47 protein-coding genes (1 of these 47 cut by a window edge) are annotated in these 56,585 nt (G+C 71.7%); 27 read left to right on the forward strand and 20 right to left on the reverse strand.

The annotated features are described in order from the left end of the window. Window positions 1-8 precede the first annotated feature (8 nt). Window positions 9-683: a class I SAM-dependent methyltransferase gene (locus tag LXM90_RS18700; RefSeq protein ID WP_020095312.1), complete on the forward strand. Its 675-nt coding sequence runs from the start codon at window positions 9-11 to the stop codon at window positions 681-683. Window positions 684-688: 5 nt separating this feature from the next. Here LXM90_RS18700 and kdsA read toward each other — a convergent pair whose 3' ends face one another. After that, window positions 689-1,543 (reverse strand): 3-deoxy-8-phosphooctulonate synthase, encoded by an 855-nt coding sequence (gene kdsA, locus LXM90_RS18705; protein ID WP_020095311.1) that lies wholly within the window; start codon window positions 1,541-1,543, stop codon window positions 689-691. Window positions 1,544-1,553: 10 nt separating this feature from the next. Further along, on the reverse strand, window positions 1,554-2,042 hold the full coding sequence (locus LXM90_RS18710) for a hypothetical protein (RefSeq protein ID WP_020095310.1): 489 nt from the start codon (window positions 2,040-2,042) through the stop codon (window positions 1,554-1,556). Between the two features lie 181 nt (window positions 2,043-2,223). On the opposite strand from LXM90_RS18710, the gene LXM90_RS18715 reads away from it, so the two are divergent. After that, window positions 2,224-3,234 carry an alpha/beta fold hydrolase gene (locus LXM90_RS18715; protein ID WP_020095309.1) on the forward strand — a complete coding sequence of 337 codons (1,011 nt, stop codon included), beginning with the start codon at window positions 2,224-2,226 and terminating at the stop codon, window positions 3,232-3,234. Window positions 3,235-3,309: 75 nt separating this feature from the next. Here LXM90_RS18715 and LXM90_RS18720 read toward each other — a convergent pair whose 3' ends face one another. After that, complete coding sequence (locus tag LXM90_RS18720) at window positions 3,310-4,485, reverse strand: amidinotransferase (RefSeq protein ID WP_205833398.1); 1,176 nt, start codon at window positions 4,483-4,485, stop codon at window positions 3,310-3,312. A 210-nt stretch (window positions 4,486-4,695) separates the two neighbouring features. Here LXM90_RS18720 and LXM90_RS18725 point away from each other — a divergent pair, with 210 nt between their 5' ends. The 6 genes from LXM90_RS18725 to LXM90_RS18750 all read left to right on the forward strand — a co-directional run bounded on the left by LXM90_RS18725 (window position 4,696) and on the right by LXM90_RS18750 (window position 11,080). Further along, complete coding sequence (locus LXM90_RS18725; protein ID WP_042669470.1) at window positions 4,696-5,808, forward strand: flippase-like domain-containing protein; 1,113 nt, start codon at window positions 4,696-4,698, stop codon at window positions 5,806-5,808. Further along, window positions 5,799-6,422 (forward strand): MlaC/ttg2D family ABC transporter substrate-binding protein, encoded by a 624-nt coding sequence (locus LXM90_RS18730; protein ID WP_020095306.1) that lies wholly within the window; start codon window positions 5,799-5,801, stop codon window positions 6,420-6,422. Before LXM90_RS18725 ends, LXM90_RS18730 begins: the two co-directional genes overlap by 10 nt. 86 nt (window positions 6,423-6,508) lie before the next feature. Beyond that, entirely contained in the window at window positions 6,509-7,717 is a 1,209-nt protein-coding gene (hpnI, locus tag LXM90_RS18735) for a bacteriohopanetetrol glucosamine biosynthesis glycosyltransferase HpnI (RefSeq protein WP_020095305.1), read from the forward strand. Window positions 7,718-7,774: 57 nt separating this feature from the next. Then, entirely contained in the window at window positions 7,775-9,208 is a 1,434-nt protein-coding gene (hpnJ, locus tag LXM90_RS18740) for a hopanoid biosynthesis associated radical SAM protein HpnJ (protein ID WP_020095304.1), read from the forward strand. Between the two features lie 121 nt (window positions 9,209-9,329). After that, on the forward strand, window positions 9,330-10,172 hold the full coding sequence (hpnK, locus tag LXM90_RS18745; RefSeq protein WP_020095303.1) for a hopanoid biosynthesis-associated protein HpnK: 843 nt from the start codon (window positions 9,330-9,332) through the stop codon (window positions 10,170-10,172). Window positions 10,173-10,204: 32 nt separating this feature from the next. Next, the gene (locus LXM90_RS18750; protein ID WP_042669471.1) at window positions 10,205-11,080 is read left to right on the forward strand and encodes a bifunctional helix-turn-helix transcriptional regulator/GNAT family N-acetyltransferase; all 876 of its coding nucleotides are present in this window, start codon (window positions 10,205-10,207) and stop codon (window positions 11,078-11,080) included. Window positions 11,081-11,125: 45 nt separating this feature from the next. Here LXM90_RS18750 and LXM90_RS18755 read toward each other — a convergent pair whose 3' ends face one another. Continuing rightward, window positions 11,126-13,792: an MMPL family transporter gene (locus LXM90_RS18755; RefSeq protein WP_026605271.1), complete on the reverse strand. Its 2,667-nt coding sequence runs from the start codon at window positions 13,790-13,792 to the stop codon at window positions 11,126-11,128. Window positions 13,793-14,412: 620 nt separating this feature from the next. On the opposite strand from LXM90_RS18755, the gene hpnH reads away from it, so the two are divergent. Further along, complete coding sequence (gene hpnH / locus LXM90_RS18760) at window positions 14,413-15,576, forward strand: adenosyl-hopene transferase HpnH (RefSeq protein ID WP_020095300.1); 1,164 nt, start codon at window positions 14,413-14,415, stop codon at window positions 15,574-15,576. An 81-nt stretch (window positions 15,577-15,657) separates the two neighbouring features. Here hpnH and LXM90_RS18765 read toward each other — a convergent pair whose 3' ends face one another. From LXM90_RS18765 to LXM90_RS18780, 4 genes are read right to left on the reverse strand one after another with little or no spacing between them, the layout of a single operon-like run. Beyond that, window positions 15,658-16,278, reverse strand: coding sequence for a GNAT family N-acetyltransferase (locus LXM90_RS18765; RefSeq protein ID WP_020095299.1), 621 nt, complete (start codon window positions 16,276-16,278; stop codon window positions 15,658-15,660). 29 nt (window positions 16,279-16,307) lie between these two features. After that, entirely contained in the window at window positions 16,308-17,090 is a 783-nt protein-coding gene (locus tag LXM90_RS18770; protein WP_103986056.1) for a hypothetical protein, read from the reverse strand. 23 nt (window positions 17,091-17,113) lie between these two features. Next, entirely contained in the window at window positions 17,114-17,314 is a 201-nt protein-coding gene (locus LXM90_RS18775; protein ID WP_012317969.1) for a hypothetical protein, read from the reverse strand. Beyond that, a complete protein-coding gene (locus LXM90_RS18780; protein WP_205833397.1) occupies window positions 17,311-18,360 on the reverse strand; it encodes a hydantoinase/oxoprolinase family protein in 1,050 nt (349 codons plus the stop codon). Before LXM90_RS18780 ends, LXM90_RS18775 begins: the two co-directional genes overlap by 4 nt. Window positions 18,361-18,369: 9 nt before the next feature. Between LXM90_RS18780 and LXM90_RS18785 the strand changes: the two genes are divergently transcribed. Both LXM90_RS18785 and leuD read left to right on the forward strand, forming a co-directional pair. Then, window positions 18,370-19,101 (forward strand): HisA/HisF-related TIM barrel protein, encoded by a 732-nt coding sequence (locus LXM90_RS18785; protein ID WP_020095296.1) that lies wholly within the window; start codon window positions 18,370-18,372, stop codon window positions 19,099-19,101. Window positions 19,102-19,170: 69 nt separating this feature from the next. Beyond that, window positions 19,171-19,773 (forward strand): 3-isopropylmalate dehydratase small subunit, encoded by a 603-nt coding sequence (gene leuD, locus LXM90_RS18790; RefSeq protein ID WP_020095295.1) that lies wholly within the window; start codon window positions 19,171-19,173, stop codon window positions 19,771-19,773. A 72-nt stretch (window positions 19,774-19,845) separates the two neighbouring features. Here the strand turns inward: leuD and LXM90_RS18795 are convergent, their stop codons facing one another. Further along, the gene (locus LXM90_RS18795; protein ID WP_026605268.1) at window positions 19,846-20,517 is read right to left on the reverse strand and encodes an O-methyltransferase; all 672 of its coding nucleotides are present in this window, start codon (window positions 20,515-20,517) and stop codon (window positions 19,846-19,848) included. A 94-nt stretch (window positions 20,518-20,611) separates the two neighbouring features. Between LXM90_RS18795 and LXM90_RS18800 the strand changes: the two genes are divergently transcribed. Next, the gene (locus tag LXM90_RS18800; protein WP_020095293.1) at window positions 20,612-21,265 is read left to right on the forward strand and encodes a TetR family transcriptional regulator; all 654 of its coding nucleotides are present in this window, start codon (window positions 20,612-20,614) and stop codon (window positions 21,263-21,265) included. Between the two features lie 49 nt (window positions 21,266-21,314). Here the strand turns inward: LXM90_RS18800 and LXM90_RS18805 are convergent, their stop codons facing one another. After that, window positions 21,315-21,656, reverse strand: a complete 342-nt coding sequence (locus LXM90_RS18805; protein WP_020095292.1) for a carboxymuconolactone decarboxylase family protein — start codon at window positions 21,654-21,656, stop codon at window positions 21,315-21,317. Between the two features lie 171 nt (window positions 21,657-21,827). Between LXM90_RS18805 and LXM90_RS18810 the strand changes: the two genes are divergently transcribed. The 3 genes from LXM90_RS18810 to LXM90_RS18820 all read left to right on the forward strand — a co-directional run bounded on the left by LXM90_RS18810 (window position 21,828) and on the right by LXM90_RS18820 (window position 25,491). Next, entirely contained in the window at window positions 21,828-23,042 is a 1,215-nt protein-coding gene (locus tag LXM90_RS18810; protein WP_020095291.1) for a lytic murein transglycosylase, read from the forward strand. After that, window positions 23,039-23,422 (forward strand): RidA family protein, encoded by a 384-nt coding sequence (locus LXM90_RS18815; protein ID WP_020095290.1) that lies wholly within the window; start codon window positions 23,039-23,041, stop codon window positions 23,420-23,422. Before LXM90_RS18810 ends, LXM90_RS18815 begins: the two co-directional genes overlap by 4 nt. A gap of 482 nt (window positions 23,423-23,904) precedes the next feature. Continuing rightward, complete coding sequence (locus tag LXM90_RS18820) at window positions 23,905-25,491, forward strand: methyl-accepting chemotaxis protein (protein ID WP_020095289.1); 1,587 nt, start codon at window positions 23,905-23,907, stop codon at window positions 25,489-25,491. A 114-nt stretch (window positions 25,492-25,605) separates the two neighbouring features. Here the strand turns inward: LXM90_RS18820 and rplS are convergent, their stop codons facing one another. The 3 genes from rplS to argB all read right to left on the reverse strand — a co-directional run bounded on the left by rplS (window position 25,606) and on the right by argB (window position 28,075). After that, on the reverse strand, window positions 25,606-26,007 hold the full coding sequence (gene rplS / locus LXM90_RS18825) for a 50S ribosomal protein L19 (RefSeq protein ID WP_020095288.1): 402 nt from the start codon (window positions 26,005-26,007) through the stop codon (window positions 25,606-25,608). 222 nt (window positions 26,008-26,229) lie between these two features. Beyond that, window positions 26,230-26,979: a pyrimidine 5'-nucleotidase gene (locus LXM90_RS18830; protein WP_020095287.1), complete on the reverse strand. Its 750-nt coding sequence runs from the start codon at window positions 26,977-26,979 to the stop codon at window positions 26,230-26,232. Between the two features lie 202 nt (window positions 26,980-27,181). Continuing rightward, entirely contained in the window at window positions 27,182-28,075 is an 894-nt protein-coding gene (gene argB / locus LXM90_RS18835; protein ID WP_020095286.1) for an acetylglutamate kinase, read from the reverse strand. A gap of 312 nt (window positions 28,076-28,387) precedes the next feature. Here argB and LXM90_RS18840 point away from each other — a divergent pair, with 312 nt between their 5' ends. The 3 genes from LXM90_RS18840 (at window position 28,388) to LXM90_RS18850 (ending at window position 38,906) form a co-directional block, all read left to right on the forward strand. Continuing rightward, complete coding sequence (locus tag LXM90_RS18840) at window positions 28,388-29,731, forward strand: UDP-glucose dehydrogenase family protein (protein WP_026605265.1); 1,344 nt, start codon at window positions 28,388-28,390, stop codon at window positions 29,729-29,731. A gap of 368 nt (window positions 29,732-30,099) precedes the next feature. Then, on the forward strand, window positions 30,100-37,542 hold the full coding sequence (locus tag LXM90_RS18845) for a type I polyketide synthase (protein ID WP_026605264.1): 7,443 nt from the start codon (window positions 30,100-30,102) through the stop codon (window positions 37,540-37,542). Next, on the forward strand, window positions 37,539-38,906 hold the full coding sequence (locus tag LXM90_RS18850) for an aminotransferase class I/II-fold pyridoxal phosphate-dependent enzyme (protein WP_012317954.1): 1,368 nt from the start codon (window positions 37,539-37,541) through the stop codon (window positions 38,904-38,906). The genes LXM90_RS18845 and LXM90_RS18850 overlap by 4 nt, the downstream gene beginning before the upstream one ends. 198 nt (window positions 38,907-39,104) lie before the next feature. Here LXM90_RS18850 and LXM90_RS18855 read toward each other — a convergent pair whose 3' ends face one another. The 3 genes from LXM90_RS18855 to LXM90_RS18865 form a co-directional block, all read right to left on the reverse strand. Continuing rightward, a complete protein-coding gene (locus LXM90_RS18855; protein WP_234081000.1) occupies window positions 39,105-40,289 on the reverse strand; it encodes a polysaccharide biosynthesis/export family protein in 1,185 nt (394 codons plus the stop codon). Window positions 40,290-40,482: 193 nt separating this feature from the next. Beyond that, on the reverse strand, window positions 40,483-41,973 hold the full coding sequence (locus tag LXM90_RS18860; protein WP_234081001.1) for an LTA synthase family protein: 1,491 nt from the start codon (window positions 41,971-41,973) through the stop codon (window positions 40,483-40,485). Window positions 41,974-42,191: 218 nt separating this feature from the next. Continuing rightward, window positions 42,192-43,694 (reverse strand): capsular polysaccharide biosynthesis protein, encoded by a 1,503-nt coding sequence (locus LXM90_RS18865; protein WP_020093751.1) that lies wholly within the window; start codon window positions 43,692-43,694, stop codon window positions 42,192-42,194. Between the two features lie 336 nt (window positions 43,695-44,030). On the opposite strand from LXM90_RS18865, the gene LXM90_RS18870 reads away from it, so the two are divergent. The 4 genes from LXM90_RS18870 to LXM90_RS18885 all read left to right on the forward strand — a co-directional run bounded on the left by LXM90_RS18870 (window position 44,031) and on the right by LXM90_RS18885 (window position 47,554). Continuing rightward, window positions 44,031-45,338 (forward strand): capsule biosynthesis protein, encoded by a 1,308-nt coding sequence (locus LXM90_RS18870; protein ID WP_020093750.1) that lies wholly within the window; start codon window positions 44,031-44,033, stop codon window positions 45,336-45,338. Window positions 45,339-45,453: 115 nt separating this feature from the next. Beyond that, window positions 45,454-46,221, forward strand: a complete 768-nt coding sequence (locus LXM90_RS18875; protein WP_020093749.1) for an SDR family NAD(P)-dependent oxidoreductase — start codon at window positions 45,454-45,456, stop codon at window positions 46,219-46,221. Further along, window positions 46,221-47,081: a formyltransferase family protein gene (locus LXM90_RS18880; protein WP_020093748.1), complete on the forward strand. Its 861-nt coding sequence runs from the start codon at window positions 46,221-46,223 to the stop codon at window positions 47,079-47,081. The genes LXM90_RS18875 and LXM90_RS18880 overlap by 1 nt, the downstream gene beginning before the upstream one ends. 62 nt (window positions 47,082-47,143) lie before the next feature. After that, window positions 47,144-47,554: a flagellar basal body rod protein FlgC gene (locus LXM90_RS18885; RefSeq protein ID WP_020093747.1), complete on the forward strand. Its 411-nt coding sequence runs from the start codon at window positions 47,144-47,146 to the stop codon at window positions 47,552-47,554. Here the strand turns inward: LXM90_RS18885 and LXM90_RS18890 are convergent. The 3 genes from LXM90_RS18890 to LXM90_RS18900 form a co-directional block, all read right to left on the reverse strand. Then, a complete protein-coding gene (locus LXM90_RS18890) occupies window positions 47,547-48,935 on the reverse strand; it encodes an amino acid permease (RefSeq protein WP_020093746.1) in 1,389 nt (462 codons plus the stop codon). The genes LXM90_RS18885 and LXM90_RS18890 overlap by 8 nt on opposite strands. 115 nt (window positions 48,936-49,050) lie before the next feature. Continuing rightward, window positions 49,051-49,737, reverse strand: coding sequence for a hypothetical protein (locus tag LXM90_RS18895; RefSeq protein WP_020093745.1), 687 nt, complete (start codon window positions 49,735-49,737; stop codon window positions 49,051-49,053). Next, window positions 49,734-51,743: a hypothetical protein gene (locus tag LXM90_RS18900; protein ID WP_234081002.1), complete on the reverse strand. Its 2,010-nt coding sequence runs from the start codon at window positions 51,741-51,743 to the stop codon at window positions 49,734-49,736. The genes LXM90_RS18895 and LXM90_RS18900 overlap by 4 nt, the downstream gene beginning before the upstream one ends. Window positions 51,744-52,034: 291 nt before the next feature. On the opposite strand from LXM90_RS18900, the gene rpsO reads away from it, so the two are divergent. From rpsO to LXM90_RS18915, 3 genes are all read left to right on the forward strand, one after another. Next, complete coding sequence (gene rpsO / locus LXM90_RS18905; protein ID WP_012317943.1) at window positions 52,035-52,304, forward strand: 30S ribosomal protein S15; 270 nt, start codon at window positions 52,035-52,037, stop codon at window positions 52,302-52,304. Between the two features lie 221 nt (window positions 52,305-52,525). Continuing rightward, window positions 52,526-54,745: a polyribonucleotide nucleotidyltransferase gene (pnp, locus tag LXM90_RS18910; protein ID WP_020093743.1), complete on the forward strand. Its 2,220-nt coding sequence runs from the start codon at window positions 52,526-52,528 to the stop codon at window positions 54,743-54,745. Window positions 54,746-54,917: 172 nt separating this feature from the next. Further along, entirely contained in the window at window positions 54,918-55,139 is a 222-nt protein-coding gene (locus LXM90_RS18915) for a YgaP-like transmembrane domain (RefSeq protein WP_020093742.1), read from the forward strand. Window positions 55,140-55,358: 219 nt separating this feature from the next. Here the strand turns inward: LXM90_RS18915 and LXM90_RS18920 are convergent, their stop codons facing one another. Beyond that, complete coding sequence (locus LXM90_RS18920; RefSeq protein ID WP_012317940.1) at window positions 55,359-55,622, reverse strand: GlsB/YeaQ/YmgE family stress response membrane protein; 264 nt, start codon at window positions 55,620-55,622, stop codon at window positions 55,359-55,361. Window positions 55,623-55,804: 182 nt separating this feature from the next. On the opposite strand from LXM90_RS18920, the gene LXM90_RS18925 reads away from it, so the two are divergent. Both LXM90_RS18925 and LXM90_RS18930 read left to right on the forward strand, forming a co-directional pair. Then, entirely contained in the window at window positions 55,805-56,161 is a 357-nt protein-coding gene (locus LXM90_RS18925; protein ID WP_020093741.1) for a RidA family protein, read from the forward strand. Then, window positions 56,158-56,585: the start of a polyamine ABC transporter substrate-binding protein gene (locus LXM90_RS18930; RefSeq protein ID WP_020093740.1), read on the forward strand. Its footprint extends 700 nt past the window's final position; the window shows 428 of its 1,128 coding nt (coding positions 1-428); its start codon is at window positions 56,158-56,160; its stop codon lies off the right edge, out of view. The genes LXM90_RS18925 and LXM90_RS18930 overlap by 4 nt, the downstream gene beginning before the upstream one ends.

Genomic DNA, 56,585 nt, shown 5'->3' on the forward strand with positions numbered 1-56,585 from the left:
GACCGACGATGGATGCCCTGACCCTGATCCGCGAGAGCCTCGCGCCGCTGGCCGGCAAGCGGGTCGTCGATATCGGGTGCGGCGCCGGGACGCTCGCGCGGCGGCTGGTCGACGCGGGCGCGCGGGTCACCGGGATCGATCCCGGCGCCGCGGCGCTCGCCCGGGCGCGGGCCGCCGTGCCGGAGGCGCGCTTCGAGGCCGCGACCGGCGAGGCCCTGCCCTTCCCGGACGCCAGCTTCGACGGCGCCGTGATGCTGAATTCCCTCCACCACGTCCCGGACCCGGCGGCGGCCCTCGCCGAGGCGGCCCGCGTCCTGGCCCCGGGCGGGCTGCTCGTCGTGGTGGAGCCCCTGGCGGAGGGCAGCTTCTTCGACGCGCTGCGGCCGATCGAGGACGAGACCGCGATCCGCGCCGCCGCCCAGAACGCCATCGCGGCCGCCCTCGCCCGCGGCGCCTACACGTGCCGCCGCGACGCGACGATCGCGCGGCGCGAGCGCTTCGACTCGCTCGACGCCTTCCTCGCCCGCGTCAGCGCCGTGGACCCGGCCCGCGAGGCGACCATCCGGGACCGGCGCTCCGTTGTCGAGGAGGCCTTCCTGAAGGCCGCCGCGCGCGAGGCCGACGGGCAGTTCGGCCTCGTCCAGCCCCTGCGGATCCACGTCCTGGAGCCGGCGGCCGCCTGAGCCGGTCAGGCGGCCCGGCGCTTGGCGAGGCGGTCGAAGGCGAGGAGTTCCTCGAGCAGGGCCGGCATGTCCTTCAGCGCCACCATGTTGGGGCCGTCGGAGGGCGCCCGGTCGGGGTCGGGATGGGTCTCGATGAACACCCCCGCCACGCCCACCGCCACGGCGGCGCGGGCGAGGACGGCGACGAATTCCCGCTGTCCGCCGGAACTCGCCCCCTGCCCGCCGGGCTGCTGCACCGAGTGGGTGGCGTCGAACACCACCGGCGCGCCCTGCGTGACCTGCGCCATGATCGGCAGGCTGCGCATGTCCGACACCAGCGTGTTGTAGCCGAACGAGGCGCCGCGCTCGGTGACGATGACGTTGGGGTTGCCCGCCTCCGTCACCTTGGCGGCGACGTGCTTCATGTCCCAGGGCGCCAGGAACTGGCCCTTCTTGATGTTGACCGCCCGGCCGGTCGCGGCGGCGGCCAGCAGCAGGTCGGTCTGGCGGCACAGGAAGGCGGGGATCTGGAGCACGTCCACCGCCTCGGCGGCGGGGGCGCACTGCTCGGCGGCGTGCACGTCGGTCAGCACCGGCAGCCCGAGGGTCTCGCGGATCTCGGCGAAGACCGGGAGCGCCCCGTCGAGGCCGATGCCCCGGGCGGCGCTGCCCGAGGTGCGGTTGGCCTTGTCGAAGGAGGTCTTGAACACGAGGCCGACGCCCAGACCCGCGGCCATCTCCTTGAGGGCGGCGGCGATCTCCAGGGCGTGCTGGCGCCCCTCGAGCTGGCACGGGCCGGCGATCAGCGTCAGCGGCAGATGGTTGGCGAAGCGCGCGTCGCCGACTTGGACGACGGGGCCGGGTGTCTCGATCTTCGACATGCCGGCCGGTCTAGCCCGCGCGGCGGATCCGCGAAAGCCCGGGCCGGGGCGCGACCCGACAGACCGTGCGGTCGTCTCGGAGGGCGTCCGCGCGCGGGCCGGTCTCGCACAGCATCAGGATCCGGCCGGCGCCACCCCGGCGCGGGGCATCGGCCAGCAGGCTGGCCTGGTGGAGGTTGAGCGCCAGCACCTCGACCGCGGCGGCGTCCGCCCCGGCGAGCGCCTGCGCGGCGCGGCCGATCAGGACGAAGTAGGCCGGCGCCGGCTCGCGCTCGCGGGAGGCCACGGTGATCCGAGCGGGGGCGCGACAATCGAGGCTCAGCCGCTCGGCATCCTGCGCCCGGAACACCGCGACGGGGCCGGCCCGGCCGGCCAGGGAGGCGCCGGTGGTGCGGATCACCCGCGCGGCGAGGACGTCGCAGGCATCCGCCGCCCGGGCCGGGGCCGGCCCGAGGAGGAGCGCGCCGGCGAGGGCGGTCAGGGTGGTGAGGCGCAGCATCGGGACATCCGCGGCGGGAGACGGTCGCGCCCGGCATATAGCGCGCCCGGGAGATAGCGCGCCCTGCGGCGGGCGCGAAGCCGCGCCGCTCCGCGGGACGTGGACAGGGACACCCGGATGACCGATCTGAGCGGGCGGCGCGGCGCCGCACGCCGCTCGCAGATCAGGCTCCGACGCGGCCATGCTCCGAACCCTCCTCGCTTCCGTCCTGCTGGCCCTGGTGCCGGCCGGGCACGCTTCCGCAGAGCCGCCCCAGCAGCCGACCTACGGGCCCGAACTCGAGGGCTTCGCCTACCCGTTCCCGGTGGAGCGGTTCCCGTTCACGTCGCAGCGCCAGCCGCTGCAGATGGCCTATCTCGACGTCCGCCCGGCGACGCCGAACGGCCGGACCGCCGTGCTCCTGCACGGCAAGAATTTCTGCGCCGCCACCTGGGAGAGCCAGATCCGGGCACTCAGCGCCGCGGGGTACCGGGTCATCGCGCCGGACCAGATCGGCTTCTGCAAGTCGAGCAAGCCGGCGGCCTACCAGTTCACCTTCCGGCAGCTCGCCGAGAACACCCGCGCGCTCCTGGAAAAGCTCGGGATCGAGCGGCCGATCCTGGTCGGCCACTCGACGGGCGGCATGCTGGCGGCTCACTACGCCCTGCTCTACCCCAAGGCGGTGGAGCAACTCGTGCTGGTCAACCCGATCGGCCTGGAGGACTGGGCCGCCAAGGGCGTGCCGCCGACCTCGGTGGAGCAGTGGTACCAGCGCGAGCTGAAGGTGACGGCGGCCTCGATCCGGGCCTACGAGACGGCGACCTACTATGCCGGCGCCTGGGAGCCCCGCTACGAGCCCTGGGTCACGATGCTCGCGGGCCTCAACAACGGCCCCGGCAAGGAGGCGGTCGCCTGGGACTCGGCCCTGCTCTACGACATGATCCTCACCCAGCCGGTGGTCTACCGGTTCCCGCAGATCGCGGTGCCGACGCTGCTCCTGATCGGTCAGAAGGACAACACGGCGATCGGCAAGGACCTCGCGCCGCCGGAGGTGCGGGCGAGCCTCGGCAACTATCCCGAGCTCGGCAAGGCGGCCGCCAGGGCCATCCCGGGCGCGCGGCTCGTGGAGTTCCCGGATCTCGGTCACGCGCCGCAGATGTCGGACCCGGAGGGGTTCAATGCGGCGCTGATCGCCGGGATCGCGGCGCGCTAGGCGCCGCGCGCCGTCCTCCGTCGTCCCGGGGCGCTCGCAGCGCCCCGGGACGACGGCGTGCCCGGCGCCTTGATCCTAGAAGTAGGACTTCAGCACGCCCCGGCGGCGGACGTCGAGGGTCGCGCAGTGGAACGAGCCGCCGAACGGGCCGTAGCTGAGGAACGGCGCCGGGATCGGGTCGAAGCCCCAGTCCTTCAGGGCCTTGATCAGCGTCGGCTGGCTCTGGTCGACGACGATCTTCTTCTCGGTGATCGCCAGGACGTTGATCGAGGTCCAGGGCGAGCACATCGAGATCTTGCTCATGAAGCCCTCGACCGGGTCGGGGCGCGGGGCGACCAGCACGTCCCACTTCTTGAGCACGGCCGGGAGCTTCTCGACGTCGACGTAGTCCGGGTTCACCAGAACCTTGCCGGGGGCGAGCGGCATGAACGACGAGTCGATGTGCATCGGCTGCGGGCAGCGGCTCTCGATCTCGTGGATGCGGAAGCCCGGGCCGAGGTGGCGGCGCAGCCACTCGATGCCCATCAGGTTGGTCACGTTCGAACGGGTCACGAACAGGTCGCGGCCGCAGCGGACGAAGTCGGCGGCGTCGAAGACCGGCTCGAACTCGTTGACCGTGAACTGCATGGGCTCGCCGGCCTTCAGGTTCGGCACCCGGTAATCGTAGTTGTAGAGGTCGTCGGTCAGCTGCGGGCGCGGCGCGGAGGTCCAGCGGGCGCCGGCGCGGAAGTACTCCTTGAACAGCGACCGGTAAGCGTCGCCCTCGAAGTAGCGCGAGCGCCAGCACATCGGGCTCTCGATGATCTCGTCGCCGATGACGAGGTACGGATCGCGCGGGCAGGCGACGCAGAAGCCGCGGGAGGACCAGCGCGGCGCCTTGAACTTCTTCGAGAAGTCCACCGCGTCGGGACGGCGGACCTTCACGCCCTCGCCGGCCAGGATGGTGATGAAGTTGTCGAGCTCGGCCTGGGCGAGCTTCTTCATGAACTTCGGATATTTCCAGCCGCTCGCCAGCCGGTAGAACGGCTGCGCGGCGCGCGGCAGGTTGAAGATCACCGTCAGGTGGTGAGTCGGGATCGTGGCGCCGTCGAGCGAGCCGACGATGACCTCCTCCAGCGGATCCCACTCGTTCCAGGCCATCACCGGCGACTGGGGAGCCGGCACGCCCGGTCCGGTTCCGTCCGGAAAGCCGCCCGCATGCGTGTCGTCGGTCACGGCCTCCAGGGCCGTGATCGGTGATTCGCGCTCCATGACGTGTGCCCCTTCTGCGACGTGCCGCGGCCTTCTGCGCGGGCTTCTCCGCCCCGCCGCCGCTTTGGCCCTCGGTGTGTCAAACGGGTGATAGACACCGCTAATCCGTGCTGCAACGTGACAGAAACGTTCCCGGGCCGATGGACCTATTTCTGCCGCGACCGTGACCGATTTCCCGCATCAAGCCTTACGCGAGCTTGAAAGACGACAATGAAGCGCCTGACGACCTTGGCCTCGATCGCCGGTCTGTGCACGGTCGTCGGCCTGTTCATGTCCTCCGGCCTGGAGGATGTGTCGGCCGCCGTCGTGAGCGCCGGCTGGGGCGCCGCCCTGGTGGTGCTCGCGCGCTTCGTGGCCGTCGCCTGGGCGGGGCTCGGCTGGTACGTCGTGTTCCCCGCCGGCGCGACCAAGCTCGCCGACTGCATCTCGCTCCGCTTCGTCCGCGAGGGCATCAACACGCTGCTGCCCGTCGCCACCGTCGGCGGTGACTTCGTCGGCGCCCGCCTCCTGTCGAAGCGCAACGTTCCGGGCGCGCTCGCGGGCGCCAGCATGTTCGTCGACCTGATGACCCAGGCGCTGACGCAGCTCCTGTTCACGGTGGCCGGCCTCGCCCTGCTGGTCCTGATCGCCGGCGACGGACCGATCGCCCACACGGTCGAGGGCGGGCTGGCCCTGGCGGTCCCGGCGCTCGGCGCCTTCTACCTGATCCAGCGCAAGGCCGGTCACCGCCTGATCCAGGCGCTGCTCAGCCGCTTCGCCTCCGGGCGCGAGTGGCGGGCCTTCGGCGCCATCGACCAGCTCTACGACAGCCTGCGCCGGCTCTACGGCAACCACGGTCGCTTCGCGTTGGCCCTGGTGGTCCACCTCGCCGGCTGGGTGATCGGCACGCTCGAGGTCTATGTCTGCCTGCGGTTCATGGGCTACCCGATCGACTTCGCGCAGGCGCTCATGATCGAGAGCCTCGCCCAGGCGGTGCGCGGCGCGGCCTTCGCGGTGCCCGGCGCCCTGGGCGCGCAGGAGGGCGGACTGATCGCCCTGTGCGGCCTGTTCAATATCCCGGCCGAGGCGGCGCTCGCCCTGTCGCTGGTCAAGCGCTTCGCCGATCTCGGCGTCGGGCTCCCGAGCCTCCTGCTCTGGCACCGGATCGAGTCCAGGCTCCGGTCCGAGACGCCGGAGGAAGAGGAGCGCGAGCCTGCGCCGGAGGCCGGGCGCAAGGCCAAGAGGGTCGCGCAGCCCGCCACCCTCGGCCCGTTCTACAGCTACGCTCCGCCGCGCATGGGGGCGCGGCTCGGCGACGGCGAGGAGTTGAAGAAGTGCGCCTGACCCGCCGGCTCGCGGCCGCCCTCATCGCCGCTCCCTTGGCCCTGACCCTGCTCGTCCCGGCCCCGTCACGGGCCGCGGACGATCCGGCCGTTCAGACCGTGCGCGACCTCTACGCCGCCTTCTCGGCCGCGCTGAAGGACGGGCCCGGCCCGCTGCCGGCCCGGGTCGAGGCCGTCGGCCCCGCGCTCGACAAGGCGTTCGACTTTCCCGCCATGACCCGCATCGCGGTGGGCTCGAAATGGTCGAGCTTCACCCCGGAGCAGCAGGCGGCGGTCATCGACGCCTTCAAGCGCAGCCTGACCGTCACCTACGCGAACCGGCTGGCACGCGCCGCCGGCGGCAAGTTCGACGTGACCCCGAAGGTCGAGGAGCGGGGCGCCCAGCGCGTGGTGCCGACCCGCGTCACCGCCGCGGACGGCGACGATTCCGCCGTGGACTTCGTCGTCAACGCCGACAACCGCATCCAGGACGTCCTGCTCAACGGCGACGTCAGCGAGATCGCTGCGCAGCGGAACGCCCTGTCGGCGCCGCTGAAGTCCGGGGGCGCCGACGGCGTCGTGAAGTTCCTCCGGGCGCGGGCCGACGGCATGCTCGCGGCCAAGCCGACGCCCTGAGCGGCGCCGGCGCCTGCGCCGACCTGAACCGGCCGTTCGCGGCCATCGCCGCCTCGGCGGCCGGACGATCGCACGGATCCGACCGGATGGATGTCTCCTCCCTGGCGCTGCTCGGCCTCTCGTGGCTCTCGCTGCTCTGCCTGATCCTGGCGGCGGCGGGCTGCGTCTACGGGCTGGCCGCCGCCATGTGCGCGGGCCGCTACGCGGGCCGCCGCCCGCCGGTGCTGCCCGCCGGCGCGACGCGGCCCTCCGTGACCGTGCTGAAGCCGCTCTGCGGCCTCGAGCCCAATCTCTACGCGAATCTCGAGACCGTGCTGCGCCAGGACTACGCCGGGCCGGTCCAGGTCCTGTTCGGCGTCCAGAAGCCCACCGATCCCGCGATCGGCGTGGTCGAGCGCCTGCAGCAGGCCTATCCCGAGGCCCGCATCGACCTCGTGATCGACGGCCGGCAGCACGGATCGAACCGCAAGGTCTCGAACCTGATCAACATGGCCGAGGCCATCGCCCACGACGTGGTGGTGCTGGCCGACAGCGACATGGTGGTGGGGCCCGACTACCTCGAGCGCCTCGTCGCGGAGCTGTCCCAGGACGGCGTCACCGGCGTCACCTGCCTGTACCACGGGGTCCCGGCCTTCCGGGGCCTGTACGACCAGCTCTCGACGCTCGCGATCGACACCCACTTCCTGCCCAACGTCGTGATGGGCCTGAGCCTCGGTCTGGCGAAGCCCTGCTTCGGCTCTACCGTGGCCTTCACCCGGGCGAGCCTGGAGGCGGTCGGCGGCTTCCGCACCTTCCGCAACGATCTGGCGGACGATTACGCCATCGGCGCCGCCCTGCGCGGCCTCGGCGGCCGGGTGGTGATCCCGAGCTTCACGATCGGCCACACCAGCGTCGACACCGATCTCTCCGGCCTGTGGCGGCACGAGCTGCGCTGGAACCGGACGATCCGCACCGTCGACCCGGCGGGCTACGCCGGCTCGATCGTCACCCACGCCTTCCCGCTCGCGCTGCTGGGCGCGCTCCTGCCCGGCGCCGGCACCGGCGCCCTCTGGGTCGCCGCCGCGGCGCTGGCGAGCCGCGTGCTGCTCTGCCGGCAGCTGGAGCGGGCCTTCGGCCTCGCCCCGCACCCCTACGGACTGTTGCCGATCCGCGACATCCTCTCCTTCCTGAACTTCTCCTGGGCCTTCGTGTCGGGGGCGGTGACATGGAAAGGTCACGATTATCACGTGGTTGCGGATGGCACCCTGATCCCGGACGCCGAACTCGGCCGCGATGCCGGCGCGCCGCTCCGCTGAACCCGGCTCCCTCGTCCTCCGCCCCTCCCCCGGCATTGCCCTGAGGCCTTGAACCCCATGCGCACGCTCTTCCTCCAGGCCCCCACCTTCGACGGTTTCGACGGCGGTGCCGGCTCCCGTTACCAGGCCAAGCGCGAGATCAAGTCGTTCTGGTACCCGACCTGGCTGGCCCAGCCGGCCGCCCTGGTGCCGAACTCGAAGCTGATCGACGCGCCACCGCACAACATCAAGCTCGCCGAGATCGTGGCCCAGGCCAACGACTTCGACCTCGTCGTGCTCCACACCTCGGTGCCGTCGTTCAAGTCCGACGTGAAGACGATCGAGGCGCTCAAGGCCGCCAACCCGAAGCTCATCGCCGGCCTGATCGGCGCCAAGGTCGCGGTCGACGCCGCCGGCGCGATGGCCCAGGCCCCGGTGGTCGATTTCTGCGCCCGCAACGAGTTCGACTTCACCGTCAAGGAGGTCGCCGACGGCGTCCCGATGTCGGAGATCAAGGGGCTGTCCTATCGCGACGCCAACGGTGTCGTGGTCCACAACGAGGACCGCGAGATCATGACCGACATGGATCAGCTGCCCTTCGTCACCAGCGTCTACAAGCGCGACCTGGAGATGGAGAAGTACTTCATCGGGTACCTGAAGCACCCCTACATCTCGTTCTACTCGGGCCGGGGCTGCAAGAGCCGCTGCACCTTCTGCCTCTGGCCGCAGACGGTCGGCGGCCACACCTACCGCACCCGCTCGGTCGCCCACGTGATCGAGGAGATCAAGTACTGCCTGAAGGAGTTCCCGCAGACCAAGGAGTTCTTCTTCGACGACGACACCTTCACCGACAACCTGCCGCGCGCGGAGGAGATCGCCCGCGAACTCGGCAAGCTCGGCGTCACGTGGTCGTGCAACGCCAAGGCGAACGTGCCGCGCGAGACCCTGAAGGTGCTCAAAGAGAACGGCCTGCGCCTGCTGCTGGTCGGCTACGAGTCCGGCAACCAGCAGATCCTGCACAACATCAAGAAGGGCATGCGGGTCGAGGTCGCCGAGAAGTTCACCAAGGATTGCCACGACCTGGGCATCGCCATCCACGGCACCTTCATCCTCGGCCTGCCGGGCGAGACGAAGGAGACGATCCAGGAGACGATCAACTTCGCCAAGCGGATCAACCCGCACACGATCCAGGTCTCGCTGGCGGCGCCCTACCCGGGCACCTTCCTGTACAAGCAGGCGGTGGAGAACGGCTGGCTCGACATCGAGAACGCTGAGCTCGTCGACGAGAACGGCGTGCAGGTCGCGCCGCTGCACTACCCGCACCTCTCGCACACCGAGATCTTCACCTCGGTCGAGGAGTTCTACAAGAAGTTCTACTTCCGGGCGCCGAAGATCGCCTCGATCGTCAGCGAGATGGTGCGCTCGCCCGACATGATGAAGCGCCGCCTGCGCGAGGGCGTCGAGTTCTACCGCTTCCTCAAGGAGCGTCAGGGCACCGCCAAGGCGGCCTGAAGTCAGAGGTCCGGGGACTGCGGTCCCGGCGGGGAGCGGGGCAGAGCCCCGCCCCTCTTCCAGGGCTCCGCCCTGGACCCGCGAGAGGGCGAGCCCTCTCGACACCCGTTACGAGGTTACCGTGAAGCGTCTGGTCGTCACCGCGGATGATTTCGGGCTGAGCCCCGAGGTCAACGAGGCCGTCGAGCAGGCCCATCGCGACGGGATCCTCACGGCGGCGAGCCTGATGGTCTCGGCGCCGGCCGCCGCCGACGCCGCGGCGCGGGCCCGGCGGATGCCGTCCCTGCGGGTCGGGCTGCACCTCGTCCTCGTGGAGGCGTGGCCGACCCTGCCGGCGGAACAGCTTCCCGACCTGACGGACGAGGCCGGCCTGATGCGGGCCGACATGGCCCGCCTCGGCCTCGACTTCGCCCGCAGGCCCGCGGCCCGGCGCCAGCTCGCCGCCGAGATCCGGGCTCAGTTCGAGGCCTACCGGGCCACCGGCCTGCCGCTGGACCACGTCAACGCCCACAAGCACTTCCACGTCCACCCGCTGATCGCCGGGGCAGTGCTGCGCGTCGGCCGCGACTTCGGGATGCGCGCCCTGCGGGTGCCGCGGGAGCCGCGCGAGATCCTGCGCCGCGCCGAGCTCGGCGCGCGGCCGCGAGCCGCCCTCGACATCGCGCCCTGGGCGGCGCTGCTCGCCGTCCGCGCCCGGCAGGCCGGGCTGCTGATCCCCGACCGCACCCTCGGCCTCGCGTGGTCCGGCGCCATGACGCCCGCCCGTGTCGCGGCCCTGCTGGCCGAACTTCCGGACGGCCTGACCGAGCTCTACACCCATCCGGCCACCGCCGGCGGCTTCCCTGGCGAGGCGCCGGGCTACCGCTACGCCGACGAGCGCGACGCCCTGACCGCCCCCGCATCCCGGTCGGCCGCTGACGCGTCGGGCGCCGTCCGCGGCGGGTTCTCCGACTTCCTCGGTTGACCCAGGTCGTTATCTGACTTTAGTCAGATAACATGGAGCCTGCCGAGATCGCCCGCGTCCGCCGCTTCGCCCGCGCGGTCACCGCCGAGGTCGGCGCGCTCGATTCCTCGTTCCTCGGTCGCGGCCGTCCCCTGGGCGCGGCGCGGGTCCTGAACGCCATCGGCGCGGGCCGCGCGGAGATCGGCGAGATCCGCGCCTATCTCGGTCTCGATTCCGGCCTGATGAGCCGTCTCCTGCGGAGCCTGGAGGAGGAGGGGCTGGTGGCAACCGCGCCGCATCCCGCGGATGCCCGCCGCCGGCTCGCCTCCCTGACCGAGGCCGGGCGGCGCGAGTTCGCGGCCTACGAGGCGCTGTCGGATGCCCGCGCCGTCGCCCTGCTGGAGCGCGCACCGCAGGTGGACGCGCTGCTGCACGCCATGGACCGGGTCGCCCTGGCCCTCGGCCGCGACGCCATCGCGATCCGGGAGGCCGACCCGACCGACGCGGGCGCCCGCGCCTGCCTCGCCGCCTACTACGCCGAGCTCGCGACCCGGTTTGCCGGCGGGTTCGACGTCGCCCTGTCGTGCGACCCGGAGGCCGCCGCCATGGTGCGGCCGCGCGGCGTGTTCCTGCTCGCGTGCGCCGACGGGCTGCCGGTCGGATGCGTCGGGCTCAAGGGAGGCGGCGGCGCGGTCGCGGAGATCAAGCGGCTCTGGGTCGATCCCGCGGCGCGCGGGCTGGGCCTCGCCAAGCGGCTGATGCGGGAGGCCGAGGCCGCCGCCTGCGACCTCGGGATCCGGACGCTGCGGCTCGACACCAACAGCGCCCTGCCCGAGGCCCTGGCGCTCTACCGGCGGTCGGGCTGGGTGGAGATCGACCGCTTCAACGACGATCCCTACCCGGACCACTTCTTCGAGAAGGCCCTCTGAGGCTCTCCGAAGCGCCGGCCGCGACCGGCCGGCGCTGCTCGGCTTCTACTTGGCGGGCACCGGATCCTGGTGCGGGGCGGACTTGCGCAGGGCCGCACCGGCCGCCTTCTCGGCTTCCGGACGATCCTCGTCGGGCTGCTCCGGCGGCTCGCCGAGGGTCGCCGGAACCACGAAGAACGCCGCCACCAGGGTGAAGAACAGCGACAGCGCCAGCAGCTTGCCCATGCTGGCCGTGCCCGGATGGCTCGACAAGACCAGCGACCCGAAGGCGCTGCCCGTGGTCAGCGCCGAGAAGAAGATCGCCCGGGTCAGGCTGGAGGCGAGCATGTCGGTCACGCCCGCCCGCCACGCGATCACGTAGTAGATGTGGAACGCCACGCCGACCGCGAGCATCAGCGGCAGGGCGATGATGTTGGCGAAGTTCAGCGGCATGCCGACGATGCGCATCGCCATCAGCGTCCAGAGCGTCGCGATCACCAGCGGGCCGAGGGTCATCGCCACGTCCCACGGCTTGCGCAGGGCGACCGAGAGGATGACGAAGATCAGCACGAAGGCCGTCACCGCCGCCTGCACGAAGGCGCCCAGGATCGTGTAGCTCGACTGCGTGGTGGCCACGGGCGCGCCGGTCGCGTGCGGGGCGACCTTCAGGACCTCGTCCGAGAACCGGCGGAGCACGGTGTCGTCGTTCGAGTCGCCCTTCGGGTGAACCTCGATGCGCGCCCGTCCGTCCGCCGCCACCCAGTCGGCCTTCAGCTGCGGCGGCAGGTTGTCCAGCGTGATCTTCTCGGGATGCAGCAGGTCGCGCAGGCGGGCGAGCAGCGGCACCAGATCCTTGGTGAGCGCCACCGAGGCCGCCTCGCGCATCTGCACCGGTCCGGCGGCGAGCTTGTCCAGGGTGCCGGCGAGCTGCTTGGCCTCCTGGGCGCCCTTCGCGTCGCCCTTGGCGTCGGCCGAGAGGCCGTTGAGCGCCGCGGCGGCGTCCTTGAGCGCCTTGACGTTGTCGGCGTCGGTCGGCGGCGGCGGGCGGCGGCCGGGGTTGAGCACCGGGTCGAGGAGCTGGGCCGTGTCGGCGATCTGGGCCAGCTTCTTGTCCTGATCCCGCGGCACGAAGGTGTCGATGCTGTTGACCGAGGCGGTGACCGGCAGGGCCAGGAGCGTCTTCGACAGCGACGGGACCTCCGCGACGCTGGGCGCCAGCACGTCGATGAAATTCGGGCTGGTCTCGGGATTCTTGATCAGGTCCAGGTAGGTCGCGATGGACTGCGTCTTGGCGCTGCGCAGGTGCATCGGGTTCGAGTCGAACGGCAGGTGCCAGAGCAGCGGCGCGCCGGCCAGGGTCACGAGGCCGACGCCGATCAGGATCGGCTTGCGGTGCCGGATGATCCAGGGGTCGACGCCGACGAGCCAGTCGGTCTGGACCGCGGCCTTCTCGCCCACCGGCTTGAACACCGCGATCAGGGCCGGCAGCAGGATCAGCGAGAACAGGAAGGCCACGATCATGCCGACGCCGGCGATCAGGCCCAGCTCCGACACGCCGCGGAAGGCCGTGGGCAGGAAGGCGAAGAAGCCCGCCACCAGCGACACCGCGGCGAGCGTCAGCGACCAGCCGACGCCCCGGGCGGCGGCGCGGATCGCGCTCTCCAGCGTCGGCTGCTCGTAGCGGTCGGCCCGGTAGCGCACCGAGAACTGGATGCCGAAATCGATGCCGAGCCCGACGAACAGGGCCGCGAAGGCCACCGAGATCGGGTTCAGCTCCTTGACCATGATGAGGCCCAGGGCGGCCGTGACCACGAGGCCCGCGAAGGTGGTGATGATCACCGCGCCGACGAGCTTGCCCGAGCGCAGGGCCAGCCACAGGAACAGCACGATCGCGCCGACGATGATGCTGTTGTTGAGGCCGGCATCCTCCGACAGCGTCGCGAACTCCTCGTCCGCCACCGCCACCGTGCCGGTCAGGCGCATCCGCAGGCCGTTCTGGGCGTCGATCCCGAGATCCTTGGCGACGTTGCGGATCAGCTTGGTCGCCTGGTAGCCGGGCTCCAGGGCGTTGAAGTCGAGGACCGGCTGGATCACCACGAACTTCATCTTGTCGGTGACGCTGGTCTCACCCCCCGACAGGAGTTCCTGCCAGGACATCCGCGCCCGCTGACCCGCCAGCACCTTCTGCAGGGTGGCGTCGATCTGCCCCATGGGCTTCTCGAGGTCCTCGATCTTGGCGTCGCCGGTCTTCACGCCGCGCGCGCCCAGCGTCAGCACCCGCATGATGCCCCGCAGCGACGGGTCGGCGGCGAGCGGGCCGAGCAGACCCTGCTGCTGGGTCAGCGCCTCCAGGGTCTTGTCGAGGTCCGCCTGCGACATCAGCAGCAGGCCGTTCTTGTTGAAGAACGGGCCGCCGTCGGGCCGGTAGACCGTCTCGATCAGGTTCTTGTGCGCCGTGAGCGCCTTGGCGAGGTTGGCGGCCGCCTCCTCGGTCTCCTCCGGCGTCTCGCCGTTGATGACCGCGACGATGGTGTTGCTGCGCTGCGGGAACGCCTTCTCGAAATTGATCTCGTCCTGCCGCCACGGCTCCTTCGGGTCGATCAGCCGCTCGACGTCGGTGTTGATTCGGAACAGGTGCGCCGCGACTCCGAGGCTCGCGACCGTGAGGAACGCCGTGAAGGCGATCACGATCCACCGATACCGCACCGAGAACGCGACGAGACTTTCGATCACGAGCACCCTGCCTGTTCGCATCGGACGCGCCCCGTGCGCGACCGGCTCCTGCCATCTGTCCGGTCCGAACCCGGGCCACCGACACGGGCGGGCTCAGGGCTCCGCCGCGCGACGCTCCGCGATTCGGCCGGGTGCGCATCGGGTTCGAGGAACGCCACACCGCCCGATCCGAGCGCGCCGCGCGCGCCCGGCACCCGACTGATTGCGCCCGATGCGGTCCGCGGTCGGGACACCCGCCGCGGGCCGGGACTTGCATCGCGGCCACGAGGCTCAGTAAAGAGGGCGATGCCAGATTGCAACGCGGCCGCCGTGGCGCGCATCCCGCGCCCGCCCGTGTGCGCTAGCGCACGGCGTTTCTGGCGCGGCCACCCGAATCGTGGGATTCCGGTCGTATTGCCGACGCAATGCACGTGCTGTCCTCAACGATCGGGCGCGTCCGCCCACGGGCTCCGCAAGCGCGGTCCATGTGGCGCCGTTGCGTCAGGCACGGAATAAGATGTCATCGCCCCGCCGAAACGGGGTCATTTCAGATTAGTTCCAAGCTAGATGGCTGGAATTCGAGATTTTTTCGCGTTAAGCACCCCGATGTCCCGGGGCCGACGAAGTAAGGAGCCGCAATCTTGGGTATCCCCCTCCGGTACGTCGCGAAGATCGGCGGCTACATCCTGAAGCAGCACCTCACGGGCCGCAAGCGTTACCCGCTTGTGATGATGATGGAGCCGCTGTTCCGCTGTAACCTGGCCTGCGCCGGCTGCGGCAAGATCGACTACCCGGACGAGATCCTGAACAAGCGCCTCCCGGTCGCCGACGCGCTCGAATCGGTGCGCGAGTGCGGAGCCCCGGTGGTGGTGATCGCCGGCGGCGAGCCGCTCCTCCACAAGGACCTGCCGCAGATCGTCGAGGGCATCATCGCCCAGAAGAAGTTCGCGATCGTCTGCACGAACGCGCTGCTCCTCGAGAAGAAGATCAAGGAGTACAAGCCGAGCCCGTACTTCACGTGGTCGATCCATCTGGACGGCGACAAGGAGATGCACGACCAGTCGGTGTGCCAGCGCGGCGTCTACGACAAGGCCGTGGCGGCGATCGCGAAGGCCAAGGAGATGGGCTTCCGGGTCACCATCAACTGCACCTTCTTCAACAATTCCCAGCCGGAGAAGATCGCCGACTTCTTCGACAGCGTGACCCGAATGGGCATCGACGGCATCACCGTCTCCCCCGGCTACGCCTACGAGCGCGCCCCCGACCAGAAGCACTTCCTGAACCGCAAGGCGACGAAGGACCTGTTCCGCGGCGTGTTCCGGCACGGCAAGGAGAAGGGCCGCGAGAAGTGGACCTTCCAGCAGTCGGGCCTGTTCCTCGACTTCCTGGCCGGCAACCAGACCTACCACTGCACCCCGTGGGGCAACCCGACCCGCACCGTGTTCGGCTGGCAGAAGCCCTGCTACCTGCTCGGCGAGGGCTACGCGGCGACCTTCAAGGAGCTGATGGAGACCACCGACTGGGACGCCTACGGCACCGGCAACTACGAGAAGTGCGCCGACTGCATGGTCCACTCGGGCTACGAGGCCTCCTCGGTGGTCGATTCGGTCCGCAAGCCCTGGAAGCCGCTGGTGCACGCGATCCGCGGCATCAAGACCGAGGGCGAGATGGCCCCCGAGGTCAGCCTGGAGAACCAGCGCCCGGCCGAGTTCGTGTTCTCGCGCAACGTCGCGCAGAAGCTGTCCGAGATCAAAGCGGCCGGCGTCGACACGAAGCAGGAAGCCCGCAAGCGCACCGCCGCCTGACCGGCGCGCGCGACTGACGACACGAGACCCGCGGCCGCGAGGCCGCGGGTCTCTTCGTGTCCGGACCCCGCGCGCGGCGCCTCAGCCGAGCCGCGGCACGTGCGGGGCGCAGTCGCGCGGCAGGGTCCCGTCGAGCCGCGGATCGGGCGCGACCTCGACGTGGATCGCGAAAGGAACGAAGCCGGAGCGCCGGTAGAAAGCGAGCGCGCCGGGATGGTCCAGCGTGCAGGTATGCACCCAGAACCGCGCGATCGGGCGCGCCCAGGCCCGGCCGATCGCCGCGTTCATCAGCGTGCGGCCGATCCCGGTCCCGACCGCGTCCCCGGTCAGTCCGAGGAAGACCAGCTCGCAGGTGCCGGGCCGGCGGAAATCCAGTTCCAGCATGCCGACGTTCCGCCCGTCCCGCCGCAGCGCGAGAATCTCGACATCCCGGTCGGCCAAAATCGCCGCCAGCGCTTCGTCGGCCAGGGTGAGGCGCGAGAACCAGAGCCAGTCGGCGCCCACCGCCCGGAACAGGCTCCGGTAGGTCTCCGGGTCGGTGCGTTCCAGGGGCTCGAGGGCGAGCCCGGGCGGGAACGGCCGTCCGGGCCGCGGGGGCGGCGGGCGCAGCATCTCCAGGCTGGTGACGATCGTGGCGAGATGGCCGGGCGGCACCGCCGCGTAGCCCGGTGTGAGGGTCGGGATTCCGGTCTCCGGCAGCATCGATCCCCTCCGCGGTCGCCTCGGCGCGGTCAGGCGGAAAGCGGGCGCCGTCGCGCGACCAGCCACGGCAGCACGCAGGCCGCCGACACCGCGATCGCGGCGGCGTAGGCCGCGACCGGGTCGATCCGCCCGAGCAGCAGGTGCACGCAGACATAGAAGGCCAGCACGCCGAACGCGCCCTGGGCGCTGCCGCGCACCACCTCCAGGGCGGCGCCGACGCCGTCCTGCGCCCGGGCGAAGACGATGAGCGGCCAGGAGATGATCGGGATCGGCGCCAGGACGCCGCTCAGGCCGGAGCCGAGATGCGGCGCCAGCCCCGAGACCATCAGGACCAGGGCGGTGGCGGCCGCGAGCCGGGCCGGCATGTCCCAGCGCGGCGGGCGCGCCCGGCGGGCCGGCGATTCGGTCCCCGCGGCCGGCCGGCACAGGGCGACCACCAGGGCCATCGCCGGCAGGTCGATCGCCGTGGCGAGCCACAGGCCGGGCTGGATCACCCCGTGCAGCAGCGCGCCGCCGAGGACGAAGCCCGCGAGGGCGAGCAGCGCGGCCGCGAGGCCCCCCGTCCGCGGCGCGGCGACGGCGTAGACGAGGTAGCTGACGGTGACCGCGCCGAGCCCCTCCACCGAGCCGATCGCCGCGTCGGCGGCGAAGCGCTCGCCCTGCTCGGCGGCGAGGTAGATCGAGATCGGCGCCGAGGTCAGCGGGAGGCCCGAGAGCAGGCCGCCGACGAGGCTGCCCCACCGGCGCGCGGCCGCCGACACGGCCCACATCAGGGTCGGCGTGACGACGATCTTGGCGGCGATCAGGCTCATGGCGACCGGCGGGTCCCGGGGCCTCAGGCCGCCTGGGGCGGCCCGTCATCCTCCGGGTCGGCGGGCGAGTTGAGGATGTCCTCGAGCTCGTCGACCAGCCGGTCGACCTGGTCCTCGGTGGCGAGCACCTTCAGAACCTCTCCGGTCTCCGTCTCGACGGCCAGCTCGATATGCGGCCCGACCCGGGCCGTCAGGATCCGGGCCAGGATCTTGATTGCGCTCATGCGAGTGCCTCCTCCGCGGCGATGAGGCCGACCGCCACCGCCGGTCCACAGGTCGAGATGCCGTCGCGCGCGCCGCCGATCCGGTCCGCCAGCAGCGTCACGAGCGGTGTCGAGGGCCGGCCGAGACGCTCGGCGAGGCGGGTGCCCACGAAGGCGCCGGCGCCGCACAGGACGAGGGGCGCGTCCGCGCCGAGATCGGGCCGGCTGAGGATCTCCGCCGCCGCGTCGTGCAGCAGGCGCAGCTGCGCCTCGGCGAAATGGGCGGCGAGCGCCGTCCAGGCCGCTCCGGGCGCCTCCGCCCGGTCCCGCCCGACGATCCGGGCGAGCCGGGTCTCGCTCTCGGCGACCGTCTTGCCCTTGCGGTCGCCGCTCGGCTGCTGGTCGGCGCCCTCGGGGAGCTGGCCGAGGATGCGGTAGACGTCCGCCATGTGGGCGAAGGTCTCGGTCATCAGCCGGGTCCGGCGGCCCGCGAAGGGGGCGTGGTCGGACAGGGCGATCACCGGCGTGCGCACCGCGCCGGTATAGACGAGCTCGCCGGTCTCCAGCCGTTCGGCGTCGCTGTAGCCGGTCGCGGCCGCCCGCCCGCCCACGACGGGAATCAGGTCGGCGGTGGTCGAGCCGATATCGACCAGCAGCGCGTCCGGGACGTGCCGGCCGGCGAGCGCCGCGGTGGCGTGCCAGTTGGCCGAGGCCACGTCCGCCGACAGGGACGCGGCCGCCTCGGGGGCGACGAGGCCGGAGCGGCCGGCGTAGATCCGCACGGTCCCGGCGAGGTGCGACCCGGCCCATCCGGCGAGCGCCGCGACGCCGTCGCGCCGGTCGGCGAAGCAGTCGGTCAGCTCGCCCGTCATGGTCACGGCGTGCAGGGCCGCGCCGCGGGCCCAGTCGGGGGCGGCCTCCAGCGCCCGGTCGAGGGCCGGCAGGCCCTGCCAGAGCGGGCACGGCACCTGGGCGGCGGCCGCGACCCGGCCGTCCTCGACCAGGGCGACCTTGACGTGGACCCCGCCGAGGTCCCACCCGATGGTCGTTGGGTTTGATGAGCGCATGGGACCGCGATGAGCGCCTCGATGGACCACAGGATCGGGCGCCCCGGCTTCGCGGTGATCCCGGTGCTCGATCTCCGGGGCGGCCGCGTGGTGCGGGCGCGCCGGGGCGAGCGCTCCTCCTATGCCCCGATCGAGACGCCCTTGGCAAAGGGCTCGGCGCCGGACGCGGTGGCCCGCGGGCTGGTCGACGCGTGGCCCGCCGCGATCCTCTACGTCGCCGATCTCGACGCGATCATCGACCGCGCCGCGCCCGATCTCCGCGCCCTGGAGGCGATCGCCCGCGCCTGCCCGGGGATCGCCCTGTGGGTCGATGCCGGCTTCGCCGAGCCGGAGGGTGTCGCGGCGTTCCTGGAGGCCGGGCTCGGGCGACCGGTGATCGGCAGCGAGAGCCAGGCGAATGCCGACCTCGTGACGCGGCTCGGCGACCGGGCGGTGTTCTCCCTCGACACGCGCGGCGCGGAGCGGCTCGGCCCGGCGGCCCTCCACGACGATCCGGCGCTCTGGCCGCCGGAGGTGATCGCCATGACGCTGGCGCAGGTCGGCGCCGGGGCCGGCCCGGACCTCGCGGCCCTGGGAGCCCTGCGCGCGCGGGCGCCGGATCGCCGCCTCTACGCGGCGGGCGGCGTGCGCGGCCCGGACGACCTGCGGGCGCTCCGGGCGGCCGGGATCGCCGGGGCGCTGGTCGCCTCGGCCCTCCACGACGGCACCCTGTCCCGGGCGACGGCGCCCGACCTCGCCTGACGCTTCCGGCCCGGGCCCGCGGCTGCTAAACCGCGCGACAGAGAGACCACCGACACGAGCCGTCAGACGATGGAAAAGTTCACCACCCTGGAGGGCGTCGCGGCGCCCCTGCGGACGATCAACGTCGATACCGACCGGATCATCCCGGCGAAGTACCTGAAGACGATCCGGCGGACCGGCCTCGGCAAGAGCCTGTTCGCCGAGATGCGCTACCGCGAGGACGGCTCCGAGAATCCGGACTTCATCCTCAACCAGCCCGCCTACCGGAACAGCAAGATCCTGGTGTGCGGGGATAATTTCGGCTGCGGCTCGTCCCGGGAGCACGCGCCCTGGGCGCTGGCCGATTTCGGCATCCGCTGCGTGATCTCCACGAGCTTCGCCGACATCTTCTTCAACAACTGCGCGAAGAACGGCATCCTGGCGATCGTCGTGTCGCCCGAGGATCTGGAGAAGCTCTTCGAGGACGCCGAGCGCGGCGCGAACGCCACCCTGACGGTCGACCTGGCGGCGCAGACGATCCGGGGACCGGACGGCGGCACCCTGCATTTCGACGTCGACGAGGGCCGCAAGCACAACCTGCTGAACGGACTCGACGAGATCGGGCTGACGCTGGAGCGAGTCTCCTCCATCGACGCCTACGAGCAGAAGCTCGCCCAGCGCGAGTGGGCCTGAGCGACCGGACCCGCGTCCCGACGGCGGTCGCGTCGCGCTGAGGCGACCGCCGGTCCGAGGCCAGGGCCTGCCTCACCCGAGCCGCATGGACAGCTCCACGTCCTCGGCGAACGGCACCGACAGGTAGCCGCGGCTCGGCGCGCGCACCCGCTGCAGGTAGTCCGGGCTGTGGTCCGCGTTGTCGGCGACCACCAGGGCCCCCGGTCCGAGGCGACTCTCCACGAGGCTCAGAACCTCCGGATAGAGCCCCTTCGCCCCGTCGAGGAGCAGCAGGTCGACCGAGTCGGGCAGGTCGAGGCCGAGGGTCTGGAGGGCGTCGCCCTCGCGGAACTCGACGAGGTCCGCCAGCCCGGCCTCCATCAGGTTCGCCCGCGCCCGCACCACCTTGGACGGCTCGAACTCGCAGGTGATCAGCCGGCCGCCGCCGTTGTCGCGCAGGGCCGCGGCGAGGTGCAGGGTCGAGAGACCGAAGGACGTGCCGAACTCGACGATCGTCCGCGCCCGGCGGGTTCGCGCGACCATGTAGAGCAGCCGGCCGGTCTCCCGAGAGACCGCGAGGGGCATATCCTTGAGCCGGCTGTAGAAGTCCCGGTAGCCGGTGCGGCTGCCCATGAGGCGCGCCCGCTCGTCCGCCGAGAGATCGCCGATGGCGCTCAAGGGTGAGGAGGCCTCCGCCTGCGCGAAGAGACTGTCCAACAGCGACGCGATACGCGGTTCGGCGAGTGTGGATGCTGAGAGTGACATGGCGCGTTGCTTTCCGTCTTGCGCGTTCAACTGAACACGACGCAGAGTACCGGCGCCCCCTGCCCGCGCCTATTCGCGTTCCGAGCCCCGCCCCATGCCCGACCGGCCAAGTCTCGGAATCGCCAGGCGAAAGCAGCCCCGGCAGGCGCGCTCCAGCGACCTCGTCGCGGCCGTTCTGGAGGCCGCCGCTCAGGTTCTGGCGGAGGTCGGCGCGGCGCGCTTCACGACGGCGCGGGTCGCCGAGCGCGCCGGCGTCAGCATCGGCTCGCTCTACCAGTACTTCCCCAACAAGGCGGCGATCCTGTTCCAGCTCCAGAGCGACGAGTGGCGGGACACGAGCGCCCTCCTCGCCGGCCTCCTGACGGATCCCACTTGCGCGCCCGGCGAGCGCCTGCGCGCCGCCGTCCACGCCTTCGTGCGCTCGGAATGCGCGGAGGCCGCGATGCGCCGGGCCCTCGACGCGGCCGCCCCGGCCTATCGCGACGCGCCCGAGGCCGCGGAGCCGCAGCTGGCCGGCTCGCAGGCGTTCCGCGACTTCCTGCGCGCGGCACTTCCCGCGGCGCCCGAGACGGACCTGGCGGTCGCGGGCGAGATCATCGCGATGACGCTCGGCGAGGTCGGCGAGCGCATCTCGGAGATGGTCCGGACCGAGGCGGCCATGGCGACCTTCGCGGACGCCCTGGCCGACATGCTCTGCGCCTATCTGGACCGCCTGGGCAGCCGAGACCGGGCCGGCACGCCGTCCTGAAGACGAGCCCCGGACCCGGCGAACCGGACATGGCCCTATCCCGGTCGGCTCAGCCGGACTCGCCGGTGAACGCCTCGAAGGCGCGGGCGGTGTAGACCAGGGCGGCGCCGGCGTTCAGTGCCACCGCCACGCCCAGCGCCTCCACGACCTCCTCCTTGCTCGCGCCGGCCTTGCGGGCGGCGTCGGAATGCACCGCGATGCAGCCGTCGCACCGGGTCGTGACCGCGACCGCGAGGGCGATCAACTCGCGGGTCTTCGCGTCCAGCTTGCGCTCGGTCGGGGCCGCCGCGGCGAGCTGGTCGTGGGCCTTGAGGAGGTCCGGGCTCACCGCACCGATGCGCCCGAGCGTGCTGACGAGCTCGGCGCCGTACTGATTCCAGTCCTTCATCATGCGTCCCGTCTCCCTGTTCGTTGACCCGACCGGCGATGCGCCAGTACGGTGCCAACCTACCGGTTGGTAGGCCGCAGGGTCAAGACGAGGCGGGTTTCCTCACCGTTCGTTAACCCACATGTCGCCTGAATCCGCGCCCAGACTCCGTTCCGCATCGTGAGGATCGTCAGCATGCCGAAGCACCCGACGGGACCGAGGACGGCGCGCGCGCTCGGGCTGCTCGCCGGCATCGCGGTCCTGCCCCTGGCGAGCCTGCCGGCGCGGGCCGATTTCGACAGCTGCCTCGCCGGCATCCAGTCGCAGGCGGCGGCGGCGGGCGTCTCGGCGCAGACCTTCCGGGCCGCCACGAGCGGCATCGGCTACGACGACAAGGTGATCGAGCTGTCCCAGGCGCAGCCCGAGTTCAAGACGCCGATCTGGGACTACATGGCGGCGCTCGTCGACGACGAGCGGGTCGAGGACGGGCGCGCGGCCATGCGCCAGAACGCGGCGGCGCTCGCCCAGGCCGAGTCGCGCTACGGGGTCGACCGCTACACGATCGCGGCGGTCTGGGGCGTCGAGTCGAATTTCGGCAAGAATCTCGGCAAGATGCCGCTGGTGCAGTCGCTGGCGACGCTCGCCTGCTCGAACAACCGCCGTCGGGACTTCTTCCGCGGCGAGCTGATCGCCACCCTGCGGATCATCGAGCGCGGCGACATCGCGCCGGAGCGGCTGACCGGCTCCTGGGCGGGCGCCTTCGGCCAGACCCAGTTCATGCCGACGACCTATCAGCGACTCGCCGTGGACGGCGACGGCGACGGCCGGCGCGACGTGGTCGACTCCGTGGCCGACGCCGTCGCCTCCACCGCCAACTTCCTGCGCGTCGCCAAGTGGCAGAACGGTCAGGTCTGGGGCTACGAGGTGAAGCTGCCCCGCGGCTTCAACGTCGGCGCCGCCGGGCGCAAGAACAAGAAGCCGGTCGCCCACTGGGCGTCGCTCGGCGTCACCCGCGCGGACGGGCGCCCGCTCTCGGGCGAGGGCCCGGCCGGGATCCTGGCGCCGGCCGGCATCGACGGACCGGCCTTCCTGGTGACCCGGAACTTCGACGCGATCTACTCGTACAACGCCGCCGAATCCTACGGCCTCGCCATCGCGGTCCTGTCCGACCGGCTGCGCGGCCGGCCCGGCGTCCAGGCAGCCTGGCCGACCGACGACCCGCCCCTGTCGCGGGCCGAGCGCCGCGACCTCCAGACCCGGCTGGCCGCCCGCGGCTACGACGTCGGCGAGCCGGACGGTAAGGTCGGCCAGAAGACGCGCGACGCCATCAAGGACGTCGAGCGCCGGCTCGGCATGACACCCACGGGCCGCGCCGGCGGCAAGGTTCTGGAGGCCCTGCGCGGCGGATGAGCCGGCGGCTGATCACGTCGGGGTCCCCGTTCGAGCGGGATTACGGCTACTCCCGGGCGGTGGTCGACGGCGACACCGTCTACCTGTCCGGGACGACCGGCTACGACTACGCCACGATGACGATGCCCGACGGGGCCGCCGCGCAGGCCGAGGCCTGCTGGCGCACGATCCGTTCGGTCCTCGCCGAGGCAGGAACCGGCCTCGGCGGCGTCCTGCGCGCCACCTACTACGTCACCGACCGGGACGATGCCGAGGCCGTGCTGGCCGTCTGCGGGCGGGTGCTGGCGGACGTCCGGCCCGCCGCCACGATCGTGGTCGTGGCGGGCCTCCTGCGCCCCGAGATGCGCGTCGAGATCGAGGTGACCGCGCGGATCGGCTAGACGCCTGTCCCGCTCCCGATCGCGCCGTCTCCGCGCCGTTCCGTCGGGCCGCGGCGCCACTCCGATCCGCAGATGACGTCATCCCCATCGTGCCCGAGCTCTGCGTGCAAGGGAGCGACTCGATCCCGGTCATTCGGGCTGGTCGGGCGTGGCCCCGCGCCACGGGCACGATCTCAGGTTCTGCTCGCCGACTGACGGCCCGCTCCTGCAGCCGGCGCAGACCGCGTCGCGGGTGACCGCTTCCTCGCCCGCCCTGCGCGCCTGAACCGCGTGTCTTTCAGATCTCGATCCAGATCTGCGAGATTACGTTGACATGCGGGCTCAGATTTATCAGGCCACACCGCAGCATCGACGAGTTTGTCGATCTCGCGGAACGTATTATGATAAAGATATTTTTGAGTAAAAATCTATCGCGTAGGATGATGACGCAGATTGCCTTGATAGGTCTACTTATATCGGTCATCGGTGTCATCGGACTGCGCATGTATTACCAGGAAATGCTGTCGGGGCGGCTGCAGTCCCTGCGCACGGTCACGGAGTTGTTCACCACCTATGCGCAAAGTCTCGAGAGCCGGGTCAGGAGCGGCGCCCTGTCCCGTGAGGCGGCCCTGGCGGAGCTGGCCGAGACCGCCATGGCCATGCGATTCGATAACGGCACCAACTACGTCGCCATCTACACGATGGACGGCACGGTCCTGGCGGTCCCCGACCGCCGTCTCGTCGGCAGCAACCAGCTGGAGACTCGGGTCAACGGCGTTCGCGCGGCCGGAACGCTGATCGGACGGCTGAAGACCTCCGACACGGCGACGCTGAGCTATCTCTACCCCCGGCCAGGGCACGAAGGCCTGTCTCCGAAGACGACGCTCGCCGTCAGGTTCGAGCCCTGGGACATCATGATCGCGGCGGGGACCTACACCGACGACATCAGGGCCGCCTTCCAGACGCTCGCCCTCGCGGCGACCGGCCTTCTGCTCGGGGTCGGCGCGCTCGGGGTGATCGGCTCCGTCCTGATCGGGCGCGGCATCACGCGCCCGCTCGACCGCCTCGGTCGCCGGATGCAGGCGCTCGCCCGGGGCGACGGCGCGGAGCCGATACCGGGACTCGAGCGGACGGACGAGATCGGTCAGATGGCCCGGACCGTCGAAGTGTTCCGGCAGGCGCTGGTCGCCAAGGCCGAGACGGACCGGGCGGTCGCGCGCGAAGCTGAGGCCAAGGTCCGGCATGCGCAGACCCTCGACGCGCTCACCCGGGCGTTCGAGGCCCGGGCCGGGGCGCTGATGACGGGCGTCTCCGCGGCCGCCACCGAGATGCAGGCGACCGCCGAGGCGATGGCGCGGACGGCGTCGCGCACGAGTGCCCGAGCGACGCGCGTCGCCGGGGCCGCGCAGGAGACCGCCGGGAGCGTGCAGAGCGTCGCCGCGGCCACCGAGGAGATGGCGATCACCATCCAGGAGATCTCCGGACGGATGGCGCAATCCTCGGCCAAGACCGCGCGGGTGGCCACCGAGGCGCGGCGCACGGACGCCCTCGTGGGCGATCTCGCCGACGGGGCCGAGCGGATCGGGGCCGTCGCCAGCATGATCGCGGGCATCGCCCGTCAGACCAACCTCCTCGCCCTCAACGCCACGATCGAGGCGGCGCGGGCCGGCGAGTCGGGCCGGGGCTTCGCCATCGTGGCGGGGGAGGTCAAGGCGCTGGCCGAGCAGACCGCGGCCGCGACCGAGGAGATCGCCGCGCGGATCGGCGCGGTCCAGGCCTCGACCCGGCAGGCCGTGGAGGCGATCAACGGGATCGGCCGCAGTGTGGGCGAGGTCAGCACGCTCGCCGCGTCCGTCGCGGCCGCGATCGAGCAGCAGGGCGCGACCACCGAGGAGATCGTGCGCAGCGTCGCGCGCGCGGCGGCCGGCACGGAGGCCGTCACCGGCAACATCGCCGAGGTCTCGCAGGGCGCCGAGGCGACGGGCGAGGCGGCCGAGCAGGTGCTCGGCGCCGCGATCGACCTGTCGCGCAGGTCCGATCAGCTCTCCGCCGAGATCCACTGGCTCCTTGACGGGATCCGGGCTGCCTGAGGAGCGCTATCGGCCGACTGGACGGACCTGTCGGCCACGAAAAAACCGGCCCGGCTGAGCCGGACCGGTCTGAAACTAGGCGATCGCTCCGGCCTGCGGAGCGAATCGGACAGCTTACTCGGCGGCGGCGGGCGCCGGGGCCGGAGTGTCCTTGGCCTTGTAGCGGTCGGTGCGCTCGACGATGCGGGCCGACTTACCGCGCCGGTCGCGCAGGTAGTACAGCTTGGCGCGGCGCACCTTGCCGCGGCGGGCCACCTTGATCGAGTCGATCATCGGCGAATGGACCGGGAAGACGCGCTCCACGCCCTCACCGTAGGAGATCTTGCGGACCGTGAAGCTCTCGTTGAGGCCGCCGCCCGAGCGGGCGATGCAGACGCCCTCGTAGGCCTGGACGCGGGTGCGCTCGCCTTCCTTCACGCGGACGTTGACGATGAGCGTATCGCCCGGCTCGAAATCCGGGATGGTCTTGGCGAGGCGCGCGACTTCCTCGCGCTCCAGCTGCTCGATGATGTTCATGGCATAGCTCCGGCCGTCGCGCCGTTCCGCCCCTCATGGGCGATCGGCGCCAGGATTTCGGCGATCCTGTTGTGAGTTGGGCGGCTCTCTACAGGATCGGCGCCGGCTTGTCGATTGGGTTGCCGCCGCGATCCGTCCGCGCTGCTGCCGGCGCGGCGGATCGTCGGTCGACTTGGGATCAGGGCCCGATGCGCGCCGCCCGTGAAGCGCCCCGGCCTCGCGTCAGCGGCGCTCCCCGGAGGCGGGTCGTACTTCGGGCAGCACGCAGGCAGAGAGGAAGGCGGCGAGATCGTCCGTGATGTGGTCGATATGCGGCTCGCGCACCGCCTCCTGCTCGAAGGCCTCGCGGTAGGGATCGGTGACCTTCGGCACCACCAGCACGGTCGCCATGCCGAGGTCGTGCGGCACCGCGAGGTTGCGGGCGATGTCCTCGAACAGGGCCGCGCGGGTCGGTTCGACGGCGTGCTTCTCCAGGAACCGCTCGTAGGTCGTGCGCTCCGGCTTCGGCACGAAGTCGGCGGCGGCGATGTCGAACACGTCCTCGAAATGGTCGAGGATGCCGAGCTTGGCGGCGACGTTCTCGGCGTGCCGGCGCGACCCGTTGGTCAGGATCAGCTTGCGCCCGGGCAGCCGCTCGATCGCGTCGCCGAGGCTCTTGTCGAGCTTGATCGACGAATGGTCGATGTCGTGCGCGAAATCGAGGAAGTCGTGGGGATCGACCCGCGACTCGACCATCAGCGCCGACAGCGTCGTGCCGTAGCGGTGGTAGAAGTACTTCTGCAGGGCGCGGGCCGAGATCCCGTCGAGCCCGTAGAGCTGCATCACGTACAGGGTGATGCGCTCGTCGACCTTCGGCCAGACCGCCGCGTCGCTCGGGTAGAGCGTGTTGTCGAGGTCGAACACCCAGGTGTCGACATCGGCGAAGCCGCGCGCCGCGGGCGTGGTGAACTGGGCCTTGTCGGGGTGGTGCACCGGAACCCCTCAGGTTGCTGTTGCCCCGGAATCTGGACTGGAACGGTCAAGCTCGCAAGTTCGGTGCTTGCCGGTACCTTGCCCGGACCTTGCTGGGGCCGGCCCCTCCGGGGCGGGCGGGGTACGACAATGCGCTGGGCGCGCGGAGGTTGCGCCCGCGCGCCGCGCCGGGATCCGGCACGGTGCGCGGGCGGTCCGGATCTCAGCCGCGACGGATCAGGGTGCCGGCACCGTAATCGGTGAACAGCTCGAGCAGCACGGCGTGGTTGACCTTGCCGTCGAGGATGACGACCGCCTCGACGCCGCGCTCGATCGCGTACATGCAGGTCTCGATCTTCGGGATCATCCCGCCCGTGATGGTGCCGTCGGCGATCAGGCGCCGGCAATCCTCCACGGTGAGTTCCGGGATCAGCTTCTTGTCCTTGTCGAGGACGCCCGGCACGTCGGTGAGCAGCAGCAGGCGCTTGGCCCGGAGCGCCCCGGCGATCGCCCCCGCGAAGGTGTCGGCGTTCACGTTGTAGGTCTGCCCGTCCGCCCCGTAGGCGACCGGCGCCAGGACCGGGATCAGCTCGGCCTTGAGCACCGCGTCGAGGACGCCGCGCTCGACGTGGTCCGGCTCGCCGACGAGGCCCAGATCGACGGTCTGCTCCACGCGGCTCTCGGGATCGACGACGGTCTTCATCGCCCGCTTGGCCCGGACCATGTTGCCGTCCTTGCCGCACAGGCCGACCGCCCGGCCGCCCTCGGCCGAGATCCAGCCGACGATCTGCTTGTTGATCAGGCCGGCCAGGACCATCTCGACCACCTCGACGGTGGCCTCGTCGGTGACGCGCAGGCCGCCGCGGAACTCGGACTGGATGCCGAGCCGGTCGAGCATCTTGCCGATCTGCGGTCCGCCGCCGTGCACGACGATCGGCTTCAGGCCGGACTGCTCCAGCAGGACGATGTCCTCGGCGAAGTCCTCGGCCGCGGCCCGGTCGCCCATGGCGTGGCCGCCGTACTTGATGACGACGATCTCCTGGTCGTAGCGCTGCATGTGGGGCAGCGCCTGGGCCAGGACCTCGGCACGCACGTGCACGTTGGGCAATTCGGTCATCGCGGTCCTTCGCCGATCCTTGGGTCGGGTCCTCGGGGGCGGATCCGGGCCTCCCCGTCGGGCGGGGGCGCTTCTACAGGAAGCCGCCCGCGCTGCGAAGCCGCCCCGCGCGCCGTCGCGGAGGCGCGCCGCGCGGATCGGCGGCCGATGCGGGGCGCTCCGGGACCCGCTGTCAAACTACAGTCATCCTTCGCGGGTGTTGCATTCCCGTGACAGACTGGAGCAGATCCAGGCTGGCCCGGGTTGCATCCTCACGCGGCCCGGATCATGTTGCATCGCAGCAAGCCGAGGGCGAGCTGCCGGGAGGGCCCGATGCGGATTGCGATGATTGGGGCCGGATATGTCGGCCTGGTCTCCGGCGCCTGCCTGGCCGATTTCGGCCACACGGTCGTGTGCATCGACCGGGACCCCGACAAGATCGCCAGCCTGAACGCCGGCCGCATGCCGATCTACGAGCCGGGCCTCGACGTCCTGGTCGCCGAGAACGTCCGCCAGGGCCGGCTCGCCTTCCGCGCGACCATGCGGGACGCCGTGGCCGAGGCGGACGCGGTCTTCATCGCGGTGGGCACGCCCTCCCGCCGCGGCGACGGCTTCGCCGACCTGAGCTACGTGTTCGATGCCGCCCGGGAGATCGCCGGGTCCCTGTCCGGCTTTACCGTGGTTGTGACCAAGTCGACCGTTCCGGTGGGCACGGGCGACGAGGTCGAGCGCATCATCCGCGAGACCAATCCCGAGGCGCAGTTCGCGGTCGCCTCGAATCCCGAGTTCCTGCGCGAGGGCGCGGCCATCGCCGACTTCAAGCGCCCCGACCGCATCGTCGTCGGCGCCGAGGAGGCCCGGGCCGAGGCTGTGATGCGCGAGGTCTACCGGCCGCTCTACCTCAACCAGGCGCCGATCATGGTCACCTCGCGCCGGACGGCCGAGCTGACCAAGTACGCGGCGAACGCGTTCCTCGCGGCGAAGATCACGTTCATCAACGAGGTGGCGGACCTGTGCGAGGCGGTGGGCGCGGACGTGCAGGCGGTGGCGCGCGGCATCGGCCTGGACAACCGGATCGGTCCGAAGTTCCTGCATGCCGGGCCGGGCTACGGCGGCTCGTGCTTCCCCAAGGACACGCTGGCCCTGGTCAAGACCGCGCAGGACGCGGGCACGCCGCTGCGGCTGGTCGAGACGGTGGTTGCGGTCAACGACCAGCGCAAGCGCGCGATGGCGCGCAAGGTGATCAAGGCCTGCGGCGGGTCGGTGCGGGGCAAGACGATCGCCCTCCTCGGCCTGACCTTCAAGCCGAACACCGACGACATGCGCGACGCGCCCGCGCTGGCGATCGTGGCGGGTCTGCAGGACGCCGGCGCCGTAATCCGCGCCTACGATCCCGAGGGCATGGAGCAGGCTCGGATCCTGATGCCGGCTGTGGATTACGCCGAGAACGCCTACGCCTGCGCCGAGGGCGCCGACGCGGTGGTGATCGTCACCGAGTGGAACGCGTTCCGGGCCCTCGACCTCGACCGGCTGCGTCAGGCCATGTCGTCCGGTGAGGCGGCTCCCGTGCTGATTGACCTGCGCAACATCTACGACCCCGCGAGCGCCGCGCGCCACGGTTTCACCTATTGCGGCGTCGGACGAACCAAGGAGAGCGTCGCCCGGATCGGGTCTTGATCATCACTGCGCCGGCCTTCGAGCCCGGATTCCTGTGCGGGACCTGCGCGACATCGCGAAGATTTCTTCCGGAATCGGCATCGATGCCGCTAGACGGGCGGCGTCCGCGGAGGCGCAACTGTGGCTTTCTCGTGATCGAGCCCGCGTCTCGGCAGCCGGTCCGGCGGTTCAAACTTGGCGTTTTGACCGTAGGAATTGGATAAGCTTCTGATGAATACATGTCACAGCCTCTGGCAATTTTGCCACGCGGGGATGACCTCGCGTTAGGGCTGGTTGGACACCGCAATGGTGCCACAGTAAGGGGTGAGAGGGTACTCACTCGTCGAGAGCCGAGCCGACTTCCGATAACGAGCGTGTGCGAACCGAACGTGACACAACGTACAGACATTGCGATCGTCGGACGCGCATGCCGACTGCCCGGGGCCCCCAGCGTGGATGGGCTTTGGTCACTCCTGTCCGAAGGGCGCTGCGCCGTCAGCAAGGTGCCGGCCGACCGGTTCTCCCTGGAGCGGTTCGCCCATCCGCGCGCCCATGAGCGCGGCAAGAGCTACACCTGGGCGGCCGGTGTCATCGACGACGTCTGGTCGTTCGACCCGTCGGTCTTCGGCATCTCGCCCCGCGAGGCCGAGCAGATGGATCCGCAGCAGCGGATGCTGCTCGAGCTGACCTGGGAAGCCCTCGAGGACGCGGGCCTGCGCCCGTCGAGCGTGGCCGGCAGCAATATCGGCGTGTTCGTCGGCGCCTCGTCCCTCGATTACGGCAACCTGCGCATCCTCGACGCGCCGTCGGGCGACGCTTACGCGGCGACCGGCAACACGCTCTCGATCATCTCGAACCGCATCTCCTACATCTTCGACCTCAAGGGCCCGAGCTTTACGGTCGACACGGCCTGCTCGTCCTCGCTCGTCGCCTTCGACAACGCCGTGCAGGCGATCCGGTCGGGCCGCGTGGACACCGCGGTCGTCGCCGGCGTGAACGTGCTGGCGAGCCCGTTCAACTTCATCTGCTTCTCCACCGCGCAGATGCTCTCGCGGACCGGCCTGTGCCAGGCCTTCTCCAAGAATGCCGACGGCTACGTGCGCTCCGAGGGCGGCGTGGTGTTCGTGCTGCAGTCGGCCGAGGCCGCGCGGCGCAACGGCGCTACCGTGCGCGCGGTCGTCGCCGCCTCCGGCATCAACTCCGACGGCCGGACCACCGGCATCTCCCTCCCCTCGGGCTACGCCCAGGGCGCCCTGCTGGAGAAGGTCTACCGCGAGGCCGAGATCCGCCTCGACGACCTCGCCTTCATGGAGGCGCACGGCACCGGCACGCCGGTGGGCGACCCGATCGAGGCCTCGGCCATCGGCTCGAAGCTCGGCCGCGGCCGGCAGGCGCCGCTGCCGATCGGCTCGATCAAGACCAATATCGGCCACACCGAGCCGGTCTCCGGCCTCGCCGGCCTGATGAAGGCGACTCTGGCGCTCGAGCACGATCTCGTCCCGCCGTCGCTGCACGCGGCCGAGCTCAATCCCGAGATCCCGTTCGGTGAGCTGAACCTGGACGTCGTGCGCGCGCCGCTGAAGATCGGCCGCGGTTCGCGCGAGCGCTTCGCCGGCGTCAACTCCTTCGGCTTCGGCGGCACCAACGCCCACGTCGTCATCACCGACGCCCCGGCCTGGGCGAAGCCCGCGGCGGCGACCGCGGAGCCCCAGGCCCAGGTGCTGCTGCTCTCGGCCCAGAGCCGGGCGGCGCTGAACGAGCTCGCCCTCGACTACGCCGAGCGCCTCGAGGCCGCCCCCGAGCAGGCCGCGACGGTGGCGGCCGCGGTGGCGCACCGCCGCGAGCGCATGCCCGCCCGCCTCGCCGTCGCCCTGGACGGCAAGACCGACGTCGCCGCCGCGCTCCGCGCCGTCGGCGAAGGTGAGGACACGCAGGACGCCTTCACCGGCACCGCGGTCGACCGCGTCGCCGAGGTGGCCTTCATCTATTCCGGCAACGGCAGCCAGTGGGCCGGGATGGGCCGCGAGGCCTACGAGGAGAACGCGACCTTCCGCGCGACCTTCGACCGGATCGACACCCTGTTCCGGGCCTACTCGGACTGGTCGCTGAAGGACGCGCTCTACGCCGACGACCTCGACGAGCGCCTCGCGCTGACCAGCGTCTCGCAGCCGCTGATCTTCGCCATCGAGAGCGCCTCGACGGCCGCGCTCAAGGCGAAGGGCCTGATCCCGTCCTACGTCCTCGGCCACTCCGTGGGCGAGATCGCGGCCGCCGAGGCCGCCGGGATCCTCAGCCTGGAGGACGCGGTCCGGGTCATCTACTACCGCAGCCACCACCAGGAGACGACGCACGGCCAGGGCACCATGGCGGTGCTGCTGATGCCGGCCGAGGAGGTCGAGACCTTCCTCAAGGATTACCCGACCCTCGACATCGCCGCCTACAACAGCCCCAAAGCCGTCACGGTCGCCGGGCCGGTGGCCGACATCGACGCCGCCATCAAGGCCCTGTCGCGCAAGCGCCGCCGCGGCCGCAAGCTCGACCTCGCCTACGCCTTCCACGGACGGCTGATGGACCCGACCGAGAAGCCGCTGCTGCGCGACCTCGCGGGCCTCAAGTCGCGGACCGGCGCCACCGCGATGGTCTCGACCGTGACCGGCTCGGTGCTGGGCGGCGAGAATTTCGGCGCCGGCTACTGGTGGCGCAACATCCGCGAGCCCGTGCGCTTCTGCGAGGCCGTGCAGGACGCCACCCGCCGCGGCGCCCGCGTGTTCGTGGAGGTCGGCCCGCGCGCGACCCTGATGTCGCACGTCGGTGACGCGGTCGAGCCGCTGGGCATCGAGACCGCCACGGTCGGCGTGATGCACCGCAAGGCTTCCGGCGGCGACCCGATCGCCAAGGCGGTCAGCGCCGCCCTCGTCCAGGGCGCGCAGGTCGACGAGACGCTGCTGTTCGGCGACGCCCCGAAGGGCGACGTCCGCCTGCCCTCCTACCCGTGGCAGCGCCGCCCGTTCCGCCTCGCCGACACCACCGAGGGCGTCGGCGCGATGAGCCCCCGCCCCTATCACCCGCTGATCGGGTCGCGCACGACCTTCGACGGGCTGGAGTGGAACGGCTTCGTCGACCCGGTGACCGTGCCGGAACTGGAGGATCACAAGGTCGACGGCCAGGTGATCATGCCGGGCGCCGGCTTCGTCGAGATGGCCCTGGCCTGCGTTCGCGAGGCCCTGCGCGACGACGAGGTCGTGCTGGCCGACTTCGAGATCGTGGCGCCGATGGTGTTCGCCGAGGACGCCCTGCGCGAGGTCGCGGTGCGCCTGTCGGGCTCCGGCAACGGCATCCAGGTGCTGAGCCGGCCCCGCCTGACCCAGACCCCCTGGCAGCTGCATGCCCAGGCAAAGATCGTCGAGGGCACCTTCTCGGCCCCGAAGACACCGGATCTCGACGGCTTCAGCTTCGAGACCGCGGGCGACCACGTCCTCACCGGCGACGCGCTCTACGCCAAGGCCCTCGCCTCCGGGCTCGGCTTCGGCCCGAGCTTCCAGCAGGTGGCGATGAGCGCGCGGCTCGACGACGCCACGATCGTCTCCGACCTGCTGCCGGCCGAGCCCGACACCCGCTACGGCCTGGTGCCGAACCGGCTCGACGCCTGCTTCCACGGGCTGATCCTGCTGTTCGCCGACCTGCTCGGCGAGAACGGCGGCAAGGCCTACATCCCGGTGCGCTTCGGCGAGGTCCGGATGCTGCGCCCCGGCGCGGTGATCGCCCGCTCGATCATCCGCACCCGCCGCTGCAACGAGCGCTCAATCCTGGCCGACTTCACGCTCCTCGACGCCGAGGGCGCGGTCATCGCCACGATCCGCGAGGGCCGGTTCCAGGCCCTGCGCGCCAAGAGCGGCGGCGACCTCTCGACCTTCGCGATCTCGCAGGTGCCGGAGCTCGCCACCGAGCCGACCGCGATCCCGATGGAGCGCCGCCCGAGCGTGGCCGCGCGTCTGCGCCCGCTCGCCGCCGAGTCGAAGGGGCCGTCCGACGCCGCCCTGTCGCCGGGCCACCTCCTGCTGGAGGGCTGGGCGACCTCGCTCGCCTACCGCCTCGCCTCCGGGCTGGCGCAGGGCGCCACCGTCTCGGTCACCGACAGCCGCGTGCCGGAGGCCCTGCGCCCCTGGCTGCTGAACGCGCTCTACGCCCTGGAGAGCAGCGGCCTCGCCGAGCGCGCCGGCCAGAACTGGACGCTCGGCGACGGCTCCGCCCTGCCGGCGCCCGACGAGATCATGCGCTGGATCGCCGGCGACCATCCGGACCTCTCGGCCGAGCTGGTGCTGATCGCCGATGTCGGCGCCCTGGTCGACCGGCTGCTCGCCGGCACGCTCACCGACGCGCCGTCCCTGCCGCAGGGGGCGATCGACGCCTTCGTGCTGCGCTCGGCCACCGCGCGCCACGGCGCCGACGTGGTCGCCAACCTGATCGAGCGCAGCCGCGCGCAGCTTCCCAAGGAGCGGGCGCTCCGCGTCCTGCAGGTCGGCTTCGGCCCGCTCTCGGCCCAGACCGCGACCTTCGCGGCCGCCGCCGAGGCCCGGCTCACCGTGTTCGAGACCGACCGCCGGCTCGCCGAGCGCGCCCGCCTGTCGCTCGGTCGCGCCGCCGCCGTGATCGAGACCGCCGAGGAGCTCGCGCCCGGCAGCTTCGACCTGATCCTGGCGTCGGGCAGCCTGCACCGCGGCGACCGGGCCCTGCCGGGCCAGCTCGCCGGGGCGCTCGCCACCGGCGGCCTGCTGGTGGCCGTGGAGCCGGGCGCCTCCCTGTTCCGCGACCTCGTGTTCGGCCTGACGGCCGGCTGGTTCGAGGAGGCCGCGGGCGGCCTGCCCGTGGGCCGGCTCGAGGATATCGAGGGCTGGCAGCGCATCCTGAGCGCGCACGGCCTGGTCAAGGTCGAGGTCGAGCGGGCCGCCTCCGCCAACGGCGACGACCTGCTGCTGACGGCCGAGGCGCCGGTGCGCCCGGGTCCGGCCCCGGCGCAGAGCTTCGCCTTCATCATCGGTTCGGACGACGAGTTCGCGGCCGAGACCGCCTCCTCCCTGGCGACCCTGCTGGTCGCGGGCGGCGTGCACGTCTCGATCATCCTCGACTCCGAGACCTCCCTGATGGAGCTGGAGAAGGAGACCCCCGACACGGTGGTGTTCCTGGCCGGCGCCTTCACCCGCGGCGGCGAGGCGTCCGAGCGCCTGCGCGACCGCTGCCTCAGCCTGAAGCGCTGCACCGAGCACCTGGGATCCCGCCAGACCAAGCTCTGGGTCGTGGCCCCGGGCGCGACCCGCGACCGCGGCGGCCAGACCACCAACATCGAGGCGGGCGTGTGGGCCTTCTCCCGCACGCTCGCCAACGAAGCCCCGAACCTCGACGTCCGCCGCATCGACCTCTCCCCCGAGATGTCGTCGAAGCGCGCCTCCGAGCGCCTGCGCGACCTCATCCTCTCCGGCACCCCGGAGACCGAGATCGTGCTGGACGACGAGCGGACCCAGGTCGTGCGCTTCCACGCCGGCCGGCCGCAGCACCGGGATCCGGCCGACGCCGTCCCGGCCGAGGCCGCGCGCCTGGAGCGCAGCAACACCGGCGGCTTGAGCGAGATGGTCTGGGGGCCGGCCGAGCGCCGCGCTCCCGGCAAGGGCGAGATGGAGATCGCGGTCGAGGCCACCGGCCTCAACTTCCGCGACGTTCTCTGGGCGCTCTCGATGCTCCCCGAGGAGATCCTCGAGGACGGCTTCGCCGGCCCCCGCCTCGGCCTCGAGTGTGCCGGCCGCGTCACCGCCGTCGGCCCGGGCGTGAAGGGCTTCAAGGTCGGTGACCCGGTCGTCGCCTTCGCGCAGTCGGGCTTTGCGACTCACATCGTTGTGCCGGACCTCGTCGTTGCGCCGATGCCGCACGGCCTCGACCCGATGGCGGCCGCCACCGTGCCGGTGGCCTTCCTCACCGCCTATTACGGCCTCGTCTCCTGCGCCCGGATGCGGCGCGGCGAGTGGGTGCTGGTCCACGGCGGCGCGGGCGGCGTCGGTCTGGCGGCCCTGCAGATCGCCAAGCTGAAGGGTGCCCGGGTCATCGCCACGGCCGGCTCCCGCGAGAAGCGGGCCCTCGTGAAGGCGCTGGGCGCCGAGCACGTGCTCGATTCCCGCTCGCTGGCCTTCGTGGACGAGGTCCGGGCGATCACCGGCGACGGCGTCGACATCGTGCTGAACAGCCTGTTCGGCGAGGCGATGGAGCGCTCACTCAACGCCCTCCGGCCGTTCGGCCGCTTCGTCGAGCTGGGCAAGCGCGACTACGTCGCCAACACCCATATCGGCCTGCGCCCGTTCCGGCGGAACCTCAGCTACTTCGGCGTCGACCTCGACCAGGTGATCCAGCACCAGGGCGACGACGGCGCGCGAATGTTCCGCGAGGTCATGGCCCTGTTCAACGACGGCGGCCTCAAGCCCCTGCCGTACCAGCCCTTCACGGCGGCCGAGACCTCGGACGCGTTCCGGCTGATGCAGCAGTCCGGCCATATCGGGAAGATCGTGATCAGCCCGCCGAAGGCCGGCACGATCATGAAGGACACGGCCCGGCCGTTCACGGTCTCGGCCGAGGGCGTCCACCTGCTGACCGGCGGCCTCGGCGGCTTCGGTCTGGAGGCGGCGCGCTGGCTGATCGACCGGGGTGCCAAGCACCTCGTGCTCGCGGGCCGCAAGGGCGCGGCCACCGACGAGGCCAAGGCCATCGTCGCGGAGCTCACCGCGCGGGGCGTGACCGTCGAGGCGAAGGCCGTCGACATCACGAGCCGCGCCTCGGTGGACCGGCTCATCGCCGGGATCGAGCAGGGCGGCAGGAAACTCGCGGGCGTGCTGCACGCCGCGGCGGTGCTCCAGGACGGCCTCATCTCCAACATCGACGCCGCGGCGCTCGACGCGGTGATCGGCCCCAAGGTGATCGGCGCCCAGCACCTGGACGCCGCCACCCGCGACCGGAGCCTCGACTACTTCGTCCTGTTCTCCTCGGCGACGACCTTCATCGGCAACCCGGGCCAGGGGTCCTACGTGGCCGCCAACGGCTTCATGGAGGGCCTCGCGCGCCAGCGCCGCCGCCGCGGCCTGCCCGCGCTGGCCGTGGCCTGGGGCGCCATCGGCGATGTCGGCATGCTCGCCCGCAACAAGGCGGTCATGGAAGGCCTCGCCGGCCGCGTCGGCGTCACACCGATGGAGGCCCGCCGCTGCCTCGACCTGATGGCCGAGGCGCTGGGCAGCCAGGGCACGTCCCCCGACGAGGCGGTCATCGCCATCGCGGCGATGCACTGGGGCAAGGCGCGCGAGCGTCTCGCCACCATGCGCTCGCCGAGCTACGCCGAACTCGGCTCGGACCAGCAGGCCGAGGCCGGCGGCGTCCAGGCGATCAACATCGCGTCGCTGCTCAAGGGCGGCGACCTCGACGCGGTCCGCAAGACCGTGTCGGACGCGATCGTCGAGGACATCGCCCGCATCCTGCGGCTGCCGAAGGACGACATCAGCCGCGTGCGCCAGCTCTCGGAGATCGGCCTCGACTCGCTGATGGGCGTCGAGCTCGGCGCCAGCCTGCAGGAGCGCTTCGCCCTCGACGCGCCGCCCGCCGGACTTTCGTCGGGCATGACCGTCAACGAGCTGTCGGAGTCCTTAATTCAGGCGGTTTCCGCGCCCATGGACGAGACGGCCGGCGTCGCGATGAGCCTCGTCTCGAAGCATGTCGGCGGTGAGGTCGATGCGCAGATCCTCGCGCCTCTCAAGGAACTCATCGAGCAGACGTCCAGCGAGATCAAAGAGACCAACTCATGACCGACACGGCACGGCCTGACGGCGGGCGCGCGGCGCTCGCCGGCTTCGTGACCAACCGGCTCGGGCGCGCGACGCCGCGCCCGGCCCCCGTCAAGACGGCCTCTCCCGCCGGCAAGTCGGCGGCGCAGAACTTCGAGAACCTGCCGGGCTACCGCGAGCTGAAGCTCCAGCGCCAGGCGGCCGACCTGATCGGTCTGGGCAACCCGTTCTTCCGCGTCCACGACGCCAAGGCCGGGGCCACGACGCGGATCGACCAGAAGAGCTTCACCAACTTCTCGTCCTACGATTACCTCGGCCTGAACGGTCATCCGCGGGTGAGCAACGCCGCCCGGGAGGCGATCGAGGCCTACGGCACCTCCGCGTCGGCGAGCCGCGTGGTGGCGGGCGAGCGGCCCGGGCACATCAGCCTCGAGCAGGCGCTGGCCAAGCACTACCAGTCCGAGGGCTGCATCGTGATGGTGAGCGGCCACGCCACCAATGTCACGACCATCGGCGCCCTGCTGGAAGCCGGCGACGTGATCTTCCACGACGCGCTGTCCCACAACAGCATCGTCACCGGCGCGCAGCTGTCGGGCGCCCAGCGCCGCTCCTTCGCGCATAACGACCTCGACGCCCTGGAGACCCTGCTCCAGTCGACCCGCCACGAGCATCGCCGGGCGCTGATCGTGGTCGAGGGCCTCTACAGCATGGACGGCGACGCGCCGGACCTCGCCGGGCTCGTGGCCCTCAAGAAGCGCTACGACGCGTGGCTGATGGTCGACGAGGCGCACGGCCTCGGCGTCACCGGCCGCACCGGCGCCGGCCTGTTCGAGCATTGCGGTGTCGACCCCCGCGAGGTCGACATCTGGATGGGCACCCTGTCGAAGACGCTGTCCACCTGCGGCGGCTACATCTGCGGCCCGATCGCGCTGATCGAGTACCTGAAGCACACGGCCGGCGGCTTCGTGTACAGCGTCGGCATGTCGCCGCCGCTGGCCGCCGCCGCCGAGGCGGCGCTGGCCGTGATGCACGCCGAGCCGGAGCGGGTCGAGCGCCTGCGCCAGAACGGCACCCTGTTCCTGGCCACCGCCAAGAAGCTCGGCCTCGACACCGGCTTCAGCCTCGGCCTCGCGGTCGTGCCGATCATCGTCGGCGACTCGCTGAAGGCGGTGACGCTGTCGGACCGGCTGTTCCGCCGGGGCATCAACGTGCAGCCGATCATCCACCCGGCCGTGCCGGAGCGGGCCTCGCGCCTGCGCTTCTTCCTCACCTCCGAGCACACCCCCGACCAGATCCGCGACACCGTGAACGCGGTGGCGGAGGAGCTCGCCGCCATCGACAAGGGCGGCTCGCTGATCGAGCAACTGCTGGCGAAGCGCGTCTGAGCCCGGCCGGGGCCGGGAGCCCCGGTTCCCCGAGAGCATTACGAAGAAGGGGGCGCGGATCACATCCGCGCCCCCTTCGGCATTCGGGCGACCGGTCTGCGCGGTCTCGGTCGGACGCGCGCATCGGCCGGATCGGCGCGACGCGAACCCGGCATCCGTCGCGCGGTGGGGTGGGTGCCCACGTCGCGGTGCGCCGCCTTACTTGGCGTAGGAATAGGCCAGGGCGGCCGAGGAGACGGGGCCCGTGACGCCGTTGAAGGCGGTGAGGACCTTCTGGACCTCGGTGAAGGGGGCGTTCGACACGTAGATCAGGTCGCGGTTACGCATCCGGAACGCCTGGGACACGAACAGGCTGTTGGGGTCGCGCATGTCGATCCGGTAGACCACCGGCACCAGAGGCGTGCCCAGAAGCTTCGAGCCGGGGCTGAGCCGGCGCACGACGCTGGCCGGCTCGAACCGGAAGATGAACGTCCCGGCCGGGTCGGCGGCGAAGTCCGACAGGCCGCGCGCCTTGGCCAGCGCCTGCGCCAGCGTGATGCCGTCGGCCTGGAACGGCAGCTCGGTGCTGTTGCCCAGCGCGCCCACCGCGATGAAGGTCTGCGGGTCGCGCACCAGCGTCAGCACGTCGTTGGGCCGCAGGTAGATGTTCTCACGCGGGTTCGACACCACCGTGGTCAGCGGCACGGTCGCGGTCACCGGACCGCGCGAGAGCCGCACGAAGGTCTCGTTGACCGGCGCGCGGTTGCCGCCGGCGGCGGCGATGACGTCGAGGATGCGGTCGCCGTGGCCCGAGAGCGGCAGGCGGGCGCCGGCGGCGCCCTCGCCGGTGACGGTGACGGCCTGGGAGATCGGGCGGGTGACCGAGACCAGCACCTGGGGCTGGATGGCCTTGCCGGCGAGCTCGTTCTCGATGAGCGCCTGCACGTCCTGGGTGCGGCGGCCGGCGACCTTGATGCGGCCGGCATAGGGCACCGAGATGGCGCCGTCGCGCCCGACGGGCTGCTCGGGGATGAGGGCGGACTTGGATCCGGCGGAGAAGCGGTCGGCGACGAGGGGTCCGGAGAACAGGCCGCCGGATCCGGCTTCCCAGACGGAGACCGAGACCATGTCGCCGATGCCGATCACCGGCTCGGAGGAGGGGCGATGGTCGCCGAAGGAGGCGAGCAGGCTGTCGAGGGGGCGGCCGCGCAGGGCCTCGACCACGGAGGGCGTGACGTCGATGATCTCGTAGCGGGCAAGGATCCCGCCGTCGGCCGTGGCGACCTCGGCCCCGGCCTGGATCGCGCTCGCCGTCGGACCCGCCGCGGGCATGTACGTGCAGCCGCCGGCAGATCCAGCCGCGAGGGCGGCCATCAGGGCGGTGCACGCCGTCTTACGCAGCATCACAAAGATTTCTCCTCGCCGAGCCCGCGCCATCGCTGGCCCGGGCCGGGATACCCAGTTTGACCGCCAAACGCTGCGATCGCTTTAACGACCGCGCCGGTGCGGCGGCCGCCGTGCGGACGGTCGCGCTATCCGCGGGCAATGCGTCACCAGCGTGGCACGGCCACGCTTATGCCGCGCAAGCTTAACCGTATCATGTCCCCGCGGCGATGTCCGCAGGTGCCGTCGCGAGGGCCCCGCGGAGCGCCCGACCGAGCTCGTCGGCGGCGACGTCGGCGCGGCGCGGGACCGCCTGCGGGCGGCCGAAGCGGAACAGGGCGTACTCGGTCGTCCGCCCGCCGAAGCCCGGCTTGCAGCTCGGCAGCGACGGTGCGTGGTCGCCGAACACGCAGAGCGTGATGGTCTGGCCGCGCTCGCGGGCGACGGCGTCCAGGCCCGCGACGAGATCCTCGACCATCCGCCCGGTATTGGCGACGTGATGGAGGTACTGCGCCTGCGGATCGTCGATGCCCGGCAGCCGCCCGGGCTTCCAGGGGCCGTGGTTCTCCATGGTCACGCAGAACAGGAACAGCGGCGCGCGCCGGGCCCGGACTTCCGCGAGGAGGCGCGCGCCGAGGGCGACGTCCCCGACATAGGGCCCGACGCGCGGCGCCTCCGCGAACGCTTCGCCCATCACGAGATCGGCGAAGCCGAAGGCCTCCATCACCCGCGCCCGGCGGAAGAAGTCGCGGTGGAACGGGTGCAGGAACAGGGTCCCGTAGCCCCGACTCCCGGCGAGCCGGGCGAGGCTCGTCGGCTCGTCGCCGCTGCGCGACGTGTAGGGGTCGTAGCGGCCGAAGCCGAGGCTCTCGGACGGACGGCCTGTGAGCACCGCGTGCTCGCTGCGCATCGTGTAGGCACCGTGCGCCGGAACCCGCAGGCGCCCGTACTGCGCGGCCCGGGTTCGGAACAGGTCCATCGCCGGCAGTTTCGCACCGCCGAGCCGCTCCGGATCGACGAAGGATTCGAGCTGGATCACCACGACGACATCGTCGCCCGGGCCCTCCGGCAGCGCCGGCGCCGCGGGCACCGGCACGCCGCCCGCCATCGCGCGGGCGGTGTAGCCGAGGAGGCTCGCCGGGAGGCCGACCCGGGTCACGTCGGCCTCCAGGTCGGGCTCGGGGAACCAGCGGGCGATCAGCCGGGCGAGCGGCGGCCGCGGGGCGGCCTTGACCAGCAGCCAGAGCGCGAGCGGGAGGCCGAGCATCGCCAGCACCCGCGGCACGGTCGCGGCGGGCAGCACGCTCGGCTCGATCCAGTACCAAAGGGCGGTGAACGCCGCGGTGAGCAGGACCGGCACGGAGATGCGCGGGTCCCACAGGGGCGGGATGTAGTAGAGCTGCGGGTGCCGCGGCACTTGCGGCAGCAGGGCGAAATCGCTGAACAGCAGCGGCTCGCCGATCACCGAGCGCTTCGCGCGGCTGACGACGATCAGGATCGCCACGGTGATCACGCAGGTCAGCCCCGCGAGCCAGGGCCGCCAGGAGAACTCGAACCAGAACAGCAGGATCAGCAGGTAGCCGAGCAGCCGCAGGCCGAGATCCCGGGGCGCGAGGCTCGCCCGGGTGATCGAGTCGCCCGCGAACACCTCCAGGGCGAGGCACACGGCGAGCGCGAGACCGGTGGCGATGAGGAACGTCGTCAAGACACGGGCACTCAGCGTGGGGCGGGCCTGCTCGCCGCCGGCATCCGGTCCGGCAGGAAACAGCGCGCGGGAGCAAGGGCTTGCGAGCCGTTCCTGATCCGGAATGATCGGAAACGGTCCCGGGGCGGGCGGTTGCGGGCGGACTCTAGCAGCGCGCGCTATCGCTTTGGTGTCACATCAGGGTCTCGCGGAACCGGATTCGCGCCGCGCGCCGCGCCCTAGCGCGGTCCGCCGCCGGCCTCGCGGCCGACGCCGCGCCGGCTGCGCAGGGCCCGCACGACGGGATTGAGGAGGCCGTAGCGGGCACGCATCACTAGGTGGGCCGTCCGGCCGAGCGAGAGGGCGTTGCGCGGCGCCGCCGCCCGGGCCGCGCTGAGGCGGTCGAGGAGCTGTTCCGGCGTGCACGGCTTCATCGCCACCGGGTCGAGGTAGCGCGCGTAGAGGATCATGGCGCCGGCCACCAGCTCATCGAGGCTCAGCCGGCGGCCGCGGTCGGCGCCCGGCGCGAGATCCTCCGACAGGCCCCAGCCGGAGTAGAACGGCCGGCCGTGGGTCGCCACGGTGAGGCCGCGGATCAGGGCCTCGAACCCGGCGAGGGACGTCATGGTCTCGACGTGATGCACCCGGTCGAGGAGGTCGACGATGCTGATGCCGCCCACGATCCGGTCGGCCAGGGTCAGGGCCTCCGCCTCCGGGATGATGCCGGGCCGGAAGCCGGCCTCCACGTCGGGATGCGGCTTGTAGAGCAGGAACGCGTCCGGGTTGCGCCGCCGCGCCGCCTCCAGCAGCGCCCGGTTCGAGCGGACCAGCGGCGAGCCGTGGCGCACCGAGGCGTCGTCCTCCACCTGGCCGGGCACGAGGACGATCCGCTGGCCGGCCGGCCAGTCGAGCGCGGCGGCGTCGAGGCCGACATTGTACTTGCTGAGCCGGCGCGCCACGACCTCCTCGCGCAGGCGCCGCGCCCGGGCGACGAGGTCCGGGGTGAAGTCGGCCTCGGCGAGCAGCCGCTGCAGGCGGCTCTCCCGGCGCGGGTCGTAGTAGATGCCGAGGTCGTCCACCACGATGGAGGCGCCGGGCTGCAGGCTGGCGCCGAGCCCCACGGAGCGCAGGAACCCGTCCTCCACGCGGGCCAGCGGCAGGCCGGCCCGCGCGCAGGCTTCCTCGAGCTGACCGGGCGCCCGCGTCGCCCAGGCGAGGAGGCGGCCGCCGTGGCGCTGTCCCGCGGCGATCGCGGCCTCGGTGGTCATGGTGTGGATCGGCCGTCCGGCGGGGCCCGCGCCCAGGACGTCGAGGGCGGGCCGCTTCCAGCGCGACATCCCGACATAGACCACCCGCCGGTCGTTCTCGGCAAAGCGCGTGGCGAGCCACGCCACCCGCTCGGCGCAGGTCGCGCGGTCGATCGGCTCCCCGGTCCAGGGGTCGAGGTAATGGACGCCGCCCTCCCCGCCGAGAGGCGCCCCGTCGAGGGTGATCCGCAGGGATGCGAAGCCGGACTCCGGCGAGTCGTAGGGGCTCAGGAGCGGCCCGGGCGCGACCACGAGCCGGCGCCGCCCCGTCAGCGCCAGCAGGCGCCCGGCGAGGCTCCCCGCGCCCCAGGTCGCGCCGACGGCGCCGGGGCGCGCCGGACCGAAGGCGAGGCCCGTCGCGGCCTCGATCTCCGCCCTCAGGCGGCGGATCGTGCGGCCGGTCGCGTAGAGCGACGGGGTCGGGTCTGCGGGCATGGTGGGTGCGTCCGGCTCCGGTCGGGTGAGGTGCGGAACAGGCCTGTAGCGCATTTTCGCCGGCATGGGATGGTGATGCAACGCGGGGACAACCTGAGCGCGCGTCGCCGTCGCCACGTCCTGGAAAGGATTTGGACATATCGTCGCCGCGATTGCCCGCCTATTCCGGAGGCTAGGCCGCAGACGCGGGACCGTTGCAGACGGGCCACGCCGGCGCGGAAACGCCATGCCGCGGCATGGCTTCGGATTGCGGGCTCGCCGGGCACCGTGCCACCTCAAGAGTCTCTCGCCAGTTCGGTTCATCCGGCCCAGGGTCAAGGACAGAAGCGCCGCGGAATGCAACAGCCCGCCCTCGACGCCCTCCGCGACCGCCCCGCGACCTTCCTCTTCCTGCAGGGCATCGCGACGCCGTTCTTCTCCGATCTCGGACAGGCGCTGCGCGCGCGGGGACACTCCGTCCGGCGCATCAATCTCTGCCCCGGCGACTGGCTGTTCTGGAGCGGCGAGGCCGAGAATTACCGCGGTCGCCGCGAGACCTGGGGCGAGTATCTCGACGCCTATCTCGACCGCGAGGGCGTGACCGACATCGTGCTGTTCGGCGATTGCCGGCCGTTCCACAAGGCGGCCCGCATGATCGCCGAGTATCGCGGCCTGCGGGTGCACGTGTTCGAGGAGGGCTATATCCGCCCGAACTGGATCACCTGCGAGCTGGGCGGCGTGAACGGCTTCTCGTCCCTCCCCCGGACGGCCGCCGAGATCCGCGCCCTGGCGCGGCGCCTGCCGCAACCCGGCCGGGCGATGCCCTCCACGGGCGACATGGCCCGGCGCAGCGTCTGGGACGTCGGCTACAACCTCGCCAACGTCCTGTTCCCCTACCTCTTCCCCCATTTCCGCAGCCACCGGCCGACCCATATCGCGGCCGAGTATGCGGGCTGGATCAAGAAGTTCGCCCGCCGCGCGCATACCCGCCGCGAGGCGGCGCGCTGCGACGAGATCTACCGCGCGGTCGGCTGCGACTACTTCCTGCTGCCGCTGCAGCTCGACAGCGACTACCAGATCCGGGTCCACTCGCCGTTCCTCGGCGTCGAGGGCTTCATGGACCGGGTGATCAAGTCCTTCGCGGACGGCTCGTCGGCGCCGACCCGGCTGCTGGTGAAGCTGCACCCGCTCGACAGCGGCCTGATCAACTGGCGCAAGTTCGCCCGCGCCTCGGCCCGCCGCCACGGCGTCAGCGACCGGCTCGACTTCATCGACGGCGGCGACCTGCCGGCCCTGATCAAGGGCGCCCGCGGCGTGGTCATCGTCAACTCGACGGTGGGGATGCTGTCCCTGGAGATGGGCTGCCCGACCCACGCGGTCGGCACCGCGATCTACAACATGGCCGGCCTGACCCATCAGGGCGACCTCGACAGCTTCTGGAAGAATCCGACGCCGCCGGAGACGGACCTGATGGCGGATTTCCGCCGCGTGGTCCTGCACCGGACCCAGGTCAACGGCGGCTTCTTCTCCAAGGAGGCGATCGACCGCGCGGTGGCCGGCTCGGTACCGCGGATGGAGGCCGCCCTCCCCGACGCGATGCTGGCGGCGGCGCGGGCGGTGAGTGAGGCAGCCGAGCGCGACGGCGAGCTCGCGCCGGTCTACTGACCGGGCTCGCCCGGCTCCCGGGCCGTCGCCATTCGGCGGCCTTTGAAGCGCGTTTAACCGCCGGTGAGCCGTTCCCGGCCTTGATCTTTCCCCGCGCGGCGGCGTAACCCGCCCCATGCCCCGCATTCTGATCACCGGCGCGTCGAGCGGCATCGGCGCCGCGCTGGCGCGCCATTACGCGCAAACCGGCGCGAGCCTCATCCTCGTCGGCCGCAACGCCGAGCGGCTGGAGGCGGTCGCCCGGGACTGCCGCGCCAGCGGCGCCGCCGTCGAGACCGCCCGCCTCGACACCCGCGACCGGGCCGCCACCGTGGCGCTGGTCCACCGGTCGGATGCCGAGGCCCCCCTCGACCTCGTCATCGCCAACGCGGCGGTGAACGGCGGCAACCAGGAAGGGCAGGTGGAGGCCGAGGATGTGGCCTTCGAGACCGCCGACATCAATTACACCGGCACGCTCAACGTGATCCTGCCCGCCCTGACGCTGATGCTCCAGCGCGGGCGCGGCCAGATCGTGCTGCTGTCGTCGCTCGCGGCCTACGCGCCGCTCCAGGACGCGCCAGCCTATAGCGGTGCCAAGGCCGCGCTCGTCGCCCACGGTCTCGCCCTGCGCCAGAAGGTCGCGCCCCGCGGCGTGAAGGTCAACGTCGTCACCCCGGGCTACGTGAAGACGCCGATGGGCGGCGAGCTCAAGGGTTGGCGGCCGCTCGAGATCAGCGCCGAGGAGGCGGCCGTGCGGATCGCCAAGGGCATCGCGGCCAACCGCGACGTGATCGCGTTCCCGTTCATCCTCACGGCGCTCGCGCGCACCGTGCTGCTCCTGCCCGAGAACGTCCGCAAGGCCGGCCTCTACGCCTTCCGTTTCCAGCGCCGGAAGCGGCGCTGATGGCGCGACCCCGGATCGCGCTGTTCGTTCTGGAGGCACTGCCGAACGCCCGCGCGGTGCGCCGGCTCGTCGCCGATCTCCGGGCCGACATCGCGCTGGTCGGGCTCTCCAACGCCGAGCGGCCGTCGAGCGGCGGCCTCACTGGGCAGATCCGGCGGCACCTCGCGCGCTCGGGCCCCGGGATTCTGCCCTACCTCGCGGTCAATTTCGGCCTGCCGGACCTGCTGCGGCCCCTGGCACCCCTGACCCAAGCGGCGTCGGGAAGCGGCGACGCGCCGGAGGCGACGCCGCTCAGGACCCTGTGCCGCCGCCTCGGCGTCCCGACCCTGACGGTCGACGACGTCAACGGTCCCGACGTCGCGCGGGCCCTCCGGGACGCGGCGCCGGACCTGATCCTCACCTACCATTTCGACCAGATCCTGAAGCCCGAGACCATCGGGCTGGCGCGGCTCGGCGGGATCAACGGGCATCCCGGCCTGCTGCCCCGCCACCGGGGCCCGGTGCCGACGATCCACGCGCTGGCCGACGGGCCCGGGCAGTTCGGCATGACCCTGCACCGGCTGGCCGCCGCGATCGACACCGGCGCGATCCTCGCCCAGGAGGCGCTGGCGCTGCCCGAGGGTACCACCGCGACCCGGGCCTCGGTGGCGCTCCACGCCCACGGGCGCGGGATGCTCGACCGGTTGCTCGAGGACGTCACCCGGAGCGGAACCCTGCCGGAGGGGCGGTCCGAGCCCGTTCTGCCCTACTGCCCGTTCCCCGACCGCGCGATGCTGGCCGCGCTGCGCCGCCGCGGCCTTCGCCTGACCGACGGGCAGGATCTTCGGGACGCGCTGAGCCTCTCCGCGCGAGCGTCTTAACCCCCGGTTAAGGCTGTTCGGCAAGGATTCGGTCAGATTCTCGCCGTCGACAGGGCCCGCGCATGCCGGATACCAGCGCCCTCAACTCGGCCGCTGGCGCCCTGGCCGCCGGCCGGCAGGTGCAGAGCGGGCGGATCCGCGCGATCTCCGAGAACCTCGCCAACGCCGATTCGGTCCCGACCACCCCGGGCGGTGCCCCCTACGCCCGCAAGATCGCGGTGTTCGCCCCGGTGGCGGCCGACAGCCCCCGCGACCCGGTCGGCCGGATCGTCCGCGACACCACCGGCTTCCGCACCCGCTACGACCCGACCAATCCCGGGGCCGACCCGACCGGCTATGTCCGTCTGCCGAACGTCAACGTCGCGGTCGAATCGGCCGACCTCCAGCGGGTGGTCCGGAACTACGAATTGAGCCTGAGCGCCTCGGCCTCGATCAAGACGCTCGCGCAGGCCACCATCAACCTGATCAGCTGAGCCGGCCGTGCCGCCGGCCGTAGCCGGCGTAGATCGCGAGGCCGATCGCCAGCCAGACCGCGAGGCGGATCCAGGTGTCGGCCGGGAGCGAGGCCATCAGCGTCACGCAGGACAGGATCCCCAGTCCGGCGATGAGGGTCACCGCCGGCACGCGGAACGGGCGCGCCCGGTCCGGATCGGTTCGGCGCAGGATCAGCACCGTCGCGCAGACGAGGCAGAAGGCCAGGAGCGTGCCGATACTGACGATCTCGCCCAGGACGTCGATGGGCACGAGCCCCGCCACGGCCGCCGTGAACAGGCCGATCACCAGCTGGCTCGCCACGGGCACCCGCGTCACCGGATGGACCCGGCAGAAGATCCCCGGGAGGAGCCCGTCGCGGGCGATGGCGAAGAAGATCCGGCTCTGCCCGTAGAGGGCGGTCAGTGCCGAGGTGGTCAGGCCGATCAGGGCGCCGGCCTTGATGATCGTGGCGAAGCCCGTCAGGCCGATCACGTCGACCGCCTTGGCGACCGGGTCGGCGACGTTCAGGTCGCGATAGGGCACGAGTCCCGTGAGGACGGCCGCCATGGCCACGTACAGGATCGTGGTGATCAGCAGCGAGCCGATCAGGCCGACCGGCGCGTCGCGCTGCGGCGCCCGGCACTCGCCCGCGGCCGTCGCCACGGTTTCGAAGCCCACGAAGGCGAAGAACACCACCGCGGCGCCGCGGAACACGCCGCTCCAGCCGTAGGCGCCGAAGGTCCCGGCATTCTCCGGCACGAACGGGTGCCAGAGTTCGGGCCGCAGATGGGCCACGCCGACACCCACGAAAGCCAGGATGATCGCGACCTTGCAGGCGACCAGCAGGCCGTTGACCAGGGAGGCTTCCGCGGTGGCGCGCATCAGCAGGGCGCTGAGCAGCAGCACGATCCCGGCCGCCGGGAGGTTGACGAGGCCGCCGGCGCCGGGCGCCCCGGCCAGGGCCGGCGGCAGATGCAGGCCGAACTCCGCCGCGAGGGACTGCGCGTAGCCCGACCAGCCCACCGCCACGGTCGCCGCGGCCACGGCGAACTCGAGGACGAGGTCCCAGCCGATGATCCAGGCGGGAAGCCGCCCGAGGCTCGCGCGGGTGTAGGTGTAGGTCGATCCCGGCTCGGGGATCATGGCGGCCAGCTCGGCGTAGCACAGGCCGACGAGGCCGCAGGCGACGCCGCCGATCACGAAGGAGAGGCTGAGCGCCGGGCCCGCGTACTGCGCCGCCGCCGTCCCGGTGAGCACGAAGATGCCGGCGCCGATCGTGGCGCCGAGGCCGATGGCGACGAGGCCCGGCGCGGTGAGGCTCCGGGCGAGTCCGCGCCCCGCGCCCGCCCGTTCACCCGTGGTCACCGCGGACTCCGCCATCGCGTCCGTTCTCCCTCGCCCGGATCGTCACCCGGCACTTTTCATGCCCGGACGGTGGCCTCCGCGGAACCGCCCGGACCGGCGCCGCACCGTCCTCATCCCGAGTCGATACAGCCTACCGCCGCACCGCGCCCACGGGATCGGGTTCAGGCGCCCCGCCGCGCGCTTCCGGGTCGCCCCCGCCGGGCGGGGACGGTGCGGCGGCGATCATCCGGGTGTCGGTCCGGAACGCCCGGGCGACGAGGCCGCAGAAGCGGATGAAGGCGCTGCCCTGCGAGGTGATGACGTAGCCGTCACCCGCTCGCGCGACGTTGCCGGAGGCCTGCTGCTCGGCCAAGCGCCGCTCCATCTGCCGGAACTCGCCGAGATAGACCCGCTCGAACACCGCCCGCGCGCGCTCAGGCGTGAAGCGCTCCCCGGGATGGGCGGCCATCTGGCCGAGCAGGAACACGCTGATCGACCGGTCGACCGTCACCGGCAGGATCACGAAGGCGCTGAGGTTCAGGGACAGCGACAGGACGCAGGCGCCGAGGGCGTCCCGTCGGCGCAATCCCCAGGCCCGGCCGAGCCCGGCCAGCGCCGCCGTGACCGCCAGGGTCAGCAGGAAGGCGACCGCGAGCAGGATCAGTCCGCGGTAGAACAGGATCGTCACGCCGGACCACAGATCCGTCTGGAACAGCAGCACGAAGCAGGCGAAGCCGACGACGACGGCGCCGGCCTGCAGCAGCGCCTGGGCGCAGAGCCAGCGCAGGGCCTGCCCGGCGCGCGGGCGGGTGGGTGCCGCGGGACTGGGTTCAGTCACGGAGATCCTCCACGGAGATCCTGGACCCGCAGGATCCGGACGAGCGGATCGGCGTAGACCGCGGTGCTGCGCCAGACCCAGGAATCGGGGCTGCTCCAGGGGGCGTCCTGCGCGGTGACGACCAGGGCGCCGATCCCGGCCGCTTCGGCGCGCCGCCGCACCTCGGCGCCGTCCAGGCGGTCGCGGAAGACCGGCGCGACGTCGGCGAGCCGCGACGCCACGGCGTCCGGCGGGGCGCCGAACAGGCGCGCCTCCGCGTCCGCCACCCCCGTCGGCTGGAGGCCGTAGAGCCCGAAATCGAACACCCGGTGCGGCACCGGCGACTGCTGCAGCACCAGGTCCCGGGGCAGGTGCGTGCCCGCCCAGGCGTAGGCCGCGCGCAGCGCCCGGTCGATATCGGGACGGCCGGCGAGGCGGGCGAAGGCGGGCCGGTCCGAGGCGGGATAGGCGCGCATCCCGACGAAGCCGTAGAGAGTCGTCGCGTAGCCGAGGATCAGCAGCGCGGCGAGGAGGCCGGGGAACCGGAGCCGCCGCGCCTCGCTCAGGCGGGTCAGGGCCACCACGGTCCAGACCAGGGTCGCGACCTGCGCGAGCAGGACCACGCGCGCGCCGAGGTCGTTGTTGAGGATCGCCGAGCGCAGGACGCCGCCGAGGAGCAGGCTCGCCGCGGCGCAGAGCGTGAGCAGGCGTCCGGCCTCGCGCCCGTGCGCCTCCCGGCGGAGCACGAGGCGCCAGAACAGCAGCGCACCGGCGGCGCAGACCCCCAGGGCCGTGTAATAGTTCAGCGGCAGGAGGATCAGGCGGAGCGCGCTCAGGGCCGGCTCGTCGACGAGGCCGTCGAGCGGCCCGAATCGCCGGATCGAGAACCGGATCGGCGCGCCGCCGTCGGTCCGGTTGGCCAGGACGCTCAGCAGGTAGGGGGCGGCCAGCGCGGCGCTGAGCAGGCCGGCAACCGCCAGCCTGGCCGCGGCGCGCCAGCGGCGCTCCAGGCCGAGCAGCACCAGCCAGGCACCGGCCGCACCCGCCGTGCCGAGGCAGACCCAGACGGACAGGCCCGCGCAGGCCGCGAAGGCGAGTGCCGCGACGCCGATCGCCGCCGCCTCCGCGCGCCTGTCCGGCCGCGCCCGGTCCGCGACCTCCGCCAGGGCCAGGAGTCCGAGCCACCCGGCCAGGGCGCCGGCGACGTGGTGCGGCACCCAGACCAGCGAGGCCGGCCAGTTGAGGACCTGCTCGTTCAGCCATTCCGGGACCGGCAGCCAAGTCCCGGACGTCGTCCGGTCGGCGAGGACCAGCAGGATGTCGAGGCTTCCGGCCGGCAGCAGCATCAGCACCGCGCGGCGCACGAGCCGGGGCGCGGCGTCCGCGACGAGTCCGGTCGCCGCGAGCAGACGGTCGATCAGGCCGAGGAGCGCGAGGCCGGTCCAGAAGGCCACGCCCGCGAAGGCGGTCCGCCCGTCGACCAGCCGTCCGCCCGCCCAGTCAACCAGGGCGGTGAGCGTGTAGAAGCCGTAATAGTAGCCCGCCCGCTCGGGCCGGGCGAAGAACGGGTCCACCGGCGGCAATCCGTGCTCCACGATCGCGCGGGTCAGGGCGGCGTGCTTGACGAGGTCGATGATCGTCACGGGCCGGTAGAGGGCGGTGCCGGTATCGACGTCGATCAGCGCGTAGGCCACGACGCCGAGCCAGAGCAGCGCGAGGGCGAGCGCCGCCCGGTCGAGGGACTCGCGCAGGCTCCGCGAGACCGGCCGCAGTGCGGCGAGCCCGAGGGCGCCGGTCGCGAGGGCCGCGACCGGGACGCCGCCCGCCTGGATCAGCAGGCTGTCGAGGGCCGGCAGCAGCCCGATCCCGAGGAGCGCCCCGCACAGGAGGCGGTCGCCGGGCGCGAGCGAGCGGAACCCGAGGATGCCGGTCAGGCCGCCCAGGGCATAGCCCGGCACGAGAACGAGGGGGATACCGAGCAGCGTCGCGACGGCGACGCCGCACGCATCCGAGAAGGTGCCGTTCATCGCCGGGCCGCGTCGCGTGAGCGGTTCCGGGTAGCACGGCGGCGTTAACCGTTCTTTGGACGGGCCCGGACAGCCGCGACGCGCCACCGCTGCGGCCCGCCCGGCTCGGGACTGGCATAACCGTCGGTTTCGTGTATGGATCGCGCGGCCTCGACCCGGGTTGCCGGGCGGGGCTTGAGCCGCTTGGCGCTGTGACCGTGCTGGACGACATCCCGGCACCGGCCGAACGCCGAGCCCGCGCGCGCCCGTTTGGGGCGCCGCTTCCGACCAGCACAACCCGAAAGGCACGCGATGTCGATCACGGCAGAGCGCAAGACCGCGCTCATCAAGGAACACCGCAAGGACGCCAAGGACACCGGGTCCCCCGAGGTCCAGGTGGCGATCCTAACCGAGCGGATCACCAACCTCACCGGCCACTTCAAGACCCACGGCAAGGACAACCATTCCCGCCGCGGCCTCCTGAAGCTGGTCTCGCAGCGCCGCTCGCTGCTCGACTACGTCAAGCGCAAGGATGAGGCCCGCTACCGCGCCCTCATCGAGCGTCTCGGCATCCGCCGCTAAGGCACGTCTCGCGCGGTTCCGGGCCCGGCCCGGGGCCGCGTTTCATCATCGCGGGCTGCCGGAATGGGTCCGGCCTCCCGACAAACGGGCCGCTTCGAGGCGCCAGCGTCGGGGCAGGATCGCGAGACACTTCACCGAGCGTTCTCGGGCGCAGTGTCTCGCCGTCTTGCCCCCGGGCGGCGCCGGGCTTGGGCCCGCCGCAGGCAAGGAAGAGATTGAGAATGTTCGACGTTCAACGCGAAGAGCTGATGTGGGGCGACCGCAAGCTCGTCCTGGAGACCGGCAAGGTCGCGCGCCAGGCCGACGGCGCCGTCATCGCCACTTACGGTGAGACCTCGGTGCTCGCGACCGTGGTCGCCGCCAAGGAGCCGAAGCCCGGCATCGACTTCATGCCGCTCACCGTGAACTACCAGGAGCGCGCCTACGCCGCCGGCCGCATCCCGGGCGGCTACTTCAAGCGCGAGGGCCGTCCCTCCGAGAAGGAGACTCTGGTCTCCCGCCTGATCGACCGCCCGATCCGCCCGCTCTTCATCGACGGCTGGCGCAACGACACGCAGGTCGTCGTCACCGTCCTGACCCACGATCTCGAGAACGATCCCGACATTGTCGCGATGGTCGCGGCCTCCGCGGCCCTGACCATCTCGGGCGTGCCGTTCATGGGCCCGATCGGCGGCGCCCGCGTCGGCTACATCAACGGCGGCTACCGGCTGAACCCGCTGGTCACCGAGACCAAGGAAGAGTCGAGCCTCGACCTCGTCGTCGCCGGCACGCAGGACGCGGTGCTGATGGTCGAGTCGGAGGCCAAGGAGCTCTCCGAGGAGGTGATGCTCGGCGCCGTGATGTTCGGCCACAAGCACTTCCAGCCGGTGATCGAGGCGATCATCCGCCTCGCCGAGAAGGCCGCCAAGGAGCCGCGCGACTTCAAGGCCCCCGAGAACGCCGACGTCGAGAAGGCCGTCCTGGAGGTCTGCGAGGCGGAGCTCCGCGCCGCCTACACCAAGACCGTCAAGCAGGAGCGCTACGCCGCCGTCGACGCCGTGAAGGCGAAGGTGATGGCCGCCCTCTGCCCGGAGGGCGCCGAGAAGTTCCCGGCGGAGAAGGTCAAGGCCGCCTTCAAGGAGGCCCAGTCGAAGGTGGTCCGCTGGAACATCCTCGACAGCGGCGCCCGCATCGACGGCCGCGACGTGAAGACGGTCCGCTCGATCCTCTCCGAGGTCGGCGTGCTGCCCCGCGCCCACGGCTCGGCCCTGTTCACCCGCGGCGAGACCCAGGCCCTTGTGGTTGCCACCCTCGGCACCGGCGAGGATGAGCAGTTCATCGACGCGCTGGAAGGCACCTACAAGGAGCGCTTCCTGCTCCACTACAACTTTCCTCCCTACAGCGTCGGCGAGACTGGCCGGATGGGCTCGCCGGGCCGCCGCGAGATCGGCCACGGCAAGCTCGCCTGGCGGGCGATCCGCCCGGTCCTGCCGCCGGCCCACGAGTTCCCCTACACGATCCGCGTCGTGTCGGAGATCACCGAGTCCAACGGCTCGTCCTCGATGGCCTCGGTCTGCGGCGGCTCGCTGTCGCTGATGGATGCCGGCGTGCCGCTGCGCCGTCCGGTGGCGGGCATCGCCATGGGCCTCATCCTGGAGGGTGAGCGCTTCGCGGTTCTGTCCGACATCCTCGGCGACGAGGATCACCTCGGCGACATGGACTTCAAGGTGGCCGGCACGGACGAGGGCGTGACCTCGCTCCAGATGGACATCAAGATCGCCGGCATCACCGAGGAGATCATGAAGATCGCCCTCGCCCAGGCGAAGGACGGCCGCGCCCACATCCTGGCCGAGATGGCCAAGGCGCTGACGGCGGCCCGTCCGGAGCTCGGCGAGTACGCGCCGCGCATCGAGACGATGCAGATCCCGACGGACAAGATCCGCGACGTGATCGGCACCGGCGGCAAGGTGATCCGCGAGATCGTCGAGAAGACCGGCGCCAAGATCAACATCGAGGACACGGGCGTCGTGAAGATCGCCTCGGCCGACGGCAAGGCGATCAAGGCGGCCTACAACTGGATCCGCTCGATCGTGGCGGAGCCGGAGGTCGGCGTGATCTATGACGGCACGATCGTGAAGTGCATGGAGTTCGGCGCCTTCGTGAACTTCTTCGGCGCCAAGGACGGCCTCGTCCACATCTCGGAGCTCGCCGCGAACCGGGTCGCCAAGGTGACGGACGTCGTCAAGGAAGGCGACAAGGTCAAGGTGAAGTTCCTCGGTCAGGACGACCGCGGCAAGATCCGCCTGTCCATGAAGGTCGTCGACCAGCAGACCGGCGAGGACGTCACCGAGAAGGTAAAGGCTCAGCGCGACGCCGACCGGGCCGAGCGCGGCGACGAGCCGCGCGAGCCCCGCGAGGGCGGCCGCCACCGTGGCGAGCGCCGCCGCGAGGCCGGCGAGTAAGCACGCGGGACGCCCGCGCCGGCCTCGGTCGGCGGGGATGTCTTAGACGGGCGCGGTCCTCCGGGGCCGCGCCCTTTTTGTTGCCCCGTCGAGGTCGGGTCACACCGGTCGTCGGCCGGGAACGGGGCGCCGGGTGCCGCGTTCCCCCGCGACTTCCCAATTGGAGACCCTCATGGCCAACGACATGATGCACGACATCTTCAGCGGGCAGCCGAACCTGTCGACGACGGAGCGCGCCGTCTCGGTGGCGCTGGGCCTCGGCATCGCCGCCGCTGCCGCGCAGCCCCGTCCCAACAAGCTCCTGAGCCTGCTGGCCCTCGTGGTCGGCGTGGGCCTCGCCGTGCGCGGCGCCACCGGCCACTGCGCCGTGAAGGCCGCGTCCGAGCATCTCTGAGCCTCAGCCCTCGGAGGGCTTCGGCGCCTCCGTCTTTGCGAGCGCAGCGAAGCAATCCAGGCAGCGCGACGTTCGACATCGTCGCGCTGCCCTGGGTCACGTCGCTGCGCTCGTGATGACGGAGAGCGCTGTGTTGAGACTCGCTACCGGAATGCGTCGGTCAAAAGAAAGGGGCGCCCCGCGGGGCGCCCCTCGTCGTATCCGGACCTGCCGGACGGGTCAGTAGGTGGTGGTGCGGCGGCCGGCGATCAGGCCGTAGATGAACAGCACGACTACGGCCCCCACGATGGCGCCGATGAAGCCCGCGCCCTGGTTCGGCCCGTACCAGCCGATCGCCTGGCCCAGGAAGGTCGCCACGAAGGCGCCGACGATGCCGAGGATCGTGGTCAGGATGAAGCCGGCGGGCTCGTTCGGGCCCGGCATGAGGAACTTGGCGATGACGCCGGCGAGAAACCCGATGATGATGGTCCAGAGAATACCCATGACTGACCCCAAGGCGTGATTGTCGATGGCGGCAGAACGCTTCGAGGCCCGCGACGGTTGCCCGCACCCCGACCGCCGATGACGATTTTCCTCGGGTTCCCGCGGCGCGTGTGCGCGCGGCCCTTTACGGCCGGGCCGGTGCGGCGGCAGATACGCCGGTTCTCGAGGATGTGGAGACGGGTATGGACATTCAGCGGATCGAGCCGGGCAAGCGGATGTCGCAGGCCGTAACCTTCGGCGACATGGTCTACCTCGCCGGGCAGGTCGCGTCCGACACGGTCGGCACCGGGGTCACGATCCAGACCCAGCAGATCCTGTCGGAGATCGACCGGCTGCTCGCCGCGGCCGGCAGCGACAAGGCGCGGATCCTCTCGGCCACCATCTACCTCGCCGACATCGCGACGTTCGCGGAGATGAACGCCGCCTGGGACGCCTGGGTGTCCCCGGAGAACGCGCCGGCCCGCGCCACCGTCGAGGCCAAGCTCGCCGCGCCGGAGTACCTGGTCGAGATCGTGATCGTGGCCGCGAGGAGCCGGTGATCGGCCCGCGTCGGACCGTCCTGGCGGCGGCCGCAGCCGTCCTCGCGGGAGGGCTCCTGGCAGTCCTGCCCCTCGTGCGGCCGGCACCGGCCGCCGAGGAGCGGGTCGTCAACATCTACAACTGGTCGGACTATATCGACCCGCAGGTGCTCGAGGCCTTCACCCGCGAGACCGGGATCAAGGTCGTCTACGACACCTACGACAACAACGAGATCCTGGAGACCAAGCTGCTCGCGGGCCGGTCGGGCTACGACATCGTCGTGCCGTCGGGACCGTACCTGCAGCGGCTGATCCGGGCCGGCGCGTTCCTGCCCCTCGACAAGTCGAAGCTGAAGAACCTCGGCAACCTCTGGCCCGAGGTGACCAGCCGGCTGGCGGCCTACGATCCCGGCAACACCTACGCGGTCGACTACATGTGGGGCAC

The sequence above is a fragment of the Methylobacterium oryzae genome, assembly GCF_021398735.1.
GTDB lineage: Bacteria > Pseudomonadota > Alphaproteobacteria > Rhizobiales > Beijerinckiaceae > Methylobacterium.

What these genes read in the sequence shown, in the direction of transcription:
- LXM90_RS18725 (WP_042669470.1), top strand. Translation starts at nt 4,696, where the DNA reads ATGAAGCGCCTGACGACCTTGGCCTCGATCGCCGGTCTGTGCACGGTC.
- leuD (WP_020095295.1), top strand. Translation starts at nt 19,171, where the DNA reads ATGGAAAAGTTCACCACCCTGGAGGGCGTCGCGGCGCCCCTGCGGACG.
- LXM90_RS18710 (WP_020095310.1), bottom strand. Translation starts at nt 2,042, where the DNA reads ATGCTGCGCCTCACCACCCTGACCGCCCTCGCCGGCGCGCTCCTCCTC.
- LXM90_RS18915 (WP_020093742.1), top strand. Translation starts at nt 54,918, where the DNA reads ATGGCCAACGACATGATGCACGACATCTTCAGCGGGCAGCCGAACCTG.
- rpsO (WP_012317943.1), top strand. Translation starts at nt 52,035, where the DNA reads ATGTCGATCACGGCAGAGCGCAAGACCGCGCTCATCAAGGAACACCGC.
- LXM90_RS18875 (WP_020093749.1), top strand. Translation starts at nt 45,454, where the DNA reads ATGCCCCGCATTCTGATCACCGGCGCGTCGAGCGGCATCGGCGCCGCG.
- LXM90_RS18815 (WP_020095290.1), top strand. Translation starts at nt 23,039, where the DNA reads ATGAGCCGGCGGCTGATCACGTCGGGGTCCCCGTTCGAGCGGGATTAC.
- LXM90_RS18885 (WP_020093747.1), top strand. Translation starts at nt 47,144, where the DNA reads ATGCCGGATACCAGCGCCCTCAACTCGGCCGCTGGCGCCCTGGCCGCC.
- LXM90_RS18715 (WP_020095309.1), top strand. Translation starts at nt 2,224, where the DNA reads ATGCTCCGAACCCTCCTCGCTTCCGTCCTGCTGGCCCTGGTGCCGGCC.
- hpnI (WP_020095305.1), top strand. Translation starts at nt 6,509, where the DNA reads ATGGATGTCTCCTCCCTGGCGCTGCTCGGCCTCTCGTGGCTCTCGCTG.
- LXM90_RS18900 (WP_234081002.1), bottom strand. Translation starts at nt 51,743, where the DNA reads ATGAACGGCACCTTCTCGGATGCGTGCGGCGTCGCCGTCGCGACGCTG.
- LXM90_RS18720 (WP_205833398.1), bottom strand. Translation starts at nt 4,485, where the DNA reads ATGGAGCGCGAATCACCGATCACGGCCCTGGAGGCCGTGACCGACGAC.
- LXM90_RS18795 (WP_026605268.1), bottom strand. Translation starts at nt 20,517, where the DNA reads ATGTCACTCTCAGCATCCACACTCGCCGAACCGCGTATCGCGTCGCTG.
- LXM90_RS18805 (WP_020095292.1), bottom strand. Translation starts at nt 21,656, where the DNA reads ATGATGAAGGACTGGAATCAGTACGGCGCCGAGCTCGTCAGCACGCTC.
- LXM90_RS18765 (WP_020095299.1), bottom strand. Translation starts at nt 16,278, where the DNA reads ATGCTGCCGGAGACCGGAATCCCGACCCTCACACCGGGCTACGCGGCG.
- LXM90_RS18700 (WP_020095312.1), top strand. Translation starts at nt 9, where the DNA reads ATGGATGCCCTGACCCTGATCCGCGAGAGCCTCGCGCCGCTGGCCGGC.
- argB (WP_020095286.1), bottom strand. Translation starts at nt 28,075, where the DNA reads ATGACCGAATTGCCCAACGTGCACGTGCGTGCCGAGGTCCTGGCCCAG.
- LXM90_RS18750 (WP_042669471.1), top strand. Translation starts at nt 10,205, where the DNA reads ATGGAGCCTGCCGAGATCGCCCGCGTCCGCCGCTTCGCCCGCGCGGTC.
- LXM90_RS18770 (WP_103986056.1), bottom strand. Translation starts at nt 17,090, where the DNA reads ATGAGCCTGATCGCCGCCAAGATCGTCGTCACGCCGACCCTGATGTGG.
- LXM90_RS18820 (WP_020095289.1), top strand. Translation starts at nt 23,905, where the DNA reads ATGTATTACCAGGAAATGCTGTCGGGGCGGCTGCAGTCCCTGCGCACG.
- LXM90_RS18800 (WP_020095293.1), top strand. Translation starts at nt 20,612, where the DNA reads ATGCCCGACCGGCCAAGTCTCGGAATCGCCAGGCGAAAGCAGCCCCGG.
- LXM90_RS18855 (WP_234081000.1), bottom strand. Translation starts at nt 40,289, where the DNA reads ATGCTGCGTAAGACGGCGTGCACCGCCCTGATGGCCGCCCTCGCGGCT.
- LXM90_RS18775 (WP_012317969.1), bottom strand. Translation starts at nt 17,314, where the DNA reads ATGAGCGCAATCAAGATCCTGGCCCGGATCCTGACGGCCCGGGTCGGG.
- LXM90_RS18870 (WP_020093750.1), top strand. Translation starts at nt 44,031, where the DNA reads ATGCAACAGCCCGCCCTCGACGCCCTCCGCGACCGCCCCGCGACCTTC.
- LXM90_RS18785 (WP_020095296.1), top strand. Translation starts at nt 18,370, where the DNA reads ATGAGCGCCTCGATGGACCACAGGATCGGGCGCCCCGGCTTCGCGGTG.
- LXM90_RS18780 (WP_205833397.1), bottom strand. Translation starts at nt 18,360, where the DNA reads ATGCGCTCATCAAACCCAACGACCATCGGGTGGGACCTCGGCGGGGTC.
- hpnJ (WP_020095304.1), top strand. Translation starts at nt 7,775, where the DNA reads ATGCGCACGCTCTTCCTCCAGGCCCCCACCTTCGACGGTTTCGACGGC.
- LXM90_RS18850 (WP_012317954.1), top strand. Translation starts at nt 37,539, where the DNA reads ATGACCGACACGGCACGGCCTGACGGCGGGCGCGCGGCGCTCGCCGGC.
- pnp (WP_020093743.1), top strand. Translation starts at nt 52,526, where the DNA reads ATGTTCGACGTTCAACGCGAAGAGCTGATGTGGGGCGACCGCAAGCTC.
- rplS (WP_020095288.1), bottom strand. Translation starts at nt 26,007, where the DNA reads ATGAACATCATCGAGCAGCTGGAGCGCGAGGAAGTCGCGCGCCTCGCC.
- LXM90_RS18810 (WP_020095291.1), top strand. Translation starts at nt 21,828, where the DNA reads ATGCCGAAGCACCCGACGGGACCGAGGACGGCGCGCGCGCTCGGGCTG.
- kdsA (WP_020095311.1), bottom strand. Translation starts at nt 1,543, where the DNA reads ATGTCGAAGATCGAGACACCCGGCCCCGTCGTCCAAGTCGGCGACGCG.
- LXM90_RS18880 (WP_020093748.1), top strand. Translation starts at nt 46,221, where the DNA reads ATGGCGCGACCCCGGATCGCGCTGTTCGTTCTGGAGGCACTGCCGAAC.
- LXM90_RS18840 (WP_026605265.1), top strand. Translation starts at nt 28,388, where the DNA reads ATGCGGATTGCGATGATTGGGGCCGGATATGTCGGCCTGGTCTCCGGC.
- LXM90_RS18920 (WP_012317940.1), bottom strand. Translation starts at nt 55,622, where the DNA reads ATGGGTATTCTCTGGACCATCATCATCGGGTTTCTCGCCGGCGTCATC.
- LXM90_RS18925 (WP_020093741.1), top strand. Translation starts at nt 55,805, where the DNA reads ATGGACATTCAGCGGATCGAGCCGGGCAAGCGGATGTCGCAGGCCGTA.
- LXM90_RS18890 (WP_020093746.1), bottom strand. Translation starts at nt 48,935, where the DNA reads ATGGCGGAGTCCGCGGTGACCACGGGTGAACGGGCGGGCGCGGGGCGC.
- LXM90_RS18865 (WP_020093751.1), bottom strand. Translation starts at nt 43,694, where the DNA reads ATGCCCGCAGACCCGACCCCGTCGCTCTACGCGACCGGCCGCACGATC.